This window comes from Aliterella atlantica CENA595 (assembly GCF_000952155.1).
Taxonomy (GTDB): domain Bacteria; phylum Cyanobacteriota; class Cyanobacteriia; order Cyanobacteriales; family Chroococcidiopsidaceae; genus Aliterella; species Aliterella atlantica.
Genome location: NZ_JYON01000028.1, coordinates 1 through 57,671 on the forward strand (window position 1 = coordinate 1; position 57,671 = coordinate 57,671).

Below are 57,671 nucleotides of genomic sequence, written 5' to 3' on the forward strand. Positions count from 1 at the left end.
GGACTATGAGCTGCTAGTGGAAATGAGTGAGGCAATGATTTATGGCGCAATGATTCACACCATGTTGCGTCGCTTGGCGAAGCTGAAACCGAACCATTCATAATTGTTTAGAAACAGGCTCTAAGAATACTTTATTGGGCATCAAAATCTTTTATTTGCTGGAGTGTAAGGATTTGAACTAAGGACTCTATACTAAAATCTGATAGCCCTTGCATTTCTTGCGAAATAGCAGCAGCCTTATCACCAAAGTCTATCACAGGCAACGTATCAGCAATTGCATCAACGATTAAGTAGCTAATGATGAAACTTTTTTCGTATATATATCTAGTAAGTACCGCTCTTAAAGCCATTCTGCTTTTACAGCTTAACTTCTCTAGGTAACAACCATACTTTCTCCCTAGCTTCATCAAAATTTGACTATCCTTTTTGAAAGGAGAAGACTTTGCCAATGAATACAGCGATCTCCCCATAATCGATTAACTCAAAGTCAAGCTTTATTAAACAATAGCACAGTAACGCAATAGCACAATAGCACAAAAAACAAAATAGCAATAGCGATCTCAAAAGCTTGTAGCAGTGAGACAATTAAAAAATCTTTTGTTGAAGCTTGAGCTATGGATGAAGAAAAACCAGTTTTTGTTAGAGCGCGAGTACCGCAAAAAACTAGAGCGAGACTAAAAGCCGCTTGCGCTTTACAGGGAAGAGACATGAATGATGTGATTAAAGAGCTAATAGATAAATGGCTGCAGGAGAATGATAAACCAAGGGGCGAGTAGTTATCGCGAACGAGCGCTATCTGCTCAAGTTTGCCAACACGTCGAGAGAGTTAAAATTATTATTTAGCTAGAAAAGCGATCGCGCTAAATTTTAGATTCTTGGTGTGATGCAGCTTGTAAACTCATCGAGTAGAGTATCTGTTTGCAACTGCTTGGCTCTTAGAGTTAAATGTATTTTTTTATCTCTGCATCTCTAAGGCGACTTTAGGCTATTATGGTAATAAAATGTGAAAATTAAGGAGTAAATTTTCTCTAAGAAGTGAGTGTATTCAATTTAATCAATTAATAGGTAATTTTCCAATCATGCGGAGGAAAATCTGTAAAATAGAGTTAAGCCGGACACAAGTGGGATTCCTGAGCTAAAAACTTTACTCAAGAAGATCAAAACGTAATGCTTTTGGCATTTTGCGTTTCTAACGTACTTTTCAATAAGTATTCTTCCAAAAAGGGCAAGCTTTAATGAGCGCTAGATACAGCTTTACCTTGGCGTAAAAACTGACTACCTATGTATATGCAATGCAAATTCACAAAATTCTTCTAATGGGTTTAGCTTTATCTACTAAATCCCGTATAATGTGTTCAATTAAATAAAACCTCGGTTGTGGGGAAAGTCTGCGCGAACAGACTATTATCTTCCGCCACCGAAGGCTCCGACCACTACCGTTCATCTGGAGGTCAGAACATCAATGTTGATAATAACATTGTGCAACTTTAGCGTGCAATTTGGCAAGTATCTTTTTGAGAAATTTGCCAATTATCTCAGCGTCCTAATCCAAAACATAGTAAGCGTAGTAATTACAGCCACTACAGCGAAGGGCAAAATTGGTGGGGAGGCTGTTCTATGACCGCTGCCGCTAAGGAAGAGAATCAGTTTTGCCTGTTTGTAGGGCGAAACATAGACAATTGCGGGCTAGACCCTTACGAATTTCGACTATACGCCCGTATCAGCCGCGCAGGTAATGGCGATGCATGGGAGAGCATTACTAATATAGCTAGTGCTTGCCGCTTGGCTTTGAGTCGAGCGCGAAAAACTTTGCGCCTGGTGAATTTAGCTGAAATTACCCAATAAAAAAGCCGAGACAATCCCTACCTAGAAATAAACCTAGATTAGACTGTCACGACCCATAATCCATCGTAAGTCTAACAAAATCTAGCACTAGCTGCAAATTTATTTTTAGGGGTTGTCTTGGTTCAACATAAATAGTGAGAACCAAAATGAACTACCCATTTCCCCAAACAGACCGCGAATTAGCTCAAAAACAACTAGCCTACCTGGGTTACACCTCAAATCAAGTATTCTTACGCTTTTTCTATCACTCAGACAATCCTAAAAAAGACAATGACAAAGGACGAAAATTAAACTTTCTGGACTGGAGAGAGATCGCCTCTTACCAGAAGGGCGAACGCGGAACTTATGTAGTAGTTAACGGTGCTAGCGGCGGACACGAAGATAAAGACATCAAGCAGTGCGCGGCGATATTTTGCGAGTGGGACGATCGCCCAATTTCTGACCAATTGTTGCACTGGGAGACATTAAGCTTTTTTGAGCCAACGTTTACGGTGTATAGCGGCGACAAGTCCGCTCAACCTTATTGGGTATTTGACACGCCAATAAATGTAGAGCAATGGCGGGAATTGCAACGCCTATTAATTGAGGTGATGGGAGCAGACCCCAGTAACAAAAATCCCTCAAGAGTATTTCGCCTTGCTGGAGGCTGGCACGTAAAACCTGGGCGAGAACCAAGACGAACAGAAATAGTCCAAGAATCAGGGCAGAAATATTCTTACGAGCAACTGAAAAAGCGCCTCCTATCTCTAGCGAAACCTTCTATTGAACGCACAACGCCCTCAAGTATGCCAACGACAAGTGGAGAGCGCTACGAAAATATCTCTTTACCCATACCCCAAGCTATACCCCTGGAAGTTTGTTTGGCTAAAGAATCGCGCAATCTACTCCAATCGGGCAGCGCTCAGGGAGGGCGTAATTTTGGCGGCGCAAAACTAGCTCGTGACTTAATCGGTACAGCCTCTTACTTACAAACCATCGGACAAAGTTTTGATGGCAATCCTCAACTATTACTAGAAAATTACGGCGCTCGTTGCTCCCCTGCCTTGCCCACAAAAGAAATTGAATCAATTTGGGCAAGTGCTGCTAAGAGCAATCCCGCACCTAGTTGCACTCCAGAAGGCGTAGAAACCTGCCTCCGCGCCTGGTATTGGAAAAATCATGTTAAAAACGACACGGGCTATAAAGGTTTTAGTCCTAGTAGTAACAATAAGCTAAGTTCTAGTAGCGGGGTGTCCTTATGCGATCGCATAAAAAGTATTCTCGATAGCTACGAAACCGAATCAGCACAAACGGCGGCGTTGATGGACTTAGCCGAGGTGAAAAAATCCTGCAATGAAATTAAAAATCTCGCCCGAATCATAGGCAATGAAGGAGAGCAAGCAACCGAAGTAGTTGCTGCCATCGAATCATTCACGCCGATAATTAAAAACTGCCGCAAGCGCTTAGATATTAGCCAATATCTCAATCCTCTGCTTGCCGAACCACTAATAGCTAAAGCTGCCGCGATGCCTACAGCGCCGGAGTACCTATTTAACACGCTCTTACCTGCTTGCGCCTCCAGAATTGGTACAAGCTCCAGAATCATTATCGATCCGGTGTCTGGCTACACCCAAGACTGTATATTTTGGACGGCAAACGTTGCCCACTCTGGGCAAGCGAAAACGCCGCCGCAAAAAGAAGTAATTTACCCTCTAGAAAAAATGGAGGGAGAGGCTAAAGAAATTTACGACACAAACCTCGCCGATTACGAGCAAGATAAAAAATCCGACGAAAAACCGCCCGTGCGGATGCGGCGACTTTTGAGTAATGTAACCACCTCGACAAAAATCCGCATCCATCAAGAAAACCCACGCGGGTTACTGGAATACATAGATGAACTGGTCGCGGATTACCAACGCTTGAACCAATACAAAGGCGGTGGAAAGGGAGACGACTTGCAACTAGAGCTAAGTTTCTTTAACGGCGCTGCTTGCAACTACGACCGCCATGATGCCAGGTTGTTCCTCAGCCGTACGGCTTTTAGCAAAACAGGTACTTACCAGTGGGATACGTTAGCGCGGTTAATGGGCGACGACGTGAATTTTATTTCTAGTGGCTACAGTGCTAGATTCTTGTACTGCTCAATTATCGATGCCCCACCTCGATACCTGGATTTACTTACACCAAAAAACAATAGCAACTTTACCGAGACTCTAGAGTGGCTGTACGAGCAATTAGAAGGACTACCACAGCAAGACTATTTATTAACGCAGGAAGCTAAAGTGCTATTTCAAGCTTGGAATCATACTTTAGCCGACGATGAGAGAGAAGAAAAATATTTTGGCTTCTCGATTGTGTATGCAAAAATCGAAGCTTATGCGGCGAGAATTGCTCTGTGGCTGCACATAGTTAACGCAGTCTTGGCTGGCAAGTTACCCGAACCGACAATTTCTGGTGAGACAATGCGCTGCGCGATAGAAATATCTTCTTTCTACCTATGGCAGCAAAAACTAATTCATGGCAACAATGCGCCATCAAGAAAACTTGAGGGCATATTTTTTAAAGTCCAAACTCAGGCAGAGAAATACTTTGCCAAATCCAAGCAGGGACTAAATGCTTCGTTTCTCAAAACCCGAATTAACGCGCTTAAAGGTTGGTCAACAGGGAAAATTCGCACAGTGCTTTTTGTTGCACTAGCAGCAGCGGGACATGGGCGGATTGAAGGGGAAGGGAGTGACATGAGGTACATTCCCCATAGTCAACAACCACCAACAATTGGTGCAAAGTTGGTGGAAGCACCAATTACTCAAAGCCTTTCTACAGCATTAATACAACCTAAAGTTGGTGAAATTGGTGATGTAGTCACACCGACAAATGCAATTGATTCAACAGGCTTAGAAACACATAACAAAGAAGCTCGACCAACTCACCAAACTTTGCCAGAGCAGGAAAATCACCAATTCACCAATTTTGAAGTTCAAAGTATTGCCACTCCTACTATTGACCCGATTGATGATACCACCAATCGTCCACCAATAGCACCAACACCTAACTTAGCAATACTTTTACTTCAATCCACAACTTGGATGGAAATTAGCGAATCGCTACAAAAAGACAGCCAAAAACTAATTGCAGCAATGAGCCAGTTTAATAAAGCTCAAAGGAAAAAAGTTGCTTCAGCATTAATTGAATTTCTTTGCCAACAACCACAAAGCATCAAGGAACTCACCTGGATACCAATTAAAATGCTCAACTGGGTATTTAAGCGTCTAACGTTCACTATTTCCCAAATTAGCGGTGAAGGTTGTTCGATAGAAGATGCTCGAATAGACCGGATTGAGAATTTGTCTTATGTTTCGGTAGAAGGTTTAGGTAGCAATAAAGAGCTTTGGGTGTTCTCGGAAGCTAAGAGTGGTAGAAATATTCCGGTTTTTAGCAGTGAAGCAATTTGCGGCATTTCCTTGAAAAATTAACGCAACAAGCGCGGAAAATCATGATTAGCGTCACAGAAGAAATATCCTCGCTCAAAGCGCGGGAACAACAACTGCATACCAGTTTGGATAACTTGCGTGGGCAAAGAAGCAAGGTCAAGGAACACAAGCAACTGGATAAAGAACTAGCTTTGTTAATCCGCAAGCGACAGAATTTAGAATCTTTGTCGCAATTTGAAATTGGAATGCCAGTACATCGGGCAGATTCAAGGGTTTTGGGCAAAGTAACTCAAATAGTGATTACGCCTGGGGGACTGGCAGAAGTATGGGTAAGCTGGGATAACAAAATAGAAATTCCCGAACAACCAAACCTGTTGCAACCGGATGCTGAAGCCCTTGCCCAGATTGTTGCAGTAGGCGAGCGCATAGTTATCGGCAATAGCCATGAAGATAGCGGCAAGACGTTTACTGTCGCAAGAGTGCTGGCGCGAGGATGGGTGGAGTCAACGAATGAGAATGTGTTTCCCCGCGAGTATTGGACAAAGGTTGAAAGCCCTGTATTGAGTAAGGGTGATGACCAAGCAGAAATAGCGACTTCTCATAATGCAACGCCTGTAATTACACCGGAAATCAATATGATTGAAGAATCACCCGAAGAGTTAGGAGTGTCGCCAAAATCTATAGTGACAGTTGAAACCTTAGCTAGCTATCAAGAAATTGAGGAGTTAACCGAGGATGAGGAAAAAGAGCGTCATCGGTTGGAGTTGAAGGTAGAACGTGCCTTTTATGAGGCGGGGTCGGCGCTGCGGGAACTTAGAGATAGACGGTTATACCGTTCGACTCATAAGACGTTTGAAGCTTACAGCCAAGAGCGATTTGGGATGACTCCTAGACCAGCTTACTATCTTATAGCTGCCGCAGGAGTTGTAGAAAATTTAGAAATGCGAACCAATGGTTCACAAATTTTGCCAACAACAGAACGCCAAGTCAGACCCCTTGCTAACTTAGAACCAGAAGAACAGAGACAGATATGGCAGCAAGCCGTACAAGAGGCAGGAAATAAAGTCCCTAGCGGTCGTATTGTCAAAGACATTGTGCAGCGCCTTAAAGAAAAACCACTCGCCCTCGCTTCTGACTATTGCTCCATTGGCGATGTATTTACCCTAACCAGGCTAGAAGGGATTGAGCGCAAGTACAACGGCTGCTGGGCGATCGCAAAAGAGCTACGAGACTATACAATAGCCGTTGACGTTCACGATACAACTTTGAGTGTGAAACCAGATAATCTTCAGCCGCTTGATTCTCCTGATGCTCGTCGCCAGTTGCCCGAAACTTTGAAGCGGATTAGACGGTTGCGATCGCGCGAAGAAATGCTAGATCGTTGTGCTTATACTGTGCTTGAATCTTTGGGGAGACAAGTTTATTTAACAGACGTTGAAGAAGGTGTGTTGCAATGGTTAGAAAAATATTACGGCATTGAGTCTTAAAATTTAAAAATATTTCTCAGCTAAAAGTGTAAAAAACGTTGCTTTGCTAAAAACTAAGTGATATAGTTCTTACCAACTAGAAAAAAGTATTTTCTAGAGTTACTTTTGAGTTTCGTTCATTCTTCTTCAAATAGAAAGCCCTGGTTAAATAAGAGTGCGATCGCGCCGCGCGGTCGTACTCAATTCTTAATTTTGGGACTAGGAAAACTAAACTAAAGGAGCGGAAAAATAACGCTCAAGAGCTTATTGCAGCTAGTCTTTAATGTTTGTCTGCAATCTGAGATAGCCGTTTAATTTAGTTAAAGTTTGAAGGCGAAATTAAAAAAGTAGTTTGTCCTTAAAGAAGCTTATCAACTTCATGCTTTCCAGCAAAAAATAGCAGAAACTTTCTAAGCTGCTAATACTTTCTAGTGCCTGTAAAAAAATGAGTTTTTGGGCAAAATTAGTAGCGAGTATTTTAGTGCTTGGACTATTTAGTTCATCAGTGCAAGCCGCAGAAGAAAAGGCACGACGCGCAGATGATTTTGTTGATTCAGTAGGCGTAAATACGCATCTGTATTACAACGAATCTGTCTACTACAAAAGGTACAACGACTTGATTAAGCCCAAGCTAGTAGAACTAGGCGTTCGCCATATCCGCGATGGCTGCGTTTACAACCTGAACGGCTATATGGATAGATTAAGGGAACTCAAAGAACTAGGCGGTATCCGCGCCACCTTAGTATGCGACCCACGCGACATCAAAGTAGATGCGGCGGTAGATTTGGTCAAAGAAATTGGCACAGATGTCATCGAAGCAGTACAAGCAACCAACGAATACAATCTAAGCGGCAACGGCAATTGGGCAAGCGACCTGCGTAACTTTCAAAGACAACTATGGCAAGGCATCAAAGGCGATGGCGCGACAAGCGGCGTGAAGGTGTACGGTCCATCGCTGGTAGAGGCTGGCGCTTATGCAGCTTTAGGCGACATGAGCGAATACCAAGACTACGGCGCAATGAACAACTATATGTCTGGGCGCAACCCTGGAAATAGCGGTTGGGGCAGCGATGGTTACGGTAGCCTCGATTGGAACGTGCGCTCTACCAAAAAAGCTAGCTTATCAGATCCAATAGTCACAACTGAGACAGGCTATCACCAGGTCACTTCTACGGGTAACGGGCATAAAGGTGTACCGGAAGACATTGCTGCCAAGTACACTCCGCGCCTGGTATTGGAACAGTTTAATTACGGCATACCTCGGACATACATCTACGAGTTTATCAATACGTACAACAATCCTGGCTCTTTATATATGAACTTTGGATTACTACGCAATGACGGATCGGAAAAGCCTGCCTACAAAGCACTTAAAAACTTGTTCAACCTGCTCAAAGACCCCGGTGCTAGTTTTAGTCCTGGGTCTTTGGACTACGTACTAAGTGGCGATACAGAAGACGTGCATCATACCCTGCTGCAAAAGCAGGATGGTACGTTCTATTTAGTTTTGTGGCTAGAAAAGTCTGGCTACAACGTAGATACCAAAAAGTGGCTCGACGTACCCACCCAAAAGGTAACGCTGACTCTCAACACCGAGATATCCAAAGCAACGATCTACGTTCCCAATGATTCGTCCAGCATGAAGTCATCGCAAACTTATCCTAAGCAACTCGATATCGACGTGAGCGATCGCGCTCAAGTGATAGAGCTAGCTGGCAAGTAGAGTCATAGAGCGAAGAAAAACGGGCTTCCCAATTTGGAAGCCGATTCAAAAAAACACATTCTTAAACTATCATGAAACTTCAAAACAAGTCTTCCTTAGTTGGAACTTTCACTGCAATAGCGGTTGTTTCAGGTATTACGCTAGTCGCACAACAACCCTTGCAAGCAAAGATCGTCGAATCAGTGACCGAAAATACAAACGAAGCCAATGCCACAGAAGCCGAGCGCTCAAAAGGCGGAAGTAGTTGCAACCGCCTAGAAAACGTTTCTACATTCGAGGGCAACAGCATCCACCCAGTCCGCTCTGGGCAAAAGGCTTTTCGGCATACAGTTAACCGTTGCGGGGAACGCTCGGAATTTCGGATGAAGAAAACCAAAATCGGTGAAACATACTGGTACGGGTGGTCGATGTATATTCCTACGGACTGGGGTTCTTCAGATCCAGGATTCGATATTCTCACTCAATGGGCGACATACCCCACTAAGCGAAACGGCAACTTTACCTGTGGTGCAAATGGTTCGTATATCACGAGGAACGGCAACAACGTAGTATTTAAGTTTCAACACAAAGGAGACAGCGAAGATATCCAATGCGATCGCTATAACTTAGCGAAGATTTCTGACATTCGGGGCAAATGGGTTGATTTTGTTATGCACGTCAAATGGACTGGAAATAAAGACGGCTTCCTCAAACTCTGGACGAGGACAGGTGGCGATGAATATTCTCAGGACGTAGATTACAAAGGGCGCACTTATTGGAACGATGAAGGAGAAGGACCAAACTTCAAGATGGGACTGTACAAAGGAGATCCAAATTTCAAAGGTCCTGCGCCGCGTCAACTATACACCGATGAATACCGTATGGGGGATGCAGGCTCTAGTTTTGAGGAGGTTGCCCCGCGCTGATGGTGAGAATACCTCAGACTTTTAGATTACTGGATGTACCCTTGCCGCCGATGCTACTGGAATTGGCAGGAGCCAATAAGGAACATCGTTTTGTAGCGCTCTACTACTGGTACGGTAAGCCCACCTGGAGTGATAGTAATAGTTGCACTTCTTTCCCTCTATACACCGTCTGGCAGCCGTACATTCAGCACCAGGCGATCGCGCATCAGTTAAGTGGTTGCGATTTGGGTTCGGACGACAAAGAACCAACTCATGCTTTGTTGTGCGATGCCTTGGAAGCCAAGGTGTATGTCGCTGCCTTTGAAGTCATGCTGTATTTTCTTAACAGCCAGCAGCCAAAAACGCGACCGATGTCTGTTTGCTACTGGGAGGCAGTGAGAAATAAAGCCCTTGCCTATACGCCCGTGAGTTTTGATGCAATGCAGAAAACAGGAATGCTGGAGATGTTCGTGCCGCCAACACTAGAACATTTGCAGCGAGCGAAAGAGTTGGTTGTGTGGTTAGATAGGTACGTTTAGTGAGAGGAGCAATCTTTTGACAATTAAGGGTTCTGTAACTATAGCAATCGCAGCTACCTGTGCCAGTATAGGTGCGTTAGATCCAGGGTTGGCGCAAAGTTTGCCCAATACATTCATCGCCGATGCAACTTCATCAAGTGCTGGTAGTGAGGCAACTAATGCAATCGATAACAGTGACGATACTGGGTGGAGCGCTGATGGTAAAGGGCAGTATCTAGAACTCAACACAGGTGGGGTAGCTTCAGTAAATGCTGTAAAGATTAAATGGCTCAAAGGTGAGGCATATACTTTTGATGTAGCCGTATCGACTGATGGGATTAAGTGGACAAAAGTTATCGCCAACCAGAACAGCCAGGGTACTCAAGACTTAGAGAAATATGCCTTCAAAAGCCAAAATGCAAGATACATAAGGCTTATCAATCAAAGTGATGGTGAAATAGCGATCGCTCAAGTTGTACTAGAAGGGGCAGCACAGGGCAAAACCTATTATGTAGACTGCAACAATGGCAGCGATACAAATGATGCCACAACTCCAAGCACTGCCTGGAAAACTCTGACTCCCGTCAACCGTTGGGACAATACCTTGACTCTAAACCCAGGCGATAGTCTGCTGCTTAAACGCGGTTGTACTTTTTCGGGACCTCTAAATGCAAGATGGACTGGTAGCAGCAGCGCCCCAATTGCTATCGGTGCATACGGTAGTTCTAGTCTTTCCATGCCTGCGCTTGATGGAGGTGATAGTAATGAAGTCGTCAAAATCACTGGACAATATCAAATTTTCGAGTACCTTAAGGTAAGGGCAAATAAACCAGGAACATCCGCAAATGCCTCAAAATGCAAAGGTCAACCTGTGGGATGGCGTACTGGCTTCGACACCAGAAGCGGTAGTTCGCATAACATCGTGCGTTATAGCGAAGCTAGTGGCTTAACGGCTGGCATCCGCTTTGGCGAAGGTTCGTACTCCAATAAGGCGCTACACAACAAACTGACGTTTAACAACGTTATGGATAATCTCACTTCGCAAAAGAAGGACGACGATTCGGGTGCATGGGGCATATTGCTTAATGGCGATCGCAATGAAGTAGCCTACAACTACTTTGAGGGTAATGTCGGCTGTTCTGAAGATTACGGCGTTGACGGTGCAAGCGTGGAAGTCTACAAGGGCAGCAACAATTACATCCACCACAATACAAGTCTGCGCGAGTCTACTTTTACCGAACTTGGCGGTACTAGCGACGATAGAGCGGAAAACAATAAGTATGCTTACAACGTATATAGCGCCTTTGGTTTTCAATCACCTTACATTAACTCGTCTACTCTCACCCAATTGCAGAAACGCGGCGGGGAGTTCTTGATGGTGCGAGGATACAAAAGTGGCTGGGGGGCTAACCCAGGTACGGAGTTTTATCACAATACAGGCTACTGGCTCAACGGCGGTATCCTATGTATTGAGGGATGTAGCGCAGATATTTTGCAAGCGCGTAACAATATTATGGTTGCAAGCTCAAATCCAGACAGATATTTAGTTGAGTCGGACTCCAAGTTTGGCGAGTCACATAATATCTATTGGCAAGCAGATTCCTACGATGGACCGCAACTGATTTACATTGGCGGAGCTAATAGTCCCGATTCAACGTCGCAGAAATTAGACCCATTGTTGGTCAATCCTGCAAATAGTGATTTCCGATTGCGTTCTGGTAGTGCGGCGATTAATGCGGCAAGTGGTGTAGATTTGTCCTGGGCAAGCCCCTCACAAGATATCTATAGTAATCCAGCGCCTAAAGGTTCTGCTCGTGATATTGGAGCCGCCGAGAATTAAACAAGTGCATCGCAGTCAATAAATGGGGGAAAGAATATGCGAAAGAAAACTTTTCGGCTCCAACTAGCGTCAAAAGTGCAACAGCGTATTTCACGCTGCAGGGCGAGTTTGCCAGACATTTTGTTTGCGCTAATCCAAGACAGCCAGTGTGCTAAAGCAAGCCAAGTTGCGATCGCCACACCTACGATTGAAGGTAAGACTTGGCTAGCAATCGCTGATGATGGAGAGGATGTTTTTGCTAGTAATGCATCAAGCTTGGTAAACAGTAAACGTGCCAGCAAAGACACATATTGTCTAGGATTTGCTAGGGAAATAAGCCTCTATAACTTGTTTAGCCGAGGAGCGATCATCGAGTCAAAGAAACTATCTATAACTCTTGCACCTGAAAACTTCCCAGTTAACAAAGATGTGCAAATGCGCTCTAGTAATATCGAGCGTGGGACAAAAATCTCTTTTCCTATTACCGCGAACGAAATTTCTGAACTATTAAGAATCGTCAACTGTCTATCTATATTTTCCCCTGTAGAAATTGTGCTGAACGGAAGTAAGTTTGCACGAAACGAGCGCGTGTTGGCACAGGTGTAATTGGTAACTTACAAGAAGGACATCAGACATGGACTTGCATTTGAAAATTGCTAACTTACGGTTACAGCTTTTTCCTAAACGTAGATCCTTAGTAGAAATAGCGCTTGCTGAAGGATTGGACGAATTTGCCGAGTTAGAAAGCGTGAAGGAAGGCACAGTAGAATACTGGACAATGCATGGATATAGAAGGCGAAGTTGCGATCGCCCAAAACACAACATATTTTTTGTAGTTGAAGACCGAGCAGGTTTTGCTAGAGCCAACGATATTCCTTATGAACTGCACTACTCATGGGAACTGCTTACGTATGAAGAAATAGCACAAGCGCATCAGTCATTAGAATCAGCAGACGTACCCATGTTAATAGTCAATTTTGTATCACCCAATGAGCCAGCAGCAGAAGCAGGATGGGCTAAAGCTGTTGAATTACCTTACTACCTGCAATACGATGACTTTTTTAAGAAGAGTATATTGATTATTGGTCATACGCTTGAAAGTGAAGCAACTGCTGCTGGTTATGCCAGGGCTGTTCCTATTCCTGCACAAAGTGACAATGTTTACGTAGAGCATTTAAAAATGCTCAATACTCCGTATCCAGCGTCATTGGTAGATTTTCCTTACTTCAGATAAAAACAATTTTATTACCCCAGAAAAACGAATGGCAAACTTTGATCCTCGCAGTATTCACAAGCGCTCTATTGTCGGAATTTCTCAAGATGTTGCAAGTGGACAGTGGAGTCTGCACTTTAGAAAAAAGAATAGGGAATCAATAGATATATCTGATTCTGATGCCATCGTTCTTCATTCAAGATTGGACACCCAAATTTTTGTTGCATAGATCGTCGCTGATATGCAAGTTGGAATTAGCGTAGTAGAAATGCGCGATCTCTATTTGTCCTCAAATATATCTGTAGTTAATTAATTCGAGACTGACCATCTTAAAAGTCATGAACAACCAAACATTAGCAATTTATGATAACGATCTGATTTGGGCAATCGCTGACACAATATGTTCTTACTTGCCTAACTGCGATCGAGAATCTTTTGCCAAGCAGTTCCAACGCACCAAAGCTACAGGTAGAGGAGTTAAAGCTACATTGATTTGGGCTGAGATAGCAAGTTGGTTTCTGACAGATCCAACCTATGGAGTCGTACATTATTATCCTGAAGCATCGAAAGAAATTGAAAAAGTATCAAGCCTATTTGAAAAGTTCCAGAATGGCGAGGACATTTCCGAATCGCATTGGGAATTGGCGGCAGAAGCAGCAAGAAACGCTGCTGGCGTATATTCAAATGATAGAACCAAGATAAAAGAGGTGAAAGCCCCTTTAAAAATTAAATCTGCAATGTGCGCTTGTATAGCTGCCTTCTCGATGATGCCTTCAAAACAACAGGAAAGTTTGCGCTCGTTTGGAGAAGCCGTAACTGACCAATATACTGCTCTAACCGCAGCTTTCGATGCTGCATTTGAGGCTGGCGGCGAAGAACGCTCAGGTCAAGCAGCGATCGCTTGTAGCGATAAATTTCTCTATTTGATTTGGCAAATAGTTTATTCGACCTGCTAAATATCTAGCAAAAGTAAGGACATTTGTAATGCTAAGAGGAAAAGTTCAAAAATTAATCGAGCAGTCACAGGATGCAGAAGAAGCAGCAAAATTGATATGCATCATGCTTGATGAATCCCTCGATCTAAGTGCCAACGGTTGGTTTGACGAGGACCCTGAATTGGAGGCTTTGTTTGGTGATGCTGAACGAGAAATTGATTACGTGCAGCTATCAGATAAAATTGATCGCCTATTAGCAGCTACAAGTACGTCAGATTAACTGGAAAGACGCACCTGCAAACCCCTGTTAAAAATATGGTTTCTGAAATTCAAGCGTTTCGCGATGCCGAAGGCGGTTCGCTCTGCGACCATCGCTCCTTATCAACTTTCGCTATCGGTGCGATCGGGATTTATCAGCACACGGTGAGTAAAGTTACGCCACCCAAGTGTCGATTTTCTCCCTCCTGTTCCCAATATGCTATCGATGCTGTCCAAGAGTGGGGTGTATGGGAAGGCGTTCGTCTTACAAGAGAGCGAATTTCTCGTTGTCGTCGTCCCAACAGGGGGTTCGATCCAGTTCCTAAGCGTATCGCTTCATTGGGTTCTCGGTTGGCAAGTAGTCAAACTAACTCTACTGATGATGTAACAAGATCGGGTTTTGATAAGACTAAGTTTGAAGAAGTATCTGGCAGCAACAAGGCAGGAGTGGTCTACGAGTATAACCATTCCTTCAAACTGATTCTTTCCTATCCGCGCGAGCGAGAATTCCTGTCTAGAGAAGACCTAAAGCTCAAAATTGCCCAGTTTAACCGAGAGGTATTGCAGGTTGACCAATACACTCTTCTTTTTAAGATCGATAAAGTAGAAGTTGGTGAGATTAACAATTATTACTTGCTCCGCTTCGTGGGCAGTGTGTCTGGAGAATATCTGGAAAACTCAGTGGACGAAATTGTTGGGCTTTTGACAGCCCAATTGGAGGGTTTCTTCTTAGTCGCTCAAAAGAAAGAGTTCAAGGCTCTCTACTTCGAGATGGATGGTCAGACAATTTACTCGCCTCAAGCGGAACAAAAAACTGTTATTCCTGTTTATACAGCCGAGCAAGATTTTTGGAATTTTACAAGCAATCCCGCAATCTGGGATGTTTATTGGGGGGATTTTGTCGTCGATACTTTGTCGGTTTTGCTGGACATCGCCTCCTACCCTTCTCTTGAGACATCAAATGGCGATTTGGGAGCCGTCGAGCTTGGGGATACCTCATCGCCAGGTGAAATAACAACCGATGGCTGTGGGATCGATATCAATCCTTTCGACGGCGATGGCTGCGACGCGGGTGGATGCGATGTCGATCCTTTTGATGGCTGCGACGGCTGTGATGGTTGTAGTTTTTGATTGGCGATCGCCAATCAATATCTAAATAGTACAAGCGTATTTTTATAGCGTTTTTAACTCAGAGGGAATATGAATAAGCCAGTTCAAATTCTTGAAAAAGAAATTCAACAATTAAAAAGTACGCTCTTTCTCTCGGAAATCGTAGCTTCGTTAGATGCTCTAGCTATTAGTTTATTAATAAGCACTTGGACTCAGTCTTTTTTAGAGAATATTTATATCCCTAATGAAAATAAAACTAGACTAGCAACACTGATATTAATTGGACTGACTAGAGGTACGGTAGTTCGTATTGCTAATGATGCTTTTTTTAGCAAAGATCTAGAGTTAAGAAAGATAGAGCTTGATAAGCTAAGTGTTGAAGACGATCGTCAAGAGCCAAAAACAATAATCGAAGAAATATCAATTAAGCTTTTAAGACCGATTCTGTGGTTTAATATAGAAGTAATAAAAGTATTAATGACTGCTGTAATTGATTTTTTGTCACTCATAAAATACCTAAAAAACTTTCCTTGGGGTCAGAATAAAACAAAAATTAAATATTGGTCGGAAGCCAAAACAGCATATATGAAAAAATATTTGCAAATCTGAGAAAAAAGATTAAGAGTCGCATTGTGCAAGTCATAATTGGAATAATAGTAATAGCGATCGCCTTTACGTGGCTGGAGCGAAAATCCCCCGTTCGCCGCCAGAAGCTGTTTCGCCCAGGCTGGTTTACGGATGTCTGCCACTGGGCATTCAATCAAACTATAGTCAACGTAGGGGTTATTATTGGTGCAATTCCCCTGTACATTTTGTTGGGATGGACAATCAACCCAAGTTTTCAAAGTGCGATCGCTCGTCAACCTGGATATTTGCAGTTTGTAGAAGCAGTAATTGTTGCCGAAGTTAGTTTCTATCTAGTACATCGATTGTTCCACAAAATACCCCGCTTGTGGAAGTTTCATGCCATCCATCACAGTAGCGAACACCTAGACGCTTTGGCAAGCGTTCGGTTTCACCCTGTAGACATGGTTGCTGCTAGGTTAGCGATCGGGACACCATTGTATATACTGGGGTTTACAGCAGAAACATTCGGATTTTACACCACCTTTAACCTTGTCCAGTCAATATTTGTCCATGCCAACATTCGCTGTAGATTACCAGGATTACGGTGGCTAATTAGCGATCCGCAGTTGCATCGTTGGCATCACAGTTTAGACATAGACAACAAAAATTTTGGACATCCACTAATAGATTTGTTGTGCGGGACTTTATATAACCCGCCGCCTGGTGAGTTTCCCCGCGCAGTTGGGGTGGTGCAAAAAGTTCCAGTTAACTATCTGCGACAGTTGATATATCCTCTACGATAAAAATGCATCAAACATCGTTATTCCCTAGAGCCAAACAACAGCTTGCCCCTGGTGCTATCCACGTTCCTGACTGGTTGAATTTAGAGCGGCAGCAGCAATTATTAGACCAGTGTCGAGAATGGGCAAAACCACCTGCGGGTCTTTACACGCCCAAAATGCCTGACGGAAAATCCCTAAGCGTCCGCGTACTTTGCCTTGGTTGGCATTGGTATCCTTACAGGTACTCGAAAACGCGCGATGATAGCGATCGCTTGCCTTGTAAAGCCTTTCCTCCACAATTAGCCGATTTAGCACATCGGGCTTTGCAAATCACACTGCCAAAGTACAAACAATTTGAGCCAGACGTAGCGATCGTCAATTGGTATGACTCAAATGCAAAACTGGGAATACATCAAGACCGCAGCGAATCAGCATTAGTGCGTAATATAGGAAGTCCGATTATTTCGATTTGTTTCGATTTGGGAATAACCAAAACAAAGGCGCTCCCTATCAAGATATCGAATTAAGAAGCGGGGATCTGTTCGTGTTTGGCATCGCATGGCGTATCTTGAACTACCGTGCATAACCCTTCGGGTATAGACACGGATTCTGGGAGATAACCCCAGGTGAAATGTTCAATACCTCATTAAGTTCAGTAGCGTCTTAACACTTCTGAGTGCTTCACTAGCTCGGATTATCTGTAGCCCCTGGAATCTCAGGGGGTTGGGTCAAGCCAAGATACGCGCTGCTGAATGAGGGAAGTGACTAAAACTTATCTTTCAAGGGTTATACCAATGAAGAAAGAAAATCTCAGAGTACCTGTGATTTTGCCGTCAGGTGAGGCATTAATGCCAACAACTGCATCTCGCGCTAGGCGTTGGATAAAACAGGATAAAGCTAAACCATTCTGGAATGACCTGGGTATCTGGTGCGTCCAGTTATTAATTGAGCCATCCGGCACTCAAACCCAGGACATTGTTGCCTCTTGTGACCCTGGTAAGCGATATTCTGGTATCGCTGTCGTGTCAGCCAAATACACGCTGTTTATGTCACACCTAGTCTTAATGGGATTTATCCCCAAACAAGGTACAGCTATTGCTGGCATAAAAGAGAAAATGTCCTACCGCTCCATGCTCAGGCGTGGGCGCAGAGGAAGACGAATTGACCGAAAGCTTGTTTTTAAACTGAGAAATCATCGTCAAAAAAGATTTTCTAATCGCAAGAAAGCCAAATTACCGCCATCAATTCGTTCAAATCGACAACTAGAAATTCGAGTAATTTCCGAGTTGTCTCGCATTTACCCAATTACAGCAATCAGGGTAGAAAAAGTTAGAGCCGATGTTGATATGACATCAGGGCGTAAAGGCGCAAAGTCGGGTAAGGGCTTTTCTCCTGTGATGATAGGACAAGCTTGGACACTCGAACAACTTTCTAAAATAGCCCCAGTCGTCACGATGGAAGGTTGGCAAAAAGACGGGAACGGCACATCGCAGATTCGCGAGCATTTAAAGCTTGTCAAAAACAAATCCAACAAAGCTTTGCAAGTCCCAGAGACTCATGCGGTGGACGCAGTGGCAATCGCTTGTGGTCATTTCGTCCAATACAAGCCCTTTCATACTAGGAATGAGCATGGTCATCACTGGATTGGGGAAGTGCAAAACACGCCATCCGTATTCAAAGTCATTTCTAAACCTAGAATTACGCGCCGTCGTTTACACAATGCCATCCCCTCGCCGGAAGGGATTAGGGGACGTTATGGTGGGTCAACTACTCCGTTTGAAGCCAGGAAAGGTGATTTAATCGAGTATTCAACCAAGTCAAATGGAAAAGTTAAAAAACTAATTGGATATTGTTCTGGATACACGGGAAAAAATCTATCTTTAAGTGATGCTAACTGGTTGCGCCTAGGAAGATTTGTTAATTCTAAATGCCGCATTCTAGCTAGAAATACCGGACTGGTAGTTTCGGGGGGATTGACCCCCACTCAACTACCGCTCCTATCCCCCTAAGACCAAATCTGTGGTCGCAGTACCTCAGAGGCATATCACGGAGTAGTGAAGATTTATCCAGGCACAGCACCGCAAGCTTTAGCAATAAAACAAGGTCGGCTGAATATTACGATTCGAGAGACAGGGCTGGTTGCTTGACAACAAAAGCAAGGGAGCTTGTGGGCTTTTGATTACCCTTTTGCTGCATCCTCAGATAATTCCTCAAACTTAGGACTCCACCAACCTTTAGCAGTATGAAAATAAACAGCTTCCTTATGGTTGTTATTACTTCTAGCACTGAAGTCGGAGCAACGCAGCAAACTTTTGGCGCTTCCTTCTTTTTGGTAATGATACTCCTCTAAAGGTTTTTGGCAAATGGGGCATGAATACTGGGTGATTTGAGCATTGATAGGGGTAACAGACTGGCTATTGGTTTGCCCCTTCTGAGGTAGCTGCCATGTTTTGTTGCGCTCTGACCAAAACATGACGGTATCGCTACAACCACTAACACACTTGAGAAAATACTTTTTCTTGAGCTTCGAGCTTGGGATCTTCGCTAAATAATTTTGGGACTGGGGGCAGCGAGTACGCGAAAAGTTAGGCTGTCCCTGTTGTTGCTGTTTTGGCGGTTGATTGGGGGAGAATTGGCGCTCTGCTTCTCTGCGTTGAGGTACAGGCTGATTACTAAGGTAGCGAGGAATTACTTGCTTTGCTTTGGCTAAAGCTGGGGCAAAGTAATCTCGATTCCACCGAGTCAAATACTGTTGCCAGTCTTGCTCTCCGTTGGCGATCGCATCGAGTTTGGTTTCCATCTCGGCAATGAAATTGCTCTGGAGCAAGTCAGGCAAAGCATCGGCTAAGAAGCGATCTACCTCTAACCCTAAGTGGGTGGGATGTAAGTTGCCTTTAATCAGGTCGGTGTACAGTCTATGCTTAAGGGTTTGAATCGTTGCCGCATAGGTAGTTAATTAAAGCGGCTCCAGGGGAAATAGTGCTAAAGGCAATTGACGCACTTAAGGAAGCTCTAGCTGCTACTAAGGTGCGTAACACTTCCGGCTTTCTAGTAGAAGCCATCAGGAATACCTGGATTCCTAATAAGGGTTATGAGCAGAAGATAGAACTAGATGCCTTCAAAGAGTGGTATCCGTTAGCTCAATCACTACAACTGGTTCTTGCTGCGACTCAATTTGATGGAGTTCAACACGTTCTAACGCTAGAAAACCAATGGGTTTGTTTTGAACAAATGGCTTCTGACTAACCATTAGAGAAGCTGCGAGAAATGGCTTAAATAATCTCCTCTTTACAGTTCTTCTATGTTTTAGTGTCAGTCTAAAGCTAAATATGAGAAGCAATTCTTGATATTAGAGGAGTTAAGATGAGATATTAAAACGCATGGTCGGAGGCGGTGCGGGCGATTTGGTGAGCCTTGATATTAGAGGAGTTAGGATGAGATATTAAAACCCCTCAGTAAGCCGTCCGAAAAAATACGGTACTTTGCCCTTGACACTGGGGTAATATACAGACAAGTTGCAGTTTAATTACCCATTTGGAGGTATTAACCTACGAAATTTCTGGATGTTAAGCAGAAAGGATCTGTCTAATCACTCAGATTAGGGGTTTAGACAGGCGAAGTCAGTCTAATAAATCAATTAGGTGGCTTGGGATGTCAGTGGTGACAGCATTATGAGCTTAAGAGTTGGGGGTTTAGGATTAAGTTTGTGTATTTATGAGCGCTTGTGGGAAGATCCAGTTTAATTGAGTTATTGAGTATCTGCCTTGCCCAAAATGTACCAAAACGTTTCACTATCCCAAGCTTGATTATGTTCTATTTAGTCCAAATTTATATCAAGTGATTGAACTATGAATGAAAATACCGATCAAAGTCGCAGCTTCACAGTTGGCAATGTAGGGGGGGACTTTAAACCAATCGGTTCAGCGGTAATGTCAGATAACGTTGAGATTAATGGTACTGTTGCTGAGTCCATAAACCAGCTACCTTCCTCACCCGATCCTAAAAAACCAGGTATTAAAGAAATCTTGTCTCAACTAAGTGAGGCAATCTCCACCTCCTCAGATCTAAATGATGAGGATAGAACTGAAGCTTTGGAGCAGGTGAAAACCCTAGCTGAAGCAGGGAAGAATCCTAACGATGGCGCTATGAAAAAGATGGCGAGAACATCGGTAAAAATATTGAAAGGAACAGTTGCTGGCTTACCTGATGTTGCTAAACTGGCAGACGTATGTAGTGAATCGTTGCCTTTAATAACCAAGTTTTTGGGGTTGTAAACACTATTTTGCTTAGGCTGTCACCCTAACTGAAAAAAGCTCGTGTACTCTTTAGGTTCAGTTTTCTTAAGGTAAAGCAAATGGCAAGCGAACAGCATATTACTCTACTGCGACAAGGCTTCAGAGTTTGGAATAAATGGAGACAGCAAAATCCTCAAAGTATTCCCGAACTTAAGGGAGCGGATCTAAGAGGATTAAAGCTCTCTAGGGTAGACCTCAGTGGAGTAGATCTTAGTGAAGCAGACTTCAGCGGAACCTCACTGTTCCAAGCAAACTTAAGTGGTGCGAACCTCTGTAAAGCAAACCTTAGTACTGCATTGCTTCAGGAAGCAGACCTTAGTAGAGCAAGCCTTATTGAAGCTAACCTGGAAGATAAGAAACTCCCTCAAACATCCCTTAGTGGAGCAAATCTCAGTAGAGCAAATCTTATTAGAGTAAAATTCTATGCATCGACAAACCTTAATAAGGCTAACTTTAGTTTATCGAATCTCAGTGGAGCGGATTTGAGCGGACTAACTTTAAGGGGTAACAATTTTGTTGGCGCAAATCTGTGTAAGGCAAACCTTAATGCAACAAATCTTAATGGAGCAAACCTCAGTGGGGCTAATCTTAGTGAAGCTAACCTCGAATATGCAAATTTACGAGGAACCCAGATTCAAGAAGCAACCATTGATGAGAAATGGTATTTAGTTTGGGACATTGTTAATAATGGGGTAGAAGGACGAGATCTTCAAGGACTTGACCTGAGTATGGCTAACCTTGAAGGAGCGAATCTTTGTGAGGCTGATTTGAAGAATGTCAATCTCACCGGAACAAAGTTTAATAGAGCTAATCTTGCCAAGTCTAATCTAGTCAAGGCTAACCTGATCAAAACTGACTTAAATATGGCAAACCTGAGAATGACAAATCTCAGAGAAGCTAACCTTTGTGAGGCAATTCTTAGAGGGGCAGACCTTAGTGGAGCCAACCTTAGTGAAGCAAACCTTAGATATGCGAAATTACACTGTACCCAAATTCAGGAAGCAATTATTGACGAAAAATGGTACTTAGTTTGGGACATTATTAATAATGGTGCAGAAGGACGAGATCTTAGCGAAGCCGACCTTAGCGAAGCCGACCTTAGCGAAGCAAACTTCAAAAACGGAAATCTTAGCAGAGTTAATTTCAGTCGCTCTATTCTTAACAAAGCCGATTTTAGTTGGACGGATCTTAGTGGAGCAAATTTCAGGAAAGCAAATCTCGCAGGAGCAAATTTCGACTGGGCAGACTTCAACGAGGCAGATCTTAGCGAAGTCGAAGGATTTGGCTCAATAACCTGTAGCGGTGCTAGTTTCAGTGGCACAAGTTTCCGTCAAACAAGAATTCCATCGTCCTCGCTTGAGGAGTTTAAAAAACAAGGGGCAAGCTTCAATGAAGCAGATATTAGTGAAGCAAATATCGAGATATATTATGGTGCTGTAGCTCCAGTCCGAAATAGAAAAGAGTTTTTTGAAAATCTACTCTTTTGGAAAAATCAAGAATCGTTTAATGAATCGCTCAAAAAATCACTATTATCATCTGAAGAAGGTTTTATACCTGGAATTTTATTGTATACGGATGAAGATGACAAATTATCCCTCTATGTGAGAGAACATTTTGATGCTTTAGACAAGCTAACAGGAGATTGGTGTACTATCTATCTTTTGGAGAATCCCTCCCCTAAGTGGAGACAGGCAAATCACAGTTGGAGAAAAATGGCTGAATCCGGTTTGAATGCAAGCTGGTTTAAAAGTAAACCCTATGATAAGTCTGAAGCATATGATATCGCTAGACAATTGAACGTAGAATTAAGCAATCTTCCCTGCCTTATTCTGATTTCTCCAGCAAACTTGTCAGAAAAATTAGTATTACAGATTAAAGAAGTATCGCCAGAATACTTCCGTAAACTATTCTCAACTATTGAAAAATTAGTTAAGAGAATTAGCTCTGAAAAACTGAGACAAAGAAAACCAAATTCTCAAGTGTTTGATTATCTAAAACTTAATTTTAATGAAATAGTAAATTTTTTGGAAAATCATGCCAGCAAACAAGAGAAGGATAATAGCACTAAATATATTCTAAAAGGTGATAACATTTTTGTTTCAATTGAACCTGTCAACATAAGCAACCTAAATTATAACGAAAAAATTGAAGGTAATTATGTTCAAGGAAATTACACGGCTCAAAGTCGCAGTCTTACAGTAGGAAATGTCGGCGGAGATTTCAAACCAATTGGTTCAGCATTAATGGCAGATGATTTCAGAGCTAGTGGTACGGTTGCCAACTCTATCAACTTTGACCAAGGTATGACTAAAGAGGCGGATCTTCAAAACCGACAGAACCAGAAATCTTCAAGCAAAACCTCCAAAGTTGATGAATCCAAATCTATAGGTAAAGTTGTAGGAGTTATTGTTATCGTGCTTGCTCTCCTTTCAGGGTTGACAGTGTACATTTTCTTTCAGTTAGGTTTATCTAAGTATCCCGTGTCTGGTTCATCTCAAGAGCAAAGAATTAAAAAGTAACCACTTGAGTAAAGTTGTAAATGGATTGTAAAAAATACTGGCAGCGTATTCCCTAAACGATATTAATCACTCAACGAGGCTCTTTACCAGAATATCTCACTCAATCTAAGTTACCTGAGTTGCAAAGGTTGTCCACATCTGGTGAGCTTGGTCTTTAGACTGCTTGAGTTTGTCGGTTGGGGTGGTACTTTTAACCTCCATCAAAGACCATCGAATTGTGAGAATTTAGGATGTTATGTTGTGGAATATATACACAACAATCAAAATGTAGCTGTGTAATTGTTGGAGACATTATGTATAACATAAAATTCACAAAGCCCAGGGTTCTGAGTACCCAGTGGTAATTATGCCTGTATTTATGCAGCATTATATGATGCTGTCGCATAATTTGATTTACACAGGGCTGACTCGTGCGAAAAAGCTAGCAATTGTTGTGGGGACAACCAAAGCAATTAGTCTAGCGATCAGGCAAGTCAAAGACCAAGAGCGATACACCCATCTGCAAGAGCGATTGCGATTAATGTCGCTTGCTAATAATGGTTATCCTTCAGCAAGATGGTGAATTGTTAATTCCTACTAACTTTAGTTCGCCTGCTAACTATCAATCATTCTGATTCCTCTGGGGTGTCTTCTATTTCCTCAAAAGTCATGTCTCCAGTGAGTTCAGCAAAATCTTGGAAAAGTTGCTTGAGGGAATTTACCTTAGTAAGCCTTGCTTCTAAACCTTCTTCCTCCCAAACATAATCCTCATCTATTAGGGAGAATTCATAACCAATGAGATCGCCTAGATATAAGGAGAAACAGTAGCTTTCTTCATCAGAGTTAGTAAGGTAGGTGGAAAAAGATGCACATCCAATGCTAGCAATTGTGCCTTCTTCATCAGTAATAAAGTAATTGCGTTCCAAGAAGGTTTCTAAAGCAAACATTTGAATAGCGTCCATACACATTGTCCTGGGAAAATAAGTGATTAGTTATTAGCATTGCTAACAAGACTTACCACCAATAACATTAAATTTGTCAATTTGGCTTAAATTAGTTCAATATTAGTAGTCATTAATTTTTGCTAGTAGCTTTGGTTTGGACAAACTTGTTCAAGCTAGCTATTAGCAAAATTGCAACCAAACCAATTGCGATCGCAGGCGCTACCAAAGCTAATATTGATAAGGTAATTGCACCAATAGATTCACCTGTAGCAATAAAAGCATTCCCCAGCCCAATAGTCAAAGCTGTGGAAGATAAACGAGTAATTCCGGTTACAGCTTGGAGTATTCCGGCAGTACCCCCACCAGCAATTGCTGCCATCGTCCATTGCAACAAAGGATCGCTGTCTGGAAATACAGCAGCAGCAACAAAAGTGCCAACAGCCAGTGCTGTTGGTGTAGCAAGCGTGTCCAGTAAATTATCTAATACAGGAACGTAATAAGCACCAATTTCTACAACAGTAGCGATCGCAAATGCCCACAGTGCGGGGTAAGTGCCAACCCATTCAAAACCCGACGTAATTGGTAGATGTCCAAAGATTACCGCGATGCTGATAACCAACGGCGGGACAAAAATGCGGAAGCCACAGGCAGCACTTAAAGTCAGACCAATAATAATGCTTTCTAAAGTATTCATAGATACAACTACCGATACAGTGATAGTCAGGAGTTGACCCCTGAGTTCACCTGAAACAATTTAAAGCTTGAGCGGAGATTAAACATCTAGCAAGAGAGGCAAAATTCTAGTTATAATCAGCAGCTATACTAAAGCCAAACTAAAAAATACCTTGGCTTTTAGACATGACAGACCCATTACTAGCAATGCAATAGGGAAAGAGCATTACACCATAGGAGATATGCAATGCCCACACCAGGAAAGCTTGAATTAACCATAAAAATTAATGAGTTTCCAGCAAACGTGCAGACAGTAGAAAATGGTTGGAAGCAGTTTGATATTGACATAGGGGAGCAAATAGTATCTGTTACTCTCAAGCCCAAGGTGTTTAAGAAGCTAGAGCAAGCCCAAGAAAATTATCCGATGTGGGTAGCCGCGATCGCAGGGCAAATGGGGGAGAAGACAGAAAAGGGTTTTGTCCTTAAGGAGCCGAACGTTCAGACCTTCGAGAAAAAGCCTAAAGAACCGAAAGAAGGGGCAGCACCTATTACTAGCGCTGCTAGTTAGTATAGGGTAAACAGAAATGAATCCGAATCCCAACAGATCCTTAAACTTATCCAGGCAGAAAAACTTTGACTATATCTAGCCAATTATGGCAAGCAAATCTTGATTTGGTACAAGCTTGCTTAGAACATCCTTTTGTCCAAGGTATTGCAAAGGGTACACTGGAGCGGAAAAAATTTGCCTATTATGTAGGACAAGATGCCTTCTTTCTAGAGGCATTTGCGCGTGCATATAGCGCAAGTGCAGCTAAGTCACCCGATTGGGAAGGATTTGGGATTTTTCATGACCTAGCGACTGGGGTGCTAGCAGAACTGCGTCTGCACGAAGATTTTGCTGCTACTTGGTCAGTTGACTTGCGTACTATTCAACCCCAAGCAGCAACAAGGCGTTATACCGATTTTTTGCTGGCTACTGCATGGAGTAGTGATGTAGGTATAACAACAGTTGCGATGTTACCGTGTATGCGGCTTTATGCTTTTTTGGGGCAACAACTCGCTGCTACTGGAGTTCCAGACCACGAGTATAGCAACTGGATTTATACATACAATTCTCCGGAGTTTGAGAAGTTAGCTCAACAATTAGAAGCTTTGGCAGAACGGTATGCAAGTGCTACTACCCAAGTACATTCGATTTACCGCTATGCGATGTTATGCGAACGCGACTTTTTTGAGGCGGCATGGATGGTAGAGTAAAAATCGCTTTAGCTTGGGGATTCACCCCTTGAGCTTAAGCTGAAGTTTTCTCCAAAAAGGCTTAGAAGCCCGCCTTTGTTCATTAAAGTTACGCGCTTCCTCAATTGCTTTTTTATCTAGTTCCTGGCAATAATTCGTTGGTTTAAGTTTACTTAACGCCATCTATCAAATTGATCTTCCGAACAGCCGTTGATATAAGCATTGGATACTCATCCCTTGAGGGGTTTGTAGGTTTCATTGGGGGCATAGCTATAAACCTTAGTAGTAATCGCGATTGGAGGAGAGTAACTTCCTGGAGATGGAATTGCTGCTAGCCGCGAAGCAGTAAAATATGAAGATCGGAACTAGCAGCGCTCTGGCTTGAGTATCGTGAGATTCTGGTATCCAATTTCGACTTTGCAATAGTAAGAAGCAATTTGGCGACAACGAAGACCTCGGCTAGCAACCCAAAGGAAAGTGGAAAATCAATGAAGTTTTTAGGCTCAATCCTCATTCTGTTCGTCTTAAATTGTTTATTTTGTTGGTTATTGACTGCCGATATGGGCTTTGGACCAGTTCTTTATCTACTCTCCTTCTTGGGGGGAATTTTTCTAACTAGTGTAGTGGGAGTAGCTAGCCTCAAAATTTTCCACAATCAGCAGTAATCAACTGACTGGAAAGAGCAGGGAGAGTACCTTGCAAATCTCGCCTACTGCTTTGTGGTAGTACAGCAAAATCAGGGTTGCTCCCATTGTTTTGGGTTGACTAGACGCTCAAGCCTAAACTCCTGACTCAAACAAGCATAGTTGAATTGGTCGTGGTTTTTGAGGATAGTCGAGGTTGGATAGAGAGATTCCTGACAGTCGAACGCTGCGCCCCTGGAGAGAAATAGTTGCTAACAATTCCTTAGCTACTTGGCTAATTGCCTTCGCTTCGCCAATAGCATCAGTTACAGTTCTGCTGCGTGTGATTTGCTGATAGTCGGCAAATTTGACTTTCAACGTAATTGTGCGTCCCAAAGCTTGGTAGCTTTCTAAGCGATGCTGAACGGTTTGGGCGATAGTTTCTAACTCCAGCAGAATTGCTTGAAGGTCGTTCAAGTCTTTGGTGAATGAAGTTTCTGCGCCGATTGATTTGCGCTTGCGGTTAGGTTCAACTATTCGATTATCCTCACCCCTAGCGATCAAGTAGTAAAATCGCCCTACCTTGCCGAAATACCGTACTAGATCGTCTTCGCTGTATCGCTTGAGGTCAAATCCAGTATGAATACCCAAGTTGTGCATCTTGCTAGCAGTAACTTGTCCAATGCCATGAAATTTCTCAATTGGTAGGGCAGCAACAAAAGCTGGGGCTTGTTCTGGGAGGATCGCAGTTAGTCCGTTGGGCTTATTCATGCCCGATGCCATTTTTGCTAGAAACTTGTTTTGGGAAACTCCTGCACTTGCAGTTAACCCTGTTTCGGCTAGAATTTCGGCTTTGATTTGTTTGGCAATGGTTGTAGCGTAAGGCAACCCTAGCTTATTTTGGGTGACATCAAGGTAAGCCTCATCTAAAGCAACAGGTTCTACCAAGTCGGTGTAGCGCTTGAAGATGGCGTGAATTTGCTTACTAATGCTGCGGTAAACCTCAAAGCGGGGTGGGACAAAGATGAGATTGGGATATTTTTGTAGGGCTTGGTAGGAGGGCATGGCAGAATGAATACCAAATTTCCTTGCCTGGTAACTAGCAGCAACTACCACGCCGCGCTCTTGAGGTAATCCGCCGACTACGAGTGGTTTATCTCGGTAGCAAGAATTGTCCCGTTGTTCAACCGAGGCATAAAATGCATCAAGATCGACGTGAACGATCTTGCTAATACCGCTCATACCATGCCTAAATTAACCCTTATGTATTTGGAGCAACCTTATCCTTAAAAACCTTACCCGCAGAAAAAGCAGGAACGCGAGTAGCAGCAATTGTCATTTTTTCACCTGTTTTGGGGTTACGTCCTTCACGTGAAGAGCGATCGCGTGGCTCAAAAGTACCAAACCCAACAAACGTTACCTTGTTGCCACCTGCAACTGCTGCCATAATTTCCTCTAACATGGCAGTTAAGATCGCATCGGTTTCTTTCTTGCTGACATTGGCTTTCTGGGCGATCGCCTCAACTAATTCACCTTTATTCATAGCCGTTCACTTCTAACACCGTTGCTATTTTATGGGTAGGTGTTAGAGAGTGCAACTGTACTACTAGAGAATATTTCCTGAAAGGGAAGCACGTTTGTTTGAGCTAGATAAACTTGAGCCGTATTTTGGTGGGGTAAGGGGAAAATGCCTAGCAAACTTTGAAAAGTGATGTATTTCGATGTCCTAGAAGATTTGAGGTAATTGAGCTATAAAACTAACTGAAGAGAAAACTCAGCTTTCTGGAGCAATGGAATGAGAACCAATAATAAAGGATTGAAGACTTTTCCACCTGTATCGCGTTGGGAATTAATTGACGCAATTTCTAAGTTGCACGTCATTAATGACTGCCCTAGCCAATTGACAATAGCTATCGATAATTCGTCGAATCCTTGTTGCAACCAATTGACAAAAGGTAGTCTAAATGATTGCCAGTGCAGCGATTGCAGCTTTTTGCCGGACTTGACGAAATTTACAAAACGTCAAGTCATGGATGATAATAAGCAGTAGGTAACAAATATAAAAATAACTATGAAAATTGGGGGCAACGGACGCGCTAAAATTCTTACTTCTGCCGAACTCAACCGTCTATTTGAGCGCGGATTAGTTACCCCTAGAGACAAACTATTGTTTGCGATCGCTTACTACTGCGCCTGTCGCATCAGCGAAGCCTTGGCATTGACTACCTATGACTTAGCAAGTGGTACGGTGACGTTACGAAAATCAACGACAAAAGGTAAAGTCGCTACTCGTACCTTGCCCATGCACCCGAAGCTAAATAGATATTTAGAAATTTACAGTCCGCCGCCTGGTCTATTATTTCCAGGACGCAATGGGGATAAGATATTGACAAGGGCAAGTGCAGACCTAATTCTCAAATCTGCCTGCAAGCGAGTCAGAATTAGGGGCGCATCGACTCATTCTTTTCGCCGTACAGCACTGACAAATATGAGTAATGCCAACGTGCCAATTCGCGTAATTCAGCAGATATCGGGGCATCAATCGCTGACTGCTCTGCAACGTTACCTTGATGTTAATCCAGAGCAGGTAGCAAGCGCGATCGCTTTGCTAGCATAGGTTGTAGGAACGCCCAGATGTTTTCGGCAAAGTTCTCAGACCCCAGTCGGGAGGGGTCAGCCAGTAGCCTTCTGGGATTGCTTGCAGCCTGGGAAACAACAAGTATGCACCTAACAGATAATCAATCGCATTTTCACCAGCACTAATACCAGCAAAAGCTTTGATTTGCTCAAAAGCTTGCAAAAAGGCTTCCTCTTTCTTGCGCTCAATCGCCTCATACTCAAGTTGGGCAGAAGGAGATGATGTAGCGTAATAGTTCCACAGGATGCAGCATTCGTGCAGAGATAAATCGGTAGATTTCAGCAGTAGAGCAGCGCGGTAATATAGCCCAGTGCGGCGCAGCATATAAGGGTGAGTTGGGATTGGCAACTTAGCCTGCTTGCCAGCTTGGTAAATTATATGGTGCAAAGAGCGATCGCTTAGTCGTTGTTGTCTTTCACTTTCTAGAATCCAATCAGTTTTACAATGCTCGGCTAATTCCTGCAAAAGCTCAACTTCAGCAGGACACAAAGGCTGCTGGTTGACTACGATTTGCGGCTGGATGCGAAGAGATTTAGAACGATTGCGAACTACAAGCAGAGTATTAGTGGTTCTGTTGAGGTCGCACCAGCGCAGCCAGCAGATTTCCGAGGGTTGCAGCGCTTGGCAGAATAGAAGGAGCGCTATAGCTTGGTTGCGGATGGGGGCGCGGGTTTGGCGAGTGGCGGCGACTAAGGCATCGACTTCGTAGAGGTAGAGGAATTGGCGATCGCGGCGATCTATGAAAGGGAGCTTGCGTGGAGGCGGCTTAAGCATAGATAAATCAACTATTTATTAACATAGCGAAGAGATAACATAGGCATTATTGAATGGTGGCGCTACTATCAAGAATTACAGATGTGTGCCACAGAACTTCCAACTCAAGTATCCTAAGAATAGGAGTTATTATTGGTGCATTTTTTATACATATGCTCCTTAGTTGGACAATCAACCCTAAGTTTGTCTAGGGCGACTGTACTTAACATCTTCTAATAGATTTGTTAGCGATAAGCTCTAATTTGAAATAAGCCAATTGGTATATCCTTGTTAAAACCAACGAACTTAGCCTGAACTGAATATAGCCAAGGACGAGGGAAGGCTGAAATAGATATATATTTCATGTCAACCTTAAGCGTACTTCCAGGCGCAGCAGGCTGAGGAAACATTAATGTAACTTTTCGCCCTTCAATCAAAACATTAGTATCAATTTTACGATTGGAGTCATCAGATACATTAATATTTCTGCTTGCTGTTAAACCATAAGGGAAATTAATAGTTATTTGAGAGAGGGAACTACTATCTTGAGGAATTTGTAAATAAAAGGAATGCTTAACATTTTTTGCTCGTGTGGGAGGAGATTGCACAAATCCAAAAATATGTGGAGTTTTTGCATCTGGGATTTTGGCTTTTCCATAAGCAATAGAACTTGACAAAGCGATCGCTAAAGTTAAGGTAGAACTACAAATTATTTGTGTGGATTTTTTTAGAGAAGTTTGGTTGTACATAAGTATTGAATTGTCTTGATTCTAATCATTCTGAACGAATAAAATGAAATTAAGGTGAAATATCCGAATCTAAGGTTCTAACAATGCTCGTTTAGAGTAATTAAGATATTTAGCACTTAGTTTAAAACCTTCTACTAATCGCTCGTTGCAAATTAGCTAAGGCTCGGTTGTAGTCTAAGATGGCGCTGACTCGGTTGCCTTCAGCTTCGGTAAGATCGTTTTCAGCGCTAATGACATCAGTTTGAGTACCGACACCAGCTTGGAAGCGTAGCCTTGCCAAACGCAAAGCTTCCCTAGCTTGTTCTAAAGCTACAGAAGCAGTTTGAATATTAGCTAAATTTGATTGCAAATTTGAGTAAGCTTGTTCTACCTCAAATCTGACTTGATTGCGGGTATCGGCAAAATTAGTTTCCGCGATCGCAATATTGGCTTCCTCTGCTCTGGCTCTGGCTCTTGCGGCTCCCCCATCATATAAATTCCAGCGCACGTTAGCACCTAACGAATAATCGTCACCAAAACTCTGCTCATCGTTAAAAGTATCGCTGATGTTGTAATTAGTAGTTAAAGCAACTGTTGGTCTATTATCTGCTAGCGCAATGCGGCGGTTTTGCTCGGCAATATTTCGCTGTGCTAGTTGCTGCTGGAGTTCGGCGCGGTTTTGAAAAGCTTGAATAATACTTTCCTCTACTGACAAGTTCCATAACCCTGCTATTTCTACTGCATCTGCGGCAATAACGTTCGCTGACTGAGCAATACTGAGGCGATTGGCTAATTGGCGGCGAGCAATTTGCTGCTGGCTTAAAGAATTAGTTAAATTTTGATTGGCATTGGCTAGCTGGACTTGAAATTGCAAGACAGCAAACCGAGTCCCTACCCCTGCTTGTTCTAAAGCTTGAGCATCGCGTAAACTCGCTTCAGCATTAGTTACAGCCGCCCGATTGATTCTTACCTGTTCGTCTGCGTCTTGCAGGTTGTAATAATCGTTAGAGACATCCAATCGCAATTGCTCTGATATGCGTTCGTAATCTAGCTGGTCAAAGCGTAGCTGTTCTTCTGCACCCCTGATTCGGGCTGTTCTTGCGCCTGCAGTATAGAGATTATAACTAAGTTCTACAGTCCCACTTAAAGCGGTAGAACTACCACCCCCTTGACCGTTAAGTTGATTGAGTAACTCAGATATCTGACTGTTGTCTGCATTGCTATTTGTATTATTGCCAGAATCACTCAATAGGTCGCTACCTCGACTATTTAGCCCTGCTTGAACGCTTAGGGTGGGATACTCAGCCGCTTGGGCTTCACGCAAATTTGCTTGACTGCGTTCTAAAGTTAGCAGTGCTACTTGCAATTGGCGATTGTTACGCCGCGCTAGTTCTAATGCTTGCCCTAAGCTAATAGCATCAGTTACCTCAATTCGTACTTCTTCGGGTAAGGTAGGGAACTGCAAGGGATTTGGATTTGGGTTAAGCCTGTTAGGTGCTGGAGTTCTCCGGCTAGGGATATCTTCTGAATTAAGTGGCTTGGGACCTGCCGAAGGCGTTGAGCTAGGAGCAGTAGATTGAGCAAAATCAGAACTTTTAGATATTACAATCGGCTTATTTGCAGCATACTCAAAAGGTGGCAGAGTTTGGGATGCAACCGAACTAATTGTATTAAAGGCAATTACTACCTCTGTACCTACAGTTACTAAGTAATGGAAAAATTTCAAAATATGGATACCTACTACTCGTTATATAAGCTAACTATTGCTAGGCTAAAAAATAGGTTGATTAGATAAATTGATAACTAACTGTTAGCAATATAGTTTGCAATGATAGTTTACGAATAATTCGGTATTTATCATATTGAGATTTGGGGCAAAATAAGCATCAAGGGCAATTGAACAGTAACAGTATTGCTTTTTTGTTACTAAAAACAGATTGACAGAATTTTATGAAATCAAGATGAAATTTTAATTCGATGAAGGACGTTGAGCAGTCAATAATTGAGGTTTTTACTTTTGGGAGAAGTAACTGCTAAAGGCAAGCGGATTGTAAAAGTGCTACCTTTACCCAACTCGCTATGTACCTGCAAACTGCCGTGATGTGCCTGCACTATAGCTTGGGCTATTGCTAAACCTAATCCAGCCCCTCCTGACGTTCTAGAGCGATCGCTATCAACACGGTAGAATCGAGTAAAAATCCGCTTTTGCTCCTTAGCGGCAATACCAACACCTGTATCTTGAATTTTTATAAGAGCATGATGGTCGCTGCAATCCAAGATCGCGGTTACTTTACCACCTGCCAATGTGTAGTGGATGGCATTAATAACTAAGTTATAAACTAGACGATACAATTGTTCTTCATCACCTACAACATACAATGGTTTGTACACTCGGATCTCAGAAGACAGCGTTATCTCTGCGGCGATCGCCAAAGCGGCTAATTCCTCTATCAAATCGCTAATAATGTCATTGAGGCAGCAAAGCTGGCTTCGTAGGGGCGATCGCCGTCGTTCCATATGAGCTAATAACAGTAAATCAGCAACAAGCCCAGTAAGTCTCTGGTTTTGACGCTCTATAGTTTTGAGAATATCCTGTGCCTCTAGGTTAAATGTATGCGGTGTCCGTAGTGCTGATTCAACTGTTGCCCGTGTAGCAGCTAGAGGTGTCCGCAACTCATGAGCAGCATCGGCTGTAAATTGTTGTATCTGTTTATAGGATTGGTAAATTGGTTGCATTGCAAAACCAGCTAGCCACCAACTGGAAATGCCAACTAGAATCATAGCGATGGGTAAACCCAAAAGCAAAATTAATTTTACGTTAGTAAGATATTCATTGATATCTCTAAGAGACCGCCCCATCTGCATATATCCCCAGGGGGTATTATTTTGGGTATGTAGCGATAGAGAAATTTGGTGATAACAATTTCCTTGTTCGTCACAGGGACTTTGCCAAGTATTTTTTGTGGACGTAAGAGGCAATCCTTCAGGTTGTAAACCAGCTAAAGCAATCTTCCGCTCGGAAAGGTCTAAAAACCTAATATAGTAGTCACCACGATGAATTGCCCCTAAAACGTGGCGTTGCTCCATTTGCTCTGGTAGGAGTTCTTGAGTTGCAGGTTCTAAGCGTCCAGGTTGCTTCAGTGTATTTTCTATACTGTCATGCAGCGTTCCAGCAACAAATTCTAACTCTCGGTCCAGAGTTTGCCAGTGAGCATGGACAATAGCCTCATAAATTCCCAGCCCGCTGAAGCTTAGGATCAAGCCCATCACGAGCGCATAAGATGTAGCTAGTCGCCAGCGGGTCCGAGAAAACAGTCTATTTTCGTTCATAACTTAGATTAAGACGATATCCTATGCCATGCAAAGTTTCAATCAAGTCATCACAACCTATTTGAGCAAGCTTGCGGCGTAGCAGGCGGACCTGAGCAGCTACTACATTGCTGGTAGCTTCTGCATTCACTTCCCAAATTTGATTTTGAATTTGGTCGCGGGTAACAATCTGATTTGGATGCTTCATGAAATACTCTAGTAACTGAAATTCCTTAGTAGTCACAGACACAATCTGTTTATTACCTAATATATTTTGAAAATAAACACTATGAGTAGCATAATCTAGAGTAAGATCGCCAATTTGTAAGTGTGGGGGCTGGATTTGGGGAGATCGCCGTTGCAGAGCGCGTAACCGTGCTAACAGTTCTTCCATCCCAAAAGGCTTTACAAGATAGTCATCAGCCCCTGCGTCTAAACCAGCAACTTTGTCCTCCATGCGGTCCCTAGCAGTCAACATCAAAACTGGTAAAGGATTATTTCGCAGTCGCAACCGCTTACACAGTTCTAACCCTGATACCCCTGGTAACAGCCAATCGAAAATAGCAAGTGTATATTGCGTCCAATTGCTATCTAAATAGTTCCAAGCTGTAGTGCCATCTAGAACCAAATCAACTACATACTTTTCCTGGTTTAAAGTTCGTTTAATAGCAGTCCCTAAATCTGGCTCATCCTCAACTAAAAGAACTCTCATAGCAGTCTATTTTTCCTCTACGTTCGCAGATCCTAATCCTTGAATCAAACAAGAAGACTAGGATCTGTTTTCTAATCAGTTAGTAAGTCTGAATTTGAGCCATGCCAATGCGTACATCTTCAGTCATTCCCACGCTTGTGCCATATACAGGATAAAGCAAAGTACGTCCTCGTGAGAGAAACGAAGTTTTAACACCCTTCATTGAAATTGATAGTGTTGTTTCTAGAGGTATAGGCTGAGAGAATACTATTGTAGCTCTTTCATCTTTGATAGAGACATTAGAGTCGATTTTCTTACCAGTTTGGTCAGTAACTACGATGCGATCGCTAACTTCAACACCTTCTGGGATGTCAATGGAGAGTTGTGATAGCTCCTTGCCTTGGACGTGCAATTCAAAGTGATGCGTAGTAATGGGTACTCTAGTACCGTTCGGATGTGCGTTGCTATGAACAATATGAGGAGCATTAGCATCCCGCAGTATTCCTCCTGCAAAGGCAGGCACTAAAGATAAGTAGAGCGAGGCTATCCCAGCAGGAATTGCTAAGGTAAAAGTAACAGGGCTAATTAGCTTTTTCATTGCGGCAGTCCTTGAATAATTAACAGGATTTTCTCCTTATTATTTAGTTTTGCACTCTTAAATGAAATCAAAATGAAACTCTAACTACTGACTTTAAACCTATGCGTTAATTTATCTTGATTTAAAACTGTTTGTTTAAAACTAGGTTACTTGTTTGTTCAAGAAATTATTTACTTCATCTTCAACAGCAGAATTTATTGTTTTATATACTTAGTCTTTTTCTAAAAATAAAATTATTGTAAGTTTTGTAGATTTAGTAATAGCTGTCACATCCGAGCATACAAAGATGAAATTTAGGTGAAATCAATGTGTTCCTCTAGGAAGAAATAACTAACTCTCCATTTGATAGACGTAAGTGTAATCACAATTTAATTAAGGTGAAACCGAAGAAGTAAGACCATTGCCTTCACTTGAATTTATTACATTGGAGGGAGTTAAATAATGACAGCATCTCAGTCCCATCAATCTTTACTCAAAACTTGTATTCAAGCTTGTTTTGAATGTCTACAGGAATGCGAAAACTGTGCCACTGCTTGCTTAAGTAGCGACATGGTACAAATGATGGCTCAATGTATCAAACTGTGCCGAGATTGCGCTGACACTTGCGACCTTTGCGCTCGTTTCATGTCCCGTAACTCAGACCTACACGCTCAGTTGTGCAGCGTCTGTGCCAAAGCCTGCGAACGCTGTGCCGCTGAATGCGAAAAGCACGACCACGACCATTGCAAGCGCTGTGCTGCATCCTGCCGACGCTGCGCTGAGTCTTGTCGCCAGATGGTAGCAATGGCTGCCTAGTTTATTGTTAGCAATAGCCGTAAAGCCGAGGGTTCTTATGCCTTCGGGGGATCATCTGATAGCCAGTTATTGAACTACTCGAAGTCATCACTACAAAATTGTGGTTATTTAGTCAAATGACCTCTTGACTTTTCAGCTAACTGGATAGTTTAACGTAGATTCAAAGCTATCGGGATTTGGAGAGTAGCAATGACAAGATTTCTACTCCGATTTGACGTTTACTCTGCTTAAACCGTTTGTTTCCTTAAATATCAATGACTCAAATAATGAACAGAAAATTTGCAATTTACAGCATTGTCGCTCTACTGGCAGGCAGCACTATCACGATCTTCTCCCTCACCGACAGCGCCAAAGCTGAAGACCACGCACAGGTGCAGTCTCCCCGACCAGCAAATACAATGCCTATGGAGCGTGGGATGGAGATGAGGGTTGAAGTTGATAAGCCGTTTATTGAAATGATGATTCCACATCATCAAAGTGCTAATAAAATGGCACAAATGGCTTTAAACCGAGCTACAAGTCCTGAAGTCAAAAAGCTGGCTCAATCCATCATCGAAGAACAAACCCGCGAAATCGAGCAAATGCAAACTTGGTACAAACAGTGGTATGGCACTGAAGTTCCTAGTAATGGCATGAACATGGGAATGCAGAACGGGATGGCTCAGTCCATGATGCAGATGGAGATGATGGATAGGGAAATGATGGAAACGCTAGAAAATGCCCAGAATTTTGATCGAGAATTTCTCCGTCAAATGACTCGTCATCATCAAATGGCAACGATGATGGCTGGCATGGTTGTTAACAGCGCTCAACATCGTGAAATTCGCAATCTAGCTCAAAACATTATCAAGAGTCAAAGTGCAGAAATTACCCAAATGCAACAGTTGCTTCAGGCGATGACTACTTCTAGTCAAAACACGTCTATTTAATCTAACAGGTAGTGATTCAACTCTTGTAAAGAAAGAGTGTGTAGCATTGCAATTCTGGATTAAGCAGCTTAAAGCAAAGTGGGCAGGTTATACACTGTTCACTTTGCTTTATTGGTAGGGGGATATAGCATAGCTGCAATGATCGCAATTTTACACATATTAAGGAGAATTCATTTATGAACCACAATCACCGTAATGATGAACAGGACCAACTCGATTCGGGATACGTTGGACACTACGGACACGAAAAGCAACTTGAAAGAAATCTGCCCGATCCTGACCCACAAGGTAGACAAGGTAGTCATAATAAACACGCTAGTCATGATAAACACGCTGGACATAGCCCAGAGATATTTAAACGGCGCTTCTTCATTTGCCTCCTACTAACGTTACCAGTCCTCTATTTTTCACCAATGTTTCAGGATTGGTTTAGTTATCAAGCCGTTCAGTTTCTGGGGGTGAACTGGGTTACGCCTATTCTCTCAACCATTATTTATTTTTATGGTGGTTGGGTTTTTCTGCGAGGAACTTGTTATGAGTGCCTATCTCATGGTTAGTCTTCACTGGGATAGTTTCAATCAATCTTTGCTGACAATTCCTCGTAAGTTCCAATCCCATGAAAGCTGGGATGAGAACCTTGGCTGGAAAAACCCCCTTAATAATCTTCGTCTAATCCTACAACCTTTTGTTTGCTTTAATTTGATTAAGCGCTGGTTAAAGGTATTTCCCATTCCACAATTATCTCTCGGTTTTCCTCGCCTAATCTCTATCATGAATCAGTTTGATTGTCTTAGATTGTTAACTGACTTATCGAGGGAATTCTTATTTTCTTCTGCCTAGAGTGACAGAAGAAAGTTAGCTTTGATGAACAAAGGGCAAGTGCTGGCGGTATTCGGGTTAGCAGATCGAGTACGAGAACGCGCACGGGAGGCAATTCAACGCTTGCACGAGATGGGAATTCAAACGGTGATGATCACGGGAGATGCTGAAGCCGTCGCGAAGACAGTGGCAACAGAATTAAATATTGATCGCTACTATGCTCGTGTGCTTCCCCAAGATAAAGCTGCGCTGATCCGACGGTTAAAAGCTGAGAAACCTACTGCTTTTGTGGGTGATGGTATCAATGATGCTCCTGCTCTATTTGAGGCGGATTTGGGGCTGGCGATCGGATCTGGGACGAATGTGGCAATTGAGTCGGCGGACTTAGTATTAGTTAAAAGCGATCCGTTAGATGCGACCTATGCACTCAAACTTGCCAAAGCTACCTACAACAAAATGATTCAAAACTTGTTCTGGGCAACAGGCTATAACGTAATTGAAATTCCATTAGCGGCTGGAGTGGCTTACCCTTTAGGGATTCTGCTGACTCCAGCCGTTGGAGCCATACTTATGACTGTTTCTACAGTAGTTGTCTCAATCAATGCGATATTGCTACGTCGCGTTAGCATTTGAGCGTTAGTCGAAGTAAAGATATTAATCTTACACCTACTCCCAAAGATAGAGATTTAAACTGCCCCCTTGACTCTCCATCTCACTGGAGAATGCAAGATAAAGCTAGGTCTTAAACTTAAATATTTTTCTTTACTTCTAAATCTATGACACTTCAACTCAAAGTCTCTAATATGGCTTGTTCTGCTTGTGTAACAACCATCACTAACGCTATTACAGTTATCGATCCAACGGCAAAAGTCGAAGCTGACTCAAAAACAAAACTTGTCAACATTGAAACACAGCAATCTGAAGCTGCGGTGAAAGAGGCGATCTCCCTAGCTGGATATACTGTCGCCCAGTAAGTGAGATGTAGTCAAAATAAGTAAGTGAGGTGAGCGATGAATAAAAATAATGCAACGCTTAAATTGCGAGGCATGAGTTGTGCCTCCTGTGCAAATAGTATTGAAGACGCAATTCAATCTGTTCCAGGTGTGAGTGAATGCAGCGTAAATTTTGGAGCAGAACTTGCTAGTGTCACATATGACTCTGAAAAAACTGACTTGGAAGCAATTCAGGATGCCATAGATGCTGCTGGATACTCCGGTCAACCAGTGCAGGAACAAGACATACTCACTGGAGATGATGATGCTGAACGTAAAGCACGAATAGCAGAATCGCGGCAACTGACACGCAAGGTTTGGATTGGTGGAATCATTAGTACAATTCTGGTGATTGGTTCACTACCAGCAATGACGGGGTTGCATATTCCCTTGATTCCAATGTGGCTGCATAATTTTTGGCTGCAAGCAGTATTGACTGCACCAGTTCAGTTCTGGTGTGGCAAGTCTTTCTACATAAACAGTTGGAAAGCCTTGAAGCGTCATGCTGCTACGATGGATACCCTAATAGCGTTGGGAACCAGTGCAGCTTATTTCTATTCACTATTTGTCACAGTATTCCCCAGGTTTCTGATTGCCCAAGGGTTATCTCCCAGTGTTTACTATGAGGTGGCAGCAGTTGTAATTACGCTGATTCTATTGGGGAAGTTATTTGAAAACCGTGCTAAAGGACAGACTTCTGAGGCTATTCGTAAACTGATGGGCTTGCAAGCAAGAACTGCCCGAATTATCCGCAATGGTAAAGAGATGGAAGTCCCAATCGCCGAAGTTCAGATTGGCGATGTTATTCTAGTACGTCCTGGTGAGAAAATTCCCACTGATGGTGAAGTGATTGAAGGCTCATCGACAGTAGATGAGGCGATGGTGACAGGGGAAAGTGTAGCTGTCAAAAAGCAACCTGGTGATGAAGTAATTGGAGCTACGATTAACAAAACTGGCAGCTTCAAATTTAGAACGACACGGGTAGGTAAGGATACGTTTCTTGCCCAAATAGTAAAACTGGTGCAACAGGCGCAGGGTTCTAAAGCACCAATTCAAAGATTATCTGACCAGGTTACAGGCTGGTTTGTGCCTGCTGTAATTGCCATAGCGATCGCTACCTTTATCATCTGGTATAACTTCATGGGTAATGTCACCCTAGCAATAATTACAACTGTAGGCGTATTAATTATTGCTTGTCCCTGTGCATTGGGTTTAGCGACTCCAACATCAATTATGGTTGGGACAGGAAAAGGTGCAGAAAACGGCATCTTAATTAAAGGTGCAGACAGCTTGGAACTAGCGCACAAATTGCAAACAATTGTTTTAGACAAAACTGGGACATTAACGCAAGGAAAACCTACAGTAACTGATTTTATAACTGTTGAGGGGACTGCTAACAATAACGAACTCAAATTGTTGCAGCTAGCAGCATCAATAGAACGAAATTCAGAGCATCCAATAGCTGAAGCAGTGGTACAGTATGCTCAATCTCAAGCCGTCGATTTGACGGTAGTACAAAATTTTCAGGCGATCGCAGGGAGTGGGGTACAAGGAAATGTGTCAAATAAACTTGTACAGGTTGGTACTAGGCGCTGGATGAGCGAACTAGGAATTGATACCCAAGCTTTAAAATCGCGCTGGGATAGGTTGGAGTATCTAGGCAAAACTGTGATTTGGATTGCTGTTGATGGAAAGGTGCAAGGAATCATGGCAATTTCTGATGCTCTTAAACCATCCTCTGCTCGTGTAGTTCAAACACTGCAAAAACTGGGTTTGGAAGTAGTTATGTTAACTGGAGATAATCAGCGAACTGCGGAAATAATTGCTCGTGAGGTGGGAATCAAGCGAGTATTGGCAGAAGTGCGTCCAGACCAAAAAGCGGCTACTGTAGAGCAACTTCAAGCAGAGGAAAAGGTTGTGGCAATGGTAGGAGACGGGATCAACGATGCTCCTGCCTTAGCGCAGGCAGATGTAGGAATTGCTATTGGTACAGGAACAGATATAGCGATCGCCGCTAGTGACATCACTCTCATTTCTGGCGACTTGCAAGGAATTGTCACTGCTATCCAACTGTCTCGCGCCACAATCCGAAACATTCGTCAAAATCTCTTCTTTGCGTTTATCTATAACGTTGCTGGGATTCCGATTGCTGCGGGTATCTTGTTTCCCTTCTTTGGTTGGCTCCTTAGCCCCATCATTGCTGGAGCAGCAATGGCATTTAGTTCAGTCTCAGTAGTAACAAATTCTCTACGACTGCGTTCTTTCCAGCCCAAAGCTACTGTTTAACTTTTAGTTTCAGCAATTTTAAATAAAAGGAGCTACAAAATGTTCAAAAAAGCCACCTTTTTTGGTACGTTAGCAGGATTAGGATTTTTGCTCGGTGCAATATCAGGAGCGCTAGCCGCTGAAATGCCTGGCGAACCAAGCACGCCGAACACACAATTTCGTCGCATCGAACAACCATTGAAAAACAAAGCGGCTGTGACGCTGGGTGGATTAGGACTGATTGGTTTGGAACTCTGGTGGTTCCTGTTGAGCAAGCCCAAATCTCAACAGGTGGAAGCCCGTCAGGGAATTTCAGAAGTTGCTATAACTGTTGACGGTGGTTACGAGCCAAGCCGCATTGTTGTGCAAGTAGGACAACCAGTACGGCTTAACTTCCTCCGGCGCGACCCTAGTAGTTGTCTAGAGGAAGTGAGATTACCTGATTTCCATATTGCACAGAGCTTGCCGCTCAATCAAGTCACAACAATTGAGTTTACTCCTACACAACCAGGAAGCTATGAATTTGCCTGTGGGATGAATATGTTTCGCGGGATGGTAGAAGTGCGAAATTCTAATGCTTCTAGCCCAGAAAAGCTCTTGTCTCAAACATCAGCCTGAACTGAGTAATTTAACTGCTTTTGTCATATTTGACCCTTGGTATAAATTTTTTAGCTAAAAAATTTATACCAAGTAGGTTCAATTGTGGCGTTTTCAATAAGGGTGCAGGGAAGAGAAGGTTACTTGTATGAATGCTACTTGGTACTAGGTTACAAATGTTCTTGAATCTCTTGACTCTACAGTTAACTAGAGATTTTAGGATAGATGAAGCTACTCAGAGGTTTATTTTTGTAGGAGTTGGATATGTTAGTTAAAGAAGCACCAAAACAAATTGGTTTAGTCGCGAAGGAAAGTGGTGTACCGATTAAGACAATTCGCTACTATGAGGAATTGGGTTTACTCAAGGCATTAAGTAGAACAGAAGGGGGATTTAGATTATTTGACTTGGATGTTTTTGCTCGCTTAAATTTCATCAAGCGCGCTCAAACTTTGGGATTAAGCTTACTAGAAATTAAAGAGTTTTTGGATATCCATGACCAAGGTGAGCTACCTTGCGATCGTCTTGAAGTAAAGCTTAAAGATAAGATTGTAACGATCGCGCAACAAATTGAACAGCTACAGATCCTAAAACTAGAGTTAGAAGGATTGCTTTCGGGTTGGGAAACTGTTCCAGAGATTCCTGAAAATACGATTTGCCCAATAATTGAACGAGCATAAAAACTGCCCTTGCCGTGACAATGGTAATTAAAGCAGTGCCGCTCCAAAAATTTCTTGATTACCCCCTTGACTCTCCATTTGACTAGACAATTTAAAGTAGTTTTAGATGCGGTGGAGTCAGTTATTGATAAGTTGAAAACCGCCGTTCAACTACTTACAAAGAGGTCACTATCAGTTATAGCAACACTCAAAATTACTACCTCAAACTAGCTTGTTAATATTGCGTAAAGGTCGTCATGAAAGTAGTAAAGACTATTGACGCTGAGGCAAAGGTTAAAGCTGATACCAAAACTCAAGTAATTAATGTAGAAACTAAAGCTCCGGCAGCAGTAATTAAGATAGCGCTGGCTGCTGTTAGCTATCTTATCACTTAATTTCTTCAGCGATCTCAATGTCAGTTAAGACAGTAACTGCTGATAGCTAAGTGTTAATAGTCTCAAGTTCTTTATTCAATTTGAATAATAAATAAGGAGAAATATGACTAAGATTGCTTTGTTTTACGGTACTCAAACAGGTTACACGCAAACAGCATCTGAAATAATTCATAAAGAATTTGGCGGAGACTGTGTTGTAAGTCTAACTGATATTTCAAAAGCTGAATTAAGTGATTTTGAAGGCTACGAATACATTATTATCGGTTGTCCAACTTGGAATGTTGGTGAGCTACAACGTGACTGGGAAGATTTCTACGAGCAGCTAGATAGCATTGATTTTAGTGGGAAGAAAGTTGCTTACTTCGGAGAAGGAGATCAGGTTGGTTATCCTGATACTTTCCAAGATGCAATGGGTATTCTGGAAGAAAAAATTTCCGAACTCGGCGGCGAAACAGTTGGTTATTGGTCTACAGATGGTTACGAGTTTACTGATTCTAAAGCTGTCCGTGATGGAAAGTTTGTGGGTCTGGCTTTAGATCAAGACAATCAATCCCAATTGAGCAATGAGCGAATTAAAGCTTGGGTTTTCCAATTGAAGCAAGAGTTTGCACTTTAGGAGGTAAGTTTCATGAAGATATTGATGACTGTGATCGCTGCTACTGCAACTTTATTATTTAACGTCAGTTCGGGTTAAGCAAATACAGGTGAAGCTGATTCTAAATAAAAGAGGGCTTCTTAGGCTGATGACAATAAGCAATCAAACCACATAAGACATTAATTGCAAAATTGACAGGGCTGCGATGGCGGGAATGCTCAATTTGGGAAATATTTTTGAGTTGGTCAATGATAGTTTCGATAATGGAGCGTTTACGACTTCAGGACTTACGCAAGAAGCATGGAAACCGAAGGATGTTTCAACTGCTGTATCAAGTAATCAGATAGCAGACCATGCTTGATTTGATAAATGGTTCTTGCACTCTGATAAGCAATGGTTTTGAGTCTTGTCCAGACTAGCAAGGCACAGGCGATATGATTGCGCTGGATTCGGGCTTTGCGGCATTGGCAAGCCTCAACTCCAGTCAACTGCTTAAGTTCTCGGTGAAACTCCTCAATCTTCCATCGCACGCCACACACCTGTTGTGTAGCCTCCGTGTTATCTTGAGTAAAATCGTTAGTGACCACAAATTCCGTGCGGTTGGTGGAAACCGTCACCCGAAAGAGTTTCGCTTTTTTATGAGCAGGAAAGCCACGAACTTTGATGAGCTTGCCTTGGTCTAAATCCTGTTGGCTCCAATTCAATTGTCCGACTTGCTGGTAAGGCTGTACTCCGCCACTATCATCCACTCGTCGGTTTACCTTCAGAGGACAATAGTAAACTTTACCTAGCCTATCGATTTGTGCCATCAACTTCTGAGTGGCATACCAGCTATCCATCAAGACATGGGTAAAAGCTAGCTGCTTGCTATAGACTGCTCCTTCTAGCATTTGTGCTACATGGTCTAATTTGCTATTGCCGTCCCCATCTGGGTCGTATAATCGGTAGTCAACTACCCAGAATTGTCCAGTTTCACCATTGACATACACGCAGCTAATTAGCCCAATTCCTCTAATTACCCGATGTTCTGTGCCACTATATGTAGCGACGTGTCAATTCGATGGAGGTAGAATAGCGTTTGTCTAGTACAGTATCATCAAACAATAGATACCCAGTATCCGAGCTAACGAGCGAGTATTTGACATTATCCCACAGCAATCTCGGGGTTAGTTTCTCCCCTCTGAGATAGCGATTGATGCGGTCGTGACTAATCCCCTGTAGATGCTCTGATAAGTTAGTAATCGTGTAGTTGATAGGGCTGCTCAACAAGTATTGACAGTAGTTTAATTTACTAAAGCTCATTGTCCTAGTTTAAGCCTACACCAACCTCTTTTTACTACCCTTGCGTAAGTCCTGGACTTAAAAGCTTGTCATGAAAACGCATTAAACGATTTTTCATATTGCGGCGAGGCTGGGCAAAAAACTCAATGCCAAAATTTTGCAATAACTTTTGAGCTAAGGAGCGAGAAACATAACCCCGATCGGCAAAGACTTTACCAAATAGAGAGCGCAATAAGCCAGGCACTGGCTTGCGCTCATCGATATTACCTGGAGTGATTTGAACGTTTAGTAGTTCACCAAGCTCATTAACTACTAGATGTAATTTAAAACCAAAGAACCAATCGACGGAGGTTTTGCCACGAGCAGCCAAGTTATTGAATACTCGATGTTGATTAATCCGACGATTGTGGCAAACCCTAAGACTGGTAGCATCGATAAAACTAATGCCTGTGCATTTACTAAAACAATCAGTCAGGTAAACACATAATGGAATTAATGTCGAAGGCATCCATTCCACAAACCGTTGGTAGCTGGGCAATCTAGGAAATTCCCTCTGCCAGTGAACGCTGACATAGTTGATGTAATAGTGCTTGAAATTGCGATAGTGATGCTGATGAAAACCAATCAGAATTGTTATGATCTCGCTGAGACACAAGCCTCTTGCTCGTCTACGAGTTTGTAAACCATGACCCATTAGCTGCATATGCCATTGCGGCTCAAAATACTTACAAAAGTCATCAACCTGACAAAACAATTCTTCTAAACTAGACATAGGACGGGGGTGCTGAATACTTTGACTTAATTTCAGCTTACTTGCCCCCGCCTTTTCTTATCCCGAACTGACGTTATTTACACAAAGTTGCTCGACATCACCTAATGCTCAAGAACCGTCAACGGCAATTTCAGTTCAAAAGCACAACTATAAGCATTCAACGCAAGCAGGAAATCACGCGGGACATTCGATGCATGATGCAAGTGACACAAAAACAAATGCAGCGATTCAAGCAAAACTTACGGTTCCAGAAACGGTCGCAGTTAATGCTCCTGTCCTATTAGAAATTAATGTTCAAGATGCAACAGGGAAACCTATCAACAAGTTTGATGTTTCCCACGAACAACTGATGCATCTCATCGTAGTCAGTGATGACCTGCGGTTTTTCGGTCATCTACATCCACGTTATGAAGGTAACAGGCGTTTTACTGTCAAAGCGCAATTGCCCAGATCTGGAGAGTATACACGTTTTAGCGACTACAAACCCACTGGACAACCCACTCAAGTCTCGACACTCAAAACCCAAGTTCCAGGGGACAGCGCATCTTCCCTAGTCGTAAACTTCAAGCGTAGTCAAACATTTACCAACACTAAGGTCAATTTAGAGCTACCTACTGAAACAGTGAAAGCGGGTGAAGAAGTTGCTGTAACCCTTCAATCTTAAAGGCTCTAATAATCAGCCTGTCACTGATTTACAGCCTTATATGGGTGAACAGGGACACTTAGTAATTCTGCGTCAATCCGCCTCACTCACCTCAGCCGATTATATCCATGCTCACGCAATCAAAGATACAACTCCAGGAAAGGTTCAGTTTGTGACTAGCTTTCCCAACCCAGGGTTATACAAACTTTGGGGACAGTTCAACCGCAATGGTGAAATTGTCACGGCTGATTTTTGGGTGAAGGCGAATTAACTCTTATTGAGTAATTTAGCTGAGAATTTACCTCTAGCGTTAAATACTTCACAAGCGCTTTTGAAGTTTCACTGATTAAAACTAAAACGACCGTCTGCTTTGTCCCCGCCGACATCTGAACTAATTTTCACCTGATGCTGACCTGCTACTTTGCCAGGAAGTAAAGCCGTATAGTGCTTTCCTTCAGCGTCATAGGAGAGAGGAAGCGTCTTTTGAGTCCCATCGGGTAACTGAACTTGAGCCGTCACTTTTGCATTAGGGATTGCTTCATGAGTATCACCTTTTTGCAAATACAAATCTAAGTGTGTCCCTTCAGCTTCTACCTCAGTCACTAACTCTAAATGATATGGACCTGATTCTACAACTTGACCACCTGCTTGAGGTACTTTTGCAGTATCCGATGCTACATCAGTCTCACTACTCTGTTGGGTAGATGGCTGAGTTGATTGGACAACACTTGGGCTGTTACTAGGATTAGTAGCTTGGTTAATATTACTGCAAGCTCCTAATCCAATCAGTCCCAAGCTGCCTAAAACAATTAAGCTAACCTTCGATAATTTCATGTTTTTAACTCCTTGCTTTTTCATCGGTGTACTCCACGCCTTTATGGTTTAAATTCAAATCTGCTACAGCTAACCCAGTTTCGGAAACTTTCTTTTTTGGCAGCAAAATTTTGCCAAACTTTGCGTACAAAGCAGGCAACACTAGCAGTGTTAAAGCTGTAGAAGTAAATAACCCGCCTAATACGACTATAGAGAGGGGTTGCAAGATTTCCTTTCCTGGTCCACCCTCCACTACTAAAGGTGCTAAACCTAAAGCAGAAGTAAAAGCTGTCATTAAGATGGCATTGAGCCGTTCCATTGACCCAGAAATTATCACTTCTTTAAATGGCATACCTTCCGCAAACTTGGCATTGTAATTGTCCACTAGTAGTAATCCATTGCGAGTAGCGATCCCAAAGAGAGTGACAAAGCCAACAAGAGAAGCAATAGAAATAATCCCTCCAGTTAGAGCAACTGAAAATACTCCCCCTACCAAAGCTAAAGGCAAATTAATCATAATCATGGCAGTGGAGGAGATAGATTTGACAGAAAGATACATAATCACCGTAATGACTACAAAGGCTATGGCGCTGGAGATGAGAATATTCTGTGTAGCTCGTTCTTCTGCTTCAAATTGACCTGCATACTGGATATAGTAACCAGCGGGTGGATGTACCTGTTGCCTAACTTTTTCTCTAATTTCATTGACGGTGGAGCGTAAATCTCGCCCTTGAGCGTTAGCTGCAACAACAATTAAGCGAGAAACATTCTCGCGGTTGATAGTGTTAGGACCTGTACCATTATCAATTGTGGCAACTTGAGCTAAAGGAATTTTATTTCCATCAGGAGTATCAACTAGCAAATTCCGAATAATATCCAAGTTTTGACGAGCATCAGGTTTCAACCAGACAACAAGGTCAAAAGTTTGCTGTTTCTCTAAAATTTGGGACACTACTCGCCCGTTGAGCGCGCTTTCGATGATTTGGGAAAGTTGCCCGACGGTCAAACCATATCGACTAGCCATGTTACGGTCGAACTTGATTTGGATCTGTTCGATCGGAACTTGAGGTTCGAGTTGCAGGTCTACAATTCCTGCAACAGTTTTCATCACCTCATTCACCTGGCTACCAAGAGTACGGAGTTCCTCTAGGTCGGGACCAAAAATTTTGACGGCGATCGCGCTTCTCACTCCAGACAACACCTCATCCATTCGGTGAGAGATAAAACCACCAATATTAGGTGCTACCCCTGGTAGCCTGGCAAATTCCTGTCGCAGTTTTTCAAGAGTCTCCTCGCGATTTTCCATTCCGGCGGCACTCAACTCAATATCCAAATGCCCTAAGTTAACTCCTGCGGCATCAGCATCACCTGGCGTGCGTCCTGAACGTAGTTGTACGTAAGGAAATCTAGGGTCATCTTTGAGCGCTGCTTGGATAGTTTCCCCAGCACCATTAGTAGCTTCCAAAGAAACGCCTGGATATAGCAACAGTGTATTTACTAAAGTTTGCTCCTGGAACTCTGGTAAGAAGACACGACCCAAAGAGGGAACAATTAGACCTGCTGCTACTAAACTAGCAGCAGCGATCGCAATAATAATTCCCGACTGGCGTAGGGAAAACCTAATCAGAGGAGCATAAAGCCGCTTAAAAAATCTTGCTACCCAAGGTTCTGTCTCTGGTAAGCGACCGTGAGGTAGCAAGATTGCACACAATGCTGGGGTTACGGTCAAAGCTGTAACACTAGAAGCTAATACTGCAACTAGATAGCCAATGCCCATTGGAATAAAAATGCTGCCTTCTACACCAGCCAAAGCAAACACTGGGGAGAAGACAACTACTGTAATGATTGTGGCTCCAAATACTGAATCACGGACTTCTTGGCAACCTTCAAAGACAACCTCTAACACTGGACGAGGATGGAGAGAATATTTATTTTCTCGCAGACAACGATAAACATTTTCAGCATCTACAATCGCATCATCTACAGCCGAGCCAATTGCTACGGCTAACCCGCCCAATGTCATCGTATTTAAACCTTGCCCTAGCCAATTTAGCGCTAGGACTCCCAAAAGCAAGGACAAAGGAAGAGCAGTTAGACAAACCGCAAGATTCCGCCAATTCATTAAGAAGGGGATCAAAATGATCGCCACAATAATACCGCCCTCGACTAAAGCCCCCCTGACATTCTCAATGGAAGAGTCAATATAATTTTCTTGACGGAAAGTAGATGTGACTTTAATATCCTTGGGTAAGCCTGACTTAACTTCTGCCATTGCGGATTCAATCGCACGAGTAACAGTTGGAGTATCGGCAAGAGGCTGTTTATTGATCATGAGAATAATTGCCTTTTGACCGTTGAAGCTGCCATCACCGCGTTTAACACCTGCGCCGATTTGCACATCAGCAACATTTGTGATTTTTACAGGTGTCCCGTTGCGGGCGATAATTACTGATTGTTTAAGGTCTTCAATAGATTCAACTCGCCCAATCCCTCGGACTAATTTTTCTCGGTCAGGGGTAATTAAGTAACCCCCAGGAGCGTTGACATTGGCAGCAGAAGTAGCTTCTACAACATTTTCTAAGGAAACATCAAAAGCTTGTAACTTTGCTGGATCTACTAATACTTGATATTGACGAATGTCTCCCCCATACGCCACTACCTGGCTTACTCCAGGTACAGCTAGAAGGCGGTTAGTTACTTGCCAATCAACAATCCGCCTCACTTCCATTAGGGAAGTTGTATTAGACGTGAAAGCATATTGCAGAACAGTACCAATAGGGGAACTAATAGGAGAAATTTGCGGTGTTTCTACCCCTTGAGGAAGTTTACTCCCAGCTTGTTGCAATCGCTCGGTTATCAACTGCCGAGCCTGATAAATATCAGTTCCCCAGTTAAACACAACTTTGACAACAGAGATTCCCGCTGCACTTGAAGAGCGTACTGTTGTCACTCCTGGAGTCCCATTAATTGCACTCTCAATTGGTAAAGTAACTAAAGATTCTAATTCTTCTGGAGCAAGCCCAGGTGCTTCTGTTTGAATTTCAACTTGAGGGGGTGCAAAAGTAGGAAAAACATCTAAGGGCATCTGGATAATTGTCCGAAATATCCAAAATGTGAGGATAATTGCACCGAGAACAACCAACCAGCGTTTGGCAATTGACCATTTGATGATGGCACTAAGCATTTATAAGTTTTGAATATAGGTAATTGATATTTCTACTTTTGATTTCTGACTTGTGCCTCTTGACTTCTGACCTGATGATTATCATCTACTGAAGATACTTTGTCCCTAGAATTTGCGCCTAGATGCGATTCTGGTATGGAAATACGCTCGCTTGTTTTGGTAAGACTATGGGGAGAGTCTTCTACTGGATATACAGATCCTATAGATGCGGGTATTGCTTTAGATTTGCTGCGACGATTAGCCCAAAAAGTACCTGCTATGAAAGCGGTAGTGCCAAGCGTTGTTCCTCCTATGGCTCCAAGCAACCACCAAGGGCGAGAATAACTGTTCGCTGTTGCTGGTGGGGGTGCTTCCTTTGCTTCTGTCTCAGCTTCTTGATGCTCACTACCACCTCGCAAAGATTGAGCATAAAGTTGAGGCGCGCGTTGAGTAACGATTGAATCCCCTTCAAATAGTCCACTTTTCACCTCAACTAAATCACCAGAGGTTTGACCCAAAGTTATTTCAGTTGTCTGATAGCCATTGCCATTCTGAATATATACAAGTTGCTTACCATTTGCCTTAACTATAGCTGAACTGGGAATTACCAAAATGTCTTTTGATGTTTGGTTTGTCAAGACTTCTAATTGAGCAAACATCCCTGGCTTTAATCGTCCATTAGAGTTATTTAGTTCAGCTTTTACGGGAACTACCCGTGTTTCTCCTTCCACTACTGAACCAACCACCGTAATTATTCCGCTATAAGTCTGATTAGGCAAGCTGGCAATTTTTACGTTTACTCTTTGACCTATTTTGACAAGGTTTAAATCTTTCTCATAAATATCCGCTGTAGCTAAAACCTGACTATCATTGACGATAGTCATTAACTTACCTCCCGCATCCTGAAACGATTGACCGAGAGTAACTTCGCGATCGGCAATCCTCCCAGAGATGGGAGAAGTCACTGTCACTAGTCCCTTAGCATTGGCACGATTTCCCAGTTGAGCAAGCCGAGTTTGGTAAGCAGTGTCACTAAGACGGATACGCGACCTGGCTACTTCAACTGCTGATTGAGCGCGTTTGACCTGAGCTTGAGCTTCTATAACTTCTCGGCGGCTGTTAGCTGCAGTAAATTCTGCTTTAGCTTGCGCTAACTGAGTTTGGGATTCTAAAGCTTGGCGGCGCGGTAGCGCACCTTCAGTAGCTAATATCCTGTCTTTGTCGTACCTTTCTTGTGCAAAAGCTAGCTGACTTTGTGCCTCGGCTATCTCAGCCGTGGCTATTTGTATATATCGCTGATAATTCTGTTGGGCTAGTCTCAAATCGACTTGAGCTTGCTGTAAGTCTGCTTGTCCCTCAGCTTTTTTTTCCTGGGAGGCAACGCCAAGCTCCACTAATTCAGGCGCGGCTAAGACAGCTACGGGTTGGTTTGCTTTGACATAAGTACCAGGCTCTACTAAAAGTTCAGTTACTATGCCTGGAATTGGTGCAGTCACTTCCGCTTGTTTGTTAGGCAAGGTTTCAATCTGTCCAGTTGTATTGATTCCTGTAGCCAAACGCTGTCTATTAACAGGTTCTACTTTAATTCCTAAACGTTTAGCTGTCTGGGCATCGACTTGAATAGAGCCTGGAGTATTCGTTGCGCTGCTTCCTCCTTGAAATTCATTCCCATGCCCACCATGAGCTAAAACTGAAAAGGGAGTAGCTAATAGAATAACGCTTAGAAGCGTCCCAGAAACCTTGACGAGCGCTACAGGAAGTTGAGAAGAACCGGACTTTTGACTCATTAGAGATTTCCTTGACTACTGAGGTAGTAAAATAACGACTTGAGGGATACATTCTGCTCAGGCGTTAATATCTCGCACTCAGCAGCTACTTTTAAGAAGCAAGGTTAGAAGATTGCCCAATCAGCACGTATTATCCAGTTTGTCAGCCAAAAATGAAATTAGGATGAAATCGTCCAGAGTCTAGCTTAGGTATAGAGATTACTTCCTCTACTTTGGATACCGAGTTTGTCGCTACTGATTCATTTGATAAGTTCTGCTTCTTGTGCCTTAATGATGTTTTGAGCTAGTTGCTTTGGGATACCAAGTTTGTCGCCACTGATTCATTTGTGTAAGTTCTGCTTCTTGTGCCTTAATGATGTTTTGAGCTAGTTGCTTAATTTCGGGACGCTTGGATTTACTTAAAGCATCTTGAGCCATTGTGATAGCGCCCTCATGGTGGGCAGTCATAGCATCAATGAAGCGTAGGTCAAACTGGGCATCAGCCGCTCCTAAATCCGTATCCATCATCATGCCTTTCATTTGGTCAGAGGACATCTTCACCGTCTTTCCCATTTGAGAATTATGAGCCATTGGTTGAGCTTTCGCTTGGGGATACCAAGCTTGTCGCCATTGGTTCATCTGATTGATTTCTTGATTTTGATCTTTAATGATGGTATTTACTAGCTGTTTGATTTCCTGACGCTCCGATTTCTGTGCGGCTTCTTTTGCCATCTCCACAGCCCCTTGATGGTGTAACTTCATAGCATCAATGAAGCGCAAGTCGTAATTTGCATCTGCCGCACCTAAATCCATTGCCATGTCATGAGTCATACCATTACTATGCTCTATGCTATCCGTCCCGTCCCGCGTGGAGCTAGCGTCAGTAACATTGGTACTTGGAACTTGATTCTGGCTCTGTTCGGTACTAGAACAACCCGTAAGAATACCACCCATTAAGGATGTGGCTACAAGCGTCAATGATAAAAAGCTAGTTTTAAAAGAAATAGGTCGCATATATTTGGATCTACCTAGAACTAAAAATAGTGTGTTTTTCACAGCGTCTAGACAACGTGGCTTATTACTTACTCTTGCACCCAAAAATGAAATCAGGATGAAATTTGCTTGGGAGAAACGGCTTTCAAGTTCGGATAGAGACGACCTACGTTCAATGTTTGTCAGCAACTTGTTCAATCAAACTGCAAAGTTCCTGGCTATCAGGATCGTCAAGAGGGTGTTCTGCCCAGCGTTCCTGGTATGCTTCTAGTTCAGCCTTAAGTGTCTTCATCTGATCAATTTGCTTTTCAAGCAAAGTAATTTTCTGATTTAGCAAGTCTCGAACGATTGGACAGGCAGCGCTACCCTGTTCGCGAATACCTAATACTTGTTGTATTTCTGACAAAGAAAACTGAAGGGATTGGGCTTTTTTAATGAATTTTAAACGTTTGATGGTATCAGGAGCATAGTATCGATAACCATTTTCACTTCTATGAGCAGGTTCTAGCAACCTTAAGGTTTCGTAGTAGCGGACAGTTCCTACCGCTACATCTGCTTGCTCTGCCAGTTCTCCAATCTTGAGTAACTTGTTCTGAGATGATACTGAGCCAGCCTTTTTCAGCATAAATTATTTGCAATATATTTCCCCTGACTATAGCCTAAACTCTAAAGCTTGTTATAAACTTTAGAGTTTTACAGAATTATCTGGATAAATATTGTGCGTACCTACTTGACTCTCTAGCTAACTTGAGGGTTTAGCATACTACTAGTTTCTTAAGAACTAACGAATTTATACAAGAGTGCAAAGAGAAAATGAACATAACTACAAGAGCAAAAACATTATTGAGCGGTTCTATAGCTGGCTTAACATTAGTAGTCCTAGCAGCTAGCCCAACTTTGGCTAATACTCATAATGAGAAAACAATGCCCAATCAAGGTTCCAGCACTTCAGCTAGGGCAGAACTAGTCCAAAAGCTACTTAGTCAAAGAACAGCGCCAAATAGACCGACTACACCACAAACAAAGCAAATGGGATGCCCCTGCTGTCAATCCATGATGCAGGGTATGCCTGGAATGACAAATAAAATGCCAGGGATGATGCACAATATGCCAGGAATGATGGATAGCCAAAATAACCAATCTAGATAGGGTCTTGATTACCCCTGCTATATGACACGGCGTTAGAGCAGGGGTAAATTATTTAGAAGAACTTTAAACTATATCTTTACAACTGAAGCTAAGTGTATCTCTAGCAATCACTAATCCAAACATCCCACGCTTCTCGATAAAATTCCCCCTGACCATCCCACTGATAAGGCATAGGAGAATGCAGCAGCCCTAGCCATACTTCTACCAGGGGCATACCCAATGTCTGCTGCAACTGCCAAAGGGAAACCTTTGCCCCCTGGTGCTGCTGCATCCAGTGAGCGATCGCACTCTGCCACAGCGAAATATTCTCTTTGCCTGCCAACTCTAACAAATCCTGTTTCGCTAACCTTCTAGCTTGACGGGCGATTGCCTGAGCATCTTTTTTATCTACAAGCGTAACTACCGATCCAGGATTAACATCAATTTGTGCATCGTCAAACAAGTCTTCCATCAAATCTGACAAGTCGAGCGACATTGATTGGCGCATCAGACCAGAAAGGAAATCGTCATCTAAAACGGGTCCGTTAATATTATCAGTAAGTTCTAATCCATCTAGAATACCGTTGGCTCGTTTTACGTAGACTTCAATAATTTGCGAGATTGCATCTGCTGCCACTTGCAATTGTTGGTTTTTCTCTAAAGGAGCTAGAGCGCGCTCTAGCTCTTGCCAAAGCTCGTGAAAATTGGCAGCTTGTGGTTCATCAAGTGCGGATCGCAGGTCGCCCCATAAATCTAGTTCAAGTTGCTTAAAGGCAGTAACCATTAGTTCTCGTCCTGCTTAATCTTCAAGGGGCAGGGGTCGAGGGGACACAACCTGGGGTTTAGTTCGACCGTTGCCGCAATACCGCTAATAATTACTGCATATTGCTGATTAAACTGGGCGATCGCACCAGTAATGTATTCCTTAACCTGCATCCCAGTCCAACCCAGAGTATGCACTGGTTCGCGCACTGACTTCTTCTGCTGCCCAATCTATAGTTCAATAGACAGCGCGTGCAGTGGCTCATCCTTGCGTTGGCGGTAGAAATAGACGACGACAGCAGGGACGGTGGGGATATCAGTTAATTGGGCAGCAGATTCTTTCAGTCCTTGATACTTGAGGCGGCGATTGCGGTTGTATAATTTGCGCTTCCTGTAATAAGTGCGTCGTTTGTGACAGCGTTCACCTACCCAGCAGTTATCTCCCGATTCGCCATGACGAGCAATTGCACTCTCTACCGAAAGTTTGCTGCACTGCCTGCATTTGTCACTGGTTTTGGTTAGCATTATGCGATCGCCCTCTTTTAGCGAACAAATCACAAAATACATTTAAACTGTATCTACGACCAAAATGGTTCTGGATCTCAAACCAAATCAATCTAATAATGCCAAGTGATTAGTACATCAGGCATAGAGCGAATTTATAAAATTAAATTGATGTGTGAAGTGTGTCTGAAACTATTGCTATGCGAGGATTTTATCTTGATTGGATCGCGTATGGTTTCGGATCGAGGGTCTATTTCGATCTTTACATTGGGTGAAATTTTAGGGACAATTTGGCTACCAGTAAGCTCATAGCGTTCGTTGCTTTCTTGAGTCCTAAAAATTCTATCAAGCTAAGTTTGCGGGTAGCACGACACATAGACTTCGCCTTAAATCCTTGATTACAGTTATCTAGTTAGCTACCTAACCTATTGCTAATGCATGGCAGCAGCGATATCAGCAGACCAAGGAGGACAAGATTTGTGTGTGGAGCCAGCTAACAATTAACTAGATTAAATCTTCATGTCTAAGAGCCTGATTTAGCTATACAGGCAGAGATATTTTCACCTAAAGCCCCAAAATTGGATTTTTAAATAGAAATTTGCTTGTTTAAGCTCCCTGTTTGCCTAAGTGAACAGAAGAATTCAGCATAACTATCCCTTCAACTGACTGCCACGATTAAACCACTTCCGATCAAGTTCTAAAAAGCAAATACAGCTAAAGGATGCTCACTTTTCCTTAACGGCGGGCGTGGTGTCGAGCCAGTACCGAATAAAGCCAAGCTTGGGGGGAGTTCGTTCCAGTTCTCCTTTGACAGCAGTAACATCTGCCTTACTGCGATCGATTTCACGGCTCTTGAGCAACCAATAGACCGCAAATGTCCAGATACCCGCAACCTCAACGAGAAACACTGTGTAAGTCCCGAAGGGACGGAGATGAAAAAACTCCAACAGGGCAACCACTAGCGGAAACACCCACATCACCAGTCCAATAATGCGATACCACCATTGGTAAAATGCTTTTGTATTCGCGTCTTCGATCAGGGGTAGTGTATCTCCAGACCGAAAAATGCAAACATAGCCGATCGCCAGGAAGAACAGAATTGCGGCAACTCCATGAACTGAGATTTTCGGGCAGGTTGCGCCACAGGTCCAGTCCATCGGGAACATAGCGACGACGATCAGCAGCACGCCAGCAACATTGAGGGCTACGTTCTCGCGCCTTCCATATCCTCGGTAGAGTACCAGAAAAACGCCGATCGCCCAGAGAATGCCAACAAACCAGTTCCGCATTACCCCGTTGCCCGCAATCTCAAGCAGTCTTGGAGGTTGCGCTGTCGGCACAAAGGCATGGTAATAAGCACTGATTGAATCCTGAAGCGGCAGTCCATACTTGATGATTCCCCAAACTGCCAGAATGACTGGCAGCGCGATCGCCAAGTAACCAATTCCCTGCCGCAGCGCACCGTAAGTCGTAATGATGTGCTCCTCAATAGAAGATGGACCTAAAGGTAAACGAGTTTGAGCCATACAAGTTACTCACTTTTATTTGACAGATTGCTTTGTTTGATACAACAAGCCCGTCCTGCGTGAGTCCGTAGAACTTAAATAAGGTTCACATCTCTCAGCCAAAACTCCTTAAGATTGATTAGTTTTAAGTGCTATCGAGTGCGACCTCAATCTATTACCTAACAATTTAACGGTCAAGGTCAGCGGTTATTGATCGCCCTCTCCACCCCATCGAGTTCCCTATTCGGTCGGGGTGCAACGGGTTTGTTAGCTAGAGTACACACCGATCGCCTTCATACCCGTTTGTAGAAAATGGTTTGGTTTGGCTTCGGGGTTCATATCGAACTGTATCATAAAAATCAGAGCGACAAAGCTATTGCAACATAAGGTTTGCAGCCCTGCTAAAAATCTCAAACTTTAGTAAATGACAGGTGAACTAGATTAAACTAAATGCTTAAGTATATCTAACTGTATCCAAGCAACTGTATCTAACTGTATCCAAGTGTATCTCCATCAACCGCCGAGCCAAATATCCTGCGCCTCCCGATAAAATTCACCCGTAGTCTCCCACTGATACTGCGCCTGTGAATGCAACAACCCCAACCAAACCTTAACCAAGGATATATTTAGTACCTGATGTAATTGCCATAGAGAGATTTTCTTGCCCTGATGTTGCTGCATAGCTTGAGCGATCGCATCACACCAAGCAGAAATATCTTCATCATAAGCAACTTCTAAAGCTCGGCTTTTGAGTTCCTCATCAGATAAAGAAGAATCACTGC

General features: G+C 42.9%; 58 protein-coding genes and 6 pseudogenes (1 of these 64 running past the window's edge). 38 read left to right on the forward strand and 26 right to left on the reverse strand.

Translation table 11 applies throughout. The features are described from left to right. Positions 1-131: 131 nt before the first annotated feature. Complete coding sequence (locus UH38_RS20060; protein WP_045056474.1) at positions 132-350, reverse strand: hypothetical protein; 219 nt, start codon at positions 348-350, stop codon at positions 132-134. A 264-nt stretch (positions 351-614) separates the two neighbouring features. Here UH38_RS20060 and UH38_RS25585 point away from each other — a divergent pair, with 264 nt between their 5' ends. The 17 genes from UH38_RS25585 to UH38_RS20145 all read left to right on the forward strand — a co-directional run bounded on the left by UH38_RS25585 (position 615) and on the right by UH38_RS20145 (position 18,539). Next, positions 615-776 carry a plasmid partition protein ParG gene (locus UH38_RS25585; RefSeq protein WP_045056475.1) on the forward strand — a complete coding sequence of 54 codons (162 nt, stop codon included), beginning with the start codon at positions 615-617 and terminating at the stop codon, positions 774-776. An 841-nt stretch (positions 777-1,617) separates the two neighbouring features. Further along, entirely contained in the window at positions 1,618-1,845 is a 228-nt protein-coding gene (locus UH38_RS20070; protein WP_045056476.1) for a hypothetical protein, read from the forward strand. A gap of 146 nt (positions 1,846-1,991) precedes the next feature. Continuing rightward, positions 1,992-5,297: a DUF3987 domain-containing protein gene (locus UH38_RS20075; protein WP_052672481.1), complete on the forward strand. Its 3,306-nt coding sequence runs from the start codon at positions 1,992-1,994 to the stop codon at positions 5,295-5,297. A 20-nt stretch (positions 5,298-5,317) separates the two neighbouring features. Next, positions 5,318-6,742, forward strand: coding sequence for a hypothetical protein (locus UH38_RS27745; protein WP_082065462.1), 1,425 nt, complete (start codon positions 5,318-5,320; stop codon positions 6,740-6,742). A 424-nt stretch (positions 6,743-7,166) separates the two neighbouring features. Then, positions 7,167-8,444, forward strand: coding sequence for a hypothetical protein (locus UH38_RS20085; protein ID WP_045056477.1), 1,278 nt, complete (start codon positions 7,167-7,169; stop codon positions 8,442-8,444). Positions 8,445-8,515: 71 nt separating this feature from the next. Further along, on the forward strand, positions 8,516-9,349 hold the full coding sequence (locus UH38_RS20090; protein WP_045056478.1) for a polysaccharide lyase: 834 nt from the start codon (positions 8,516-8,518) through the stop codon (positions 9,347-9,349). Continuing rightward, positions 9,349-9,867: a hypothetical protein gene (locus UH38_RS20095; RefSeq protein WP_052672483.1), complete on the forward strand. Its 519-nt coding sequence runs from the start codon at positions 9,349-9,351 to the stop codon at positions 9,865-9,867. The genes UH38_RS20090 and UH38_RS20095 overlap by 1 nt, the downstream gene beginning before the upstream one ends. Before the next feature lie 16 nt (positions 9,868-9,883). Beyond that, a complete protein-coding gene (locus tag UH38_RS20100) occupies positions 9,884-11,686 on the forward strand; it encodes a discoidin domain-containing protein (RefSeq protein WP_045056479.1) in 1,803 nt (600 codons plus the stop codon). A 36-nt stretch (positions 11,687-11,722) separates the two neighbouring features. Beyond that, positions 11,723-12,271 carry a hypothetical protein gene (locus UH38_RS20105; RefSeq protein WP_045056480.1) on the forward strand — a complete coding sequence of 183 codons (549 nt, stop codon included), beginning with the start codon at positions 11,723-11,725 and terminating at the stop codon, positions 12,269-12,271. Positions 12,272-12,299: 28 nt separating this feature from the next. Continuing rightward, complete coding sequence (locus tag UH38_RS20110; protein WP_045056481.1) at positions 12,300-12,899, forward strand: hypothetical protein; 600 nt, start codon at positions 12,300-12,302, stop codon at positions 12,897-12,899. A 317-nt stretch (positions 12,900-13,216) separates the two neighbouring features. Further along, a complete protein-coding gene (locus UH38_RS20115) occupies positions 13,217-13,834 on the forward strand; it encodes a hypothetical protein (RefSeq protein WP_045056482.1) in 618 nt (205 codons plus the stop codon). 28 nt (positions 13,835-13,862) lie between these two features. After that, positions 13,863-14,093 carry a hypothetical protein gene (locus UH38_RS20120; protein WP_045056483.1) on the forward strand — a complete coding sequence of 77 codons (231 nt, stop codon included), beginning with the start codon at positions 13,863-13,865 and terminating at the stop codon, positions 14,091-14,093. Between the two features lie 35 nt (positions 14,094-14,128). Further along, on the forward strand, positions 14,129-15,202 hold the full coding sequence (gene yidD / locus UH38_RS25595; RefSeq protein WP_072044956.1) for a membrane protein insertion efficiency factor YidD: 1,074 nt from the start codon (positions 14,129-14,131) through the stop codon (positions 15,200-15,202). 69 nt (positions 15,203-15,271) lie between these two features. Beyond that, positions 15,272-15,790 carry a hypothetical protein gene (locus UH38_RS20130; protein ID WP_045056484.1) on the forward strand — a complete coding sequence of 173 codons (519 nt, stop codon included), beginning with the start codon at positions 15,272-15,274 and terminating at the stop codon, positions 15,788-15,790. Between the two features lie 23 nt (positions 15,791-15,813). Beyond that, positions 15,814-16,551: a sterol desaturase family protein gene (locus tag UH38_RS20135; RefSeq protein WP_045056485.1), complete on the forward strand. Its 738-nt coding sequence runs from the start codon at positions 15,814-15,816 to the stop codon at positions 16,549-16,551. A gap of 2 nt (positions 16,552-16,553) precedes the next feature. Beyond that, positions 16,554-17,057 carry an alpha-ketoglutarate-dependent dioxygenase AlkB gene (locus tag UH38_RS20140; RefSeq protein ID WP_052672484.1) on the forward strand — a complete coding sequence of 168 codons (504 nt, stop codon included), beginning with the start codon at positions 16,554-16,556 and terminating at the stop codon, positions 17,055-17,057. A gap of 267 nt (positions 17,058-17,324) precedes the next feature. Next, positions 17,325-18,539, forward strand: coding sequence for an RRXRR domain-containing protein (locus UH38_RS20145; RefSeq protein ID WP_045056525.1), 1,215 nt, complete (start codon positions 17,325-17,327; stop codon positions 18,537-18,539). 170 nt (positions 18,540-18,709) lie between these two features. On the opposite strand, the gene UH38_RS20150 is transcribed toward UH38_RS20145, so the two are convergent. Both UH38_RS20150 and UH38_RS28320 read right to left on the reverse strand, forming a co-directional pair. After that, positions 18,710-19,330, reverse strand: a complete 621-nt coding sequence (locus tag UH38_RS20150) for a hypothetical protein (protein ID WP_052672485.1) — start codon at positions 19,328-19,330, stop codon at positions 18,710-18,712. A gap of 3 nt (positions 19,331-19,333) precedes the next feature. Then, a pseudogene (locus UH38_RS28320) lies at positions 19,334-19,465 on the reverse strand (hypothetical protein); the annotation flags it as partial. Between the two features lie 44 nt (positions 19,466-19,509). Here UH38_RS28320 and UH38_RS20155 point away from each other — a divergent pair. The 4 genes and pseudogenes from UH38_RS20155 to UH38_RS20170 all read left to right on the forward strand — a co-directional run. After that, on the forward strand, positions 19,510-19,776 hold the full coding sequence (locus tag UH38_RS20155) for a hypothetical protein (RefSeq protein WP_045056486.1): 267 nt from the start codon (positions 19,510-19,512) through the stop codon (positions 19,774-19,776). A 602-nt stretch (positions 19,777-20,378) separates the two neighbouring features. After that, a complete protein-coding gene (locus UH38_RS20160; protein WP_045056487.1) occupies positions 20,379-20,804 on the forward strand; it encodes a hypothetical protein in 426 nt (141 codons plus the stop codon). Positions 20,805-20,884: 80 nt separating this feature from the next. Further along, entirely contained in the window at positions 20,885-23,344 is a 2,460-nt protein-coding gene (locus UH38_RS25000; RefSeq protein WP_052672486.1) for a pentapeptide repeat-containing protein, read from the forward strand. A gap of 307 nt (positions 23,345-23,651) precedes the next feature. Next, positions 23,652-23,906, forward strand: a pseudogene (locus UH38_RS20170) (ATP-binding domain-containing protein); the annotation flags it as partial. Between the two features lie 43 nt (positions 23,907-23,949). On the opposite strand, the gene UH38_RS20175 reads toward UH38_RS20170, so the two are convergent. Continuing rightward, a complete protein-coding gene (locus UH38_RS20175; RefSeq protein ID WP_045056489.1) occupies positions 23,950-24,285 on the reverse strand; it encodes a hypothetical protein in 336 nt (111 codons plus the stop codon). 112 nt (positions 24,286-24,397) lie between these two features. Beyond that, positions 24,398-24,961 (reverse strand): DUF4126 domain-containing protein, encoded by a 564-nt coding sequence (locus tag UH38_RS20180; protein ID WP_045056490.1) that lies wholly within the window; start codon positions 24,959-24,961, stop codon positions 24,398-24,400. A gap of 225 nt (positions 24,962-25,186) precedes the next feature. Between UH38_RS20180 and UH38_RS20185 the strand changes: the two genes are divergently transcribed. Together UH38_RS20185 and UH38_RS20190 are read left to right on the forward strand one after the other, a co-directional pair. Next, the gene (locus UH38_RS20185; protein ID WP_045056491.1) at positions 25,187-25,507 is read left to right on the forward strand and encodes a hypothetical protein; all 321 of its coding nucleotides are present in this window, start codon (positions 25,187-25,189) and stop codon (positions 25,505-25,507) included. A 65-nt stretch (positions 25,508-25,572) separates the two neighbouring features. Then, on the forward strand, positions 25,573-26,196 hold the full coding sequence (locus UH38_RS20190) for a TenA family protein (RefSeq protein ID WP_045056492.1): 624 nt from the start codon (positions 25,573-25,575) through the stop codon (positions 26,194-26,196). A 758-nt stretch (positions 26,197-26,954) separates the two neighbouring features. Here the strand turns inward: UH38_RS20190 and dinB are convergent. Together dinB and UH38_RS20200 are read right to left on the reverse strand one after the other, a co-directional pair. After that, a complete protein-coding gene (gene dinB, locus UH38_RS20195) occupies positions 26,955-28,040 on the reverse strand; it encodes a DNA polymerase IV (protein ID WP_200892533.1) in 1,086 nt (361 codons plus the stop codon). 19 nt (positions 28,041-28,059) lie between these two features. Beyond that, complete coding sequence (locus tag UH38_RS20200; RefSeq protein WP_045056493.1) at positions 28,060-28,341, reverse strand: HU family DNA-binding protein; 282 nt, start codon at positions 28,339-28,341, stop codon at positions 28,060-28,062. Between the two features lie 252 nt (positions 28,342-28,593). On the opposite strand from UH38_RS20200, the gene UH38_RS26400 reads away from it, so the two are divergent. Further along, entirely contained in the window at positions 28,594-28,848 is a 255-nt protein-coding gene (locus UH38_RS26400; RefSeq protein ID WP_144405724.1) for a hypothetical protein, read from the forward strand. Positions 28,849-28,869: 21 nt separating this feature from the next. Next, positions 28,870-29,415 (forward strand): tyrosine-type recombinase/integrase, encoded by a 546-nt coding sequence (locus tag UH38_RS20210; protein WP_045056495.1) that lies wholly within the window; start codon positions 28,870-28,872, stop codon positions 29,413-29,415. Here the strand turns inward: UH38_RS20210 and UH38_RS20215 are convergent. The 6 genes from UH38_RS20215 to UH38_RS20240 all read right to left on the reverse strand — a co-directional run bounded on the left by UH38_RS20215 (position 29,407) and on the right by UH38_RS20240 (position 35,515). Next, positions 29,407-30,210, reverse strand: coding sequence for a tyrosine-type recombinase/integrase (locus tag UH38_RS20215; RefSeq protein ID WP_045056496.1), 804 nt, complete (start codon positions 30,208-30,210; stop codon positions 29,407-29,409). The two genes, UH38_RS20210 and UH38_RS20215, sit on opposite strands and share 9 nt — an antisense overlap. Positions 30,211-30,434: 224 nt before the next feature. Next, positions 30,435-30,866, reverse strand: a complete 432-nt coding sequence (locus UH38_RS20220) for a DUF2808 domain-containing protein (protein WP_160296002.1) — start codon at positions 30,864-30,866, stop codon at positions 30,435-30,437. A 193-nt stretch (positions 30,867-31,059) separates the two neighbouring features. Next, entirely contained in the window at positions 31,060-32,643 is a 1,584-nt protein-coding gene (locus UH38_RS20225) for a TolC family protein (RefSeq protein WP_063124296.1), read from the reverse strand. A 269-nt stretch (positions 32,644-32,912) separates the two neighbouring features. Further along, positions 32,913-34,247, reverse strand: coding sequence for a two-component system sensor histidine kinase RppB (rppB, locus tag UH38_RS20230; protein ID WP_045056498.1), 1,335 nt, complete (start codon positions 34,245-34,247; stop codon positions 32,913-32,915). Further along, positions 34,234-34,938 carry a two-component system response regulator RppA gene (gene rppA / locus UH38_RS20235; RefSeq protein WP_045056499.1) on the reverse strand — a complete coding sequence of 235 codons (705 nt, stop codon included), beginning with the start codon at positions 34,936-34,938 and terminating at the stop codon, positions 34,234-34,236. Before rppA ends, rppB begins: the two co-directional genes overlap by 14 nt. 79 nt (positions 34,939-35,017) lie before the next feature. After that, on the reverse strand, positions 35,018-35,515 hold the full coding sequence (locus UH38_RS20240; RefSeq protein WP_045056500.1) for a DUF2808 domain-containing protein: 498 nt from the start codon (positions 35,513-35,515) through the stop codon (positions 35,018-35,020). A 441-nt stretch (positions 35,516-35,956) separates the two neighbouring features. On the opposite strand from UH38_RS20240, the gene UH38_RS25600 reads away from it, so the two are divergent. From UH38_RS25600 to fldA, 10 genes and pseudogenes are all read left to right on the forward strand, one after another. After that, the gene (locus UH38_RS25600) at positions 35,957-36,310 is read left to right on the forward strand and encodes a four-helix bundle copper-binding protein (protein WP_072044959.1); all 354 of its coding nucleotides are present in this window, start codon (positions 35,957-35,959) and stop codon (positions 36,308-36,310) included. 266 nt (positions 36,311-36,576) lie between these two features. Continuing rightward, a complete protein-coding gene (locus UH38_RS20245; RefSeq protein ID WP_045056530.1) occupies positions 36,577-37,239 on the forward strand; it encodes a DUF305 domain-containing protein in 663 nt (220 codons plus the stop codon). Between the two features lie 176 nt (positions 37,240-37,415). Then, complete coding sequence (locus UH38_RS27750) at positions 37,416-37,796, forward strand: hypothetical protein (RefSeq protein ID WP_045056501.1); 381 nt, start codon at positions 37,416-37,418, stop codon at positions 37,794-37,796. A 298-nt stretch (positions 37,797-38,094) separates the two neighbouring features. Further along, a pseudogene (locus UH38_RS20255) lies at positions 38,095-38,691 on the forward strand (HAD-IC family P-type ATPase); the annotation flags it as partial. Between the two features lie 143 nt (positions 38,692-38,834). After that, the gene (locus tag UH38_RS20260; RefSeq protein WP_045056503.1) at positions 38,835-39,032 is read left to right on the forward strand and encodes a heavy-metal-associated domain-containing protein; all 198 of its coding nucleotides are present in this window, start codon (positions 38,835-38,837) and stop codon (positions 39,030-39,032) included. 36 nt (positions 39,033-39,068) lie between these two features. Continuing rightward, positions 39,069-41,336, forward strand: a complete 2,268-nt coding sequence (locus UH38_RS20265) for a heavy metal translocating P-type ATPase (protein WP_045056504.1) — start codon at positions 39,069-39,071, stop codon at positions 41,334-41,336. A 39-nt stretch (positions 41,337-41,375) separates the two neighbouring features. Beyond that, positions 41,376-41,933, forward strand: a complete 558-nt coding sequence (locus UH38_RS20270) for a cupredoxin domain-containing protein (RefSeq protein WP_045056505.1) — start codon at positions 41,376-41,378, stop codon at positions 41,931-41,933. Between the two features lie 243 nt (positions 41,934-42,176). Further along, complete coding sequence (locus UH38_RS20275) at positions 42,177-42,590, forward strand: heavy metal-responsive transcriptional regulator (protein WP_045056506.1); 414 nt, start codon at positions 42,177-42,179, stop codon at positions 42,588-42,590. Between the two features lie 236 nt (positions 42,591-42,826). Next, the gene (locus tag UH38_RS26405; RefSeq protein ID WP_144405725.1) at positions 42,827-42,964 is read left to right on the forward strand and encodes a copper chaperone; all 138 of its coding nucleotides are present in this window, start codon (positions 42,827-42,829) and stop codon (positions 42,962-42,964) included. A gap of 103 nt (positions 42,965-43,067) precedes the next feature. Then, the gene (gene fldA / locus UH38_RS20280) at positions 43,068-43,580 is read left to right on the forward strand and encodes a flavodoxin FldA (protein ID WP_045056507.1); all 513 of its coding nucleotides are present in this window, start codon (positions 43,068-43,070) and stop codon (positions 43,578-43,580) included. 100 nt (positions 43,581-43,680) lie between these two features. Here fldA and UH38_RS25605 read toward each other — a convergent pair. The 3 pseudogenes from UH38_RS25605 to UH38_RS20290 form a co-directional block, all read right to left on the reverse strand. Further along, positions 43,681-43,836: pseudogene (locus UH38_RS25605) on the reverse strand (transposase); the annotation flags it as partial. Between the two features lie 10 nt (positions 43,837-43,846). Further along, a pseudogene (locus UH38_RS20285) lies at positions 43,847-44,861 on the reverse strand (IS701 family transposase). A gap of 55 nt (positions 44,862-44,916) precedes the next feature. After that, positions 44,917-45,612, reverse strand: a pseudogene (locus UH38_RS20290) (IS982 family transposase); the annotation flags it as partial. A 190-nt stretch (positions 45,613-45,802) separates the two neighbouring features. On the opposite strand from UH38_RS20290, the gene UH38_RS27425 reads away from it, so the two are divergent. Continuing rightward, entirely contained in the window at positions 45,803-46,276 is a 474-nt protein-coding gene (locus tag UH38_RS27425; RefSeq protein WP_200892535.1) for a hypothetical protein, read from the forward strand. A 40-nt stretch (positions 46,277-46,316) separates the two neighbouring features. Further along, complete coding sequence (locus UH38_RS27430; RefSeq protein WP_200892536.1) at positions 46,317-46,526, forward strand: hypothetical protein; 210 nt, start codon at positions 46,317-46,319, stop codon at positions 46,524-46,526. A 68-nt stretch (positions 46,527-46,594) separates the two neighbouring features. Here UH38_RS27430 and UH38_RS20300 read toward each other — a convergent pair whose 3' ends face one another. From UH38_RS20300 to UH38_RS20320, 5 genes are all read right to left on the reverse strand, one after another. Next, on the reverse strand, positions 46,595-47,089 hold the full coding sequence (locus tag UH38_RS20300; RefSeq protein WP_045056532.1) for a hypothetical protein: 495 nt from the start codon (positions 47,087-47,089) through the stop codon (positions 46,595-46,597). 4 nt (positions 47,090-47,093) lie between these two features. Continuing rightward, positions 47,094-50,252, reverse strand: a complete 3,159-nt coding sequence (locus UH38_RS20305; RefSeq protein ID WP_045056508.1) for an efflux RND transporter permease subunit — start codon at positions 50,250-50,252, stop codon at positions 47,094-47,096. Between the two features lie 32 nt (positions 50,253-50,284). After that, positions 50,285-52,018, reverse strand: coding sequence for an efflux RND transporter periplasmic adaptor subunit (locus UH38_RS20310; RefSeq protein WP_045056509.1), 1,734 nt, complete (start codon positions 52,016-52,018; stop codon positions 50,285-50,287). A 267-nt stretch (positions 52,019-52,285) separates the two neighbouring features. After that, the gene (locus UH38_RS20315) at positions 52,286-53,011 is read right to left on the reverse strand and encodes a DUF305 domain-containing protein (RefSeq protein ID WP_045056510.1); all 726 of its coding nucleotides are present in this window, start codon (positions 53,009-53,011) and stop codon (positions 52,286-52,288) included. A 151-nt stretch (positions 53,012-53,162) separates the two neighbouring features. Beyond that, entirely contained in the window at positions 53,163-53,615 is a 453-nt protein-coding gene (locus UH38_RS20320; protein WP_045056511.1) for a heavy metal-responsive transcriptional regulator, read from the reverse strand. Positions 53,616-53,803: 188 nt separating this feature from the next. Between UH38_RS20320 and UH38_RS20325 the strand changes: the two genes are divergently transcribed. Beyond that, the gene (locus UH38_RS20325; protein WP_045056512.1) at positions 53,804-54,139 is read left to right on the forward strand and encodes a hypothetical protein; all 336 of its coding nucleotides are present in this window, start codon (positions 53,804-53,806) and stop codon (positions 54,137-54,139) included. A gap of 100 nt (positions 54,140-54,239) precedes the next feature. On the opposite strand, the gene UH38_RS20330 is transcribed toward UH38_RS20325, so the two are convergent. From UH38_RS20330 to UH38_RS20345, 5 genes are all read right to left on the reverse strand, one after another. Then, positions 54,240-54,902, reverse strand: coding sequence for a hypothetical protein (locus tag UH38_RS20330; RefSeq protein ID WP_045056513.1), 663 nt, complete (start codon positions 54,900-54,902; stop codon positions 54,240-54,242). Beyond that, positions 54,902-55,090, reverse strand: coding sequence for a hypothetical protein (locus tag UH38_RS25995; RefSeq protein WP_052672487.1), 189 nt, complete (start codon positions 55,088-55,090; stop codon positions 54,902-54,904). Before UH38_RS25995 ends, UH38_RS20330 begins: the two co-directional genes overlap by 1 nt. A gap of 21 nt (positions 55,091-55,111) precedes the next feature. Continuing rightward, positions 55,112-55,405 (reverse strand): hypothetical protein, encoded by a 294-nt coding sequence (locus tag UH38_RS26000; RefSeq protein WP_144405726.1) that lies wholly within the window; start codon positions 55,403-55,405, stop codon positions 55,112-55,114. A gap of 704 nt (positions 55,406-56,109) precedes the next feature. Further along, entirely contained in the window at positions 56,110-56,910 is an 801-nt protein-coding gene (locus tag UH38_RS25015; protein ID WP_052672489.1) for a hypothetical protein, read from the reverse strand. A gap of 492 nt (positions 56,911-57,402) precedes the next feature. Further along, positions 57,403-57,671, reverse strand: the final stretch of a protein-coding gene (locus UH38_RS20345) for a hypothetical protein (RefSeq protein ID WP_045056514.1). The gene runs 427 nt beyond the window's last position; 269 of the gene's 696 nt are visible here — the last part of the coding sequence; its start codon lies beyond the right edge, outside the window; its stop codon occupies positions 57,403-57,405.

Bases quoted from the DNA above. Each gene is read 5' to 3' on its own strand.
- UH38_RS20070 (WP_045056476.1), top strand. From the start codon at position 1,618: ATGACCGCTGCCGCTAAGGAAGAGAATCAGTTTTGCCTGTTTGTAGGG.
- UH38_RS20095 (WP_052672483.1), top strand. From the start codon at position 9,349: ATGGTGAGAATACCTCAGACTTTTAGATTACTGGATGTACCCTTGCCG.
- UH38_RS20315 (WP_045056510.1), bottom strand. From the start codon at position 53,011: ATGCGACCTATTTCTTTTAAAACTAGCTTTTTATCATTGACGCTTGTA.
- UH38_RS27750 (WP_045056501.1), top strand. From the start codon at position 37,416: ATGAACCACAATCACCGTAATGATGAACAGGACCAACTCGATTCGGGA.
- UH38_RS20120 (WP_045056483.1), top strand. From the start codon at position 13,863: ATGCTAAGAGGAAAAGTTCAAAAATTAATCGAGCAGTCACAGGATGCA.
- UH38_RS20105 (WP_045056480.1), top strand. From the start codon at position 11,723: ATGCGAAAGAAAACTTTTCGGCTCCAACTAGCGTCAAAAGTGCAACAG.
- UH38_RS20115 (WP_045056482.1), top strand. From the start codon at position 13,217: ATGAACAACCAAACATTAGCAATTTATGATAACGATCTGATTTGGGCA.
- UH38_RS20330 (WP_045056513.1), bottom strand. From the start codon at position 54,902: ATGGTTACTGCCTTTAAGCAACTTGAACTAGATTTATGGGGCGACCTG.
- UH38_RS20270 (WP_045056505.1), top strand. From the start codon at position 41,376: ATGTTCAAAAAAGCCACCTTTTTTGGTACGTTAGCAGGATTAGGATTT.
- UH38_RS20185 (WP_045056491.1), top strand. From the start codon at position 25,187: ATGCCCACACCAGGAAAGCTTGAATTAACCATAAAAATTAATGAGTTT.
- UH38_RS20085 (WP_045056477.1), top strand. From the start codon at position 7,167: ATGAGTTTTTGGGCAAAATTAGTAGCGAGTATTTTAGTGCTTGGACTA.
- UH38_RS20310 (WP_045056509.1), bottom strand. From the start codon at position 52,018: ATGAGTCAAAAGTCCGGTTCTTCTCAACTTCCTGTAGCGCTCGTCAAG.
- UH38_RS20160 (WP_045056487.1), top strand. From the start codon at position 20,379: ATGAATGAAAATACCGATCAAAGTCGCAGCTTCACAGTTGGCAATGTA.
- UH38_RS20305 (WP_045056508.1), bottom strand. From the start codon at position 50,252: ATGCTTAGTGCCATCATCAAATGGTCAATTGCCAAACGCTGGTTGGTT.
- UH38_RS20215 (WP_045056496.1), bottom strand. From the start codon at position 30,210: ATGCTTAAGCCGCCTCCACGCAAGCTCCCTTTCATAGATCGCCGCGAT.
- UH38_RS25585 (WP_045056475.1), top strand. From the start codon at position 615: ATGGATGAAGAAAAACCAGTTTTTGTTAGAGCGCGAGTACCGCAAAAA.
- UH38_RS20060 (WP_045056474.1), bottom strand. From the start codon at position 350: ATGGCTTTAAGAGCGGTACTTACTAGATATATATACGAAAAAAGTTTC.
- UH38_RS20090 (WP_045056478.1), top strand. From the start codon at position 8,516: ATGAAACTTCAAAACAAGTCTTCCTTAGTTGGAACTTTCACTGCAATA.
- dinB (WP_200892533.1), bottom strand. From the start codon at position 28,040: ATGAGCGGTATTAGCAAGATCGTTCACGTCGATCTTGATGCATTTTAT.
- UH38_RS27745 (WP_082065462.1), top strand. From the start codon at position 5,318: ATGATTAGCGTCACAGAAGAAATATCCTCGCTCAAAGCGCGGGAACAA.
- UH38_RS25000 (WP_052672486.1), top strand. From the start codon at position 20,885: ATGGCAAGCGAACAGCATATTACTCTACTGCGACAAGGCTTCAGAGTT.
- yidD (WP_072044956.1), top strand. From the start codon at position 14,129: ATGGTTTCTGAAATTCAAGCGTTTCGCGATGCCGAAGGCGGTTCGCTC.
- UH38_RS20110 (WP_045056481.1), top strand. From the start codon at position 12,300: ATGGACTTGCATTTGAAAATTGCTAACTTACGGTTACAGCTTTTTCCT.
- UH38_RS20180 (WP_045056490.1), bottom strand. From the start codon at position 24,961: ATGAATACTTTAGAAAGCATTATTATTGGTCTGACTTTAAGTGCTGCC.
- UH38_RS20175 (WP_045056489.1), bottom strand. From the start codon at position 24,285: ATGGACGCTATTCAAATGTTTGCTTTAGAAACCTTCTTGGAACGCAAT.
- UH38_RS27425 (WP_200892535.1), top strand. From the start codon at position 45,803: ATGCATGATGCAAGTGACACAAAAACAAATGCAGCGATTCAAGCAAAA.
- UH38_RS26000 (WP_144405726.1), bottom strand. From the start codon at position 55,405: ATGCTAACCAAAACCAGTGACAAATGCAGGCAGTGCAGCAAACTTTCG.
- UH38_RS20245 (WP_045056530.1), top strand. From the start codon at position 36,577: ATGAACAGAAAATTTGCAATTTACAGCATTGTCGCTCTACTGGCAGGC.
- UH38_RS26400 (WP_144405724.1), top strand. From the start codon at position 28,594: ATGAGAACCAATAATAAAGGATTGAAGACTTTTCCACCTGTATCGCGT.
- UH38_RS20265 (WP_045056504.1), top strand. From the start codon at position 39,069: ATGAATAAAAATAATGCAACGCTTAAATTGCGAGGCATGAGTTGTGCC.
- UH38_RS25015 (WP_052672489.1), bottom strand. From the start codon at position 56,910: ATGGCTCAAACTCGTTTACCTTTAGGTCCATCTTCTATTGAGGAGCAC.
- UH38_RS27430 (WP_200892536.1), top strand. From the start codon at position 46,317: ATGGGTGAACAGGGACACTTAGTAATTCTGCGTCAATCCGCCTCACTC.
- UH38_RS20210 (WP_045056495.1), top strand. From the start codon at position 28,870: ATGAAAATTGGGGGCAACGGACGCGCTAAAATTCTTACTTCTGCCGAA.
- UH38_RS25600 (WP_072044959.1), top strand. From the start codon at position 35,957: ATGACAGCATCTCAGTCCCATCAATCTTTACTCAAAACTTGTATTCAA.
- UH38_RS20240 (WP_045056500.1), bottom strand. From the start codon at position 35,515: ATGAAAAAGCTAATTAGCCCTGTTACTTTTACCTTAGCAATTCCTGCT.
- UH38_RS20300 (WP_045056532.1), bottom strand. From the start codon at position 47,089: ATGAAATTATCGAAGGTTAGCTTAATTGTTTTAGGCAGCTTGGGACTG.
- UH38_RS20145 (WP_045056525.1), top strand. From the start codon at position 17,325: ATGAAGAAAGAAAATCTCAGAGTACCTGTGATTTTGCCGTCAGGTGAG.
- UH38_RS20325 (WP_045056512.1), top strand. From the start codon at position 53,804: ATGAACATAACTACAAGAGCAAAAACATTATTGAGCGGTTCTATAGCT.
- UH38_RS20140 (WP_052672484.1), top strand. From the start codon at position 16,554: ATGCATCAAACATCGTTATTCCCTAGAGCCAAACAACAGCTTGCCCCT.
- UH38_RS20075 (WP_052672481.1), top strand. From the start codon at position 1,992: ATGAACTACCCATTTCCCCAAACAGACCGCGAATTAGCTCAAAAACAA.
- UH38_RS20200 (WP_045056493.1), bottom strand. From the start codon at position 28,341: ATGAATAAAGGTGAATTAGTTGAGGCGATCGCCCAGAAAGCCAATGTC.
- UH38_RS20275 (WP_045056506.1), top strand. From the start codon at position 42,177: ATGTTAGTTAAAGAAGCACCAAAACAAATTGGTTTAGTCGCGAAGGAA.
- UH38_RS20150 (WP_052672485.1), bottom strand. From the start codon at position 19,330: ATGGAAACCAAACTCGATGCGATCGCCAACGGAGAGCAAGACTGGCAA.
- UH38_RS20260 (WP_045056503.1), top strand. From the start codon at position 38,835: ATGACACTTCAACTCAAAGTCTCTAATATGGCTTGTTCTGCTTGTGTA.
- UH38_RS20320 (WP_045056511.1), bottom strand. From the start codon at position 53,615: ATGCTGAAAAAGGCTGGCTCAGTATCATCTCAGAACAAGTTACTCAAG.
- UH38_RS20130 (WP_045056484.1), top strand. From the start codon at position 15,272: ATGAATAAGCCAGTTCAAATTCTTGAAAAAGAAATTCAACAATTAAAA.
- fldA (WP_045056507.1), top strand. From the start codon at position 43,068: ATGACTAAGATTGCTTTGTTTTACGGTACTCAAACAGGTTACACGCAA.
- UH38_RS26405 (WP_144405725.1), top strand. From the start codon at position 42,827: ATGAAAGTAGTAAAGACTATTGACGCTGAGGCAAAGGTTAAAGCTGAT.
- rppA (WP_045056499.1), bottom strand. From the start codon at position 34,938: ATGAGAGTTCTTTTAGTTGAGGATGAGCCAGATTTAGGGACTGCTATT.
- rppB (WP_045056498.1), bottom strand. From the start codon at position 34,247: ATGAACGAAAATAGACTGTTTTCTCGGACCCGCTGGCGACTAGCTACA.